Below are 57,671 nucleotides of genomic sequence, written 5' to 3' on the forward strand. Positions count from 1 at the left end.
TCGTGCTCGTGGAGCAGTCGGAGCGGATGTACGGCGGCACCTGCCCGAACGTGGGCTGCGTACCGACGAAGGGCCTCGTGCACCGGTCCCAGCGACGCCGACCCGAGGACCCGGCGCAGGACTGGTACGCACGCTCCGTCCGGGAGGTCCAGGAGACCCGGGAGATGATGCGCCGGGGCAACCTCGACACCCTGAGCAGCATCGACACGGTAACCGTGATCACCGGCCGCGCCGCCTTCGCGGACCCGCACACGGTCACCGTCGTCACCGCCGACGAGCACCTCACCGTCACCGCCGACACCATTCTGATCAACACCGGCTCCGAACCGGTCGTCCCCGACATCCCCGGCCTCGCCACCAGCAGGTACGCGAGGTCGAGCACCGACCTGATCGAGACGGCCACCCTGCCGCAACGGCTTGCCATCGTCGGCGGCGGATACCTCGGCATCGAGTTCGCCGCCATCTACCGCCGGTTCGGCTCCCAGGTCACCCTCTTCGAACGCACCGCCCGGATCCTCGGACGCGAGGACGACGACATCGCCGCCGTGGCCACACACATCCTGGTCGACGAGGGCATCCACCTTGTCACGGCGGCACGGGTGACGGAGGTACGCGACGGCGACAGCGGCGCCACGGTCGTGTACGACAGGGACGGCGAGCAGCACACCCTCGAGGTCGACGCCCTCCTCGCCGCCGCCGGCCGGGCGCCGGCGACGCGCGATCTCCACCTCGAAGCCGCCGGTGTCCGCACCACCGCACTGGGGGCGGTCGAGGTCGACGACCACCTACGGACGAGCCAGCCCCACATCTTCGCCCTCGGCGACGTACGCGGCGGGCCGCAGTTCACCTACCTCTCGCTCGACGACAGCCGGATCGTTCTCGACCAGCTCACCGGCGTGGGCCTCCGGTCGACGACCGACCGGATCGTCCCCCGCACGCTGTTCATGACTCCGCCCCTGGCGACCGTGGGCATGACCGAGCGAGAGGCCCGGGAGGCGGGACACCGGGTGAAGATCGCGCGGGCGGATGTCGCGAAGATCGTGGCCATGCCCCGCGCCTACGCCGTGGAGGAGACCCGCGGCGTCATGAAGTTCGTGATCGACGCCGGTACGGACCGGATCCTCGGCGCCGCGCTGCTGAGCATCGACGCACAGGAGATCATCAACACCGTCGCGCTCGCCATGCGGCACGGAGTCACCGCGGCCGAACTCCGCGACGCCGTCTACACCCACCCGAGCTCGACAGAGGCGTTCAACGAGGTACTCGCCACCGTCGTGCGAGCCGACGAGCCGTAACGGCCCGAACCCGCCCGGCCGGGCAACCACCACCAAGCCGGCAGTGAGCCACGTCACGCCAGTTCACGATCGAGCCGTGCCGCTCCGTCTCGTGGTCGTCACCGACACGAAAGAGGGCGGACACATGAACAGGATCGTGATCCTCGGCGCCGGGTACGCGGGCCTCATCACGGCGGTCAGCCTCGCCGGGCGCACCCGGCGCCGCGAGGACGTCCAGATCACCATCGTCAACGCCGAGGAGCGGTTCACCGAACGGTTGCGGCTGCACCAGACCGCATCCGGACAACGCCTGGCCGATCTGCGCATCCCGGAACTGCTGGCCGGAACCCGGGTGGAGTTCGTCCGTGGCTGGGTCACCGGCATCAACATCGCCGCCCGCCGCGTCCGGATCGACGACGGACGGGAGATCGAGTACGACCGGCTCGTCTACGCGCTCGGCGCCGCCACCGACACCGACACCGTTCCCGGAGCCGGCGAACACGCCTACACCCTCGACAGCGCGCACGACGCCGAACTACTGGCGAACAAACTCGCGAGCCTCGGCAGTGGCACGGTGGTGGTCTGCGGCAGCGGGCTGACCGGCGTCGAGGCGGCGGCCGAGATCGCCGAACAGCACCCCGGCCTGGACGTGGTGCTACTCGGCCGGCAGGAACCGGGATCGACGATGAAGCCGAAGGCGAAGGCTCACCTGCACGCCGCTCTCGCCCGGCTCGGCGTCCGCGTCGTGAACGGCGCGGAGATCGTCAAGGTACGCCCCGGATCCGTCGACCTCGCCGACGGCACCAGCGTCACGGCGGACGCCGTGCTCTGGACCAGCGGCCTACGGGTACCGGTGCTCGCCGCCGCAGCGGGTCTGCGGGTCGACGACAACGGCCGTATCGTCACCGACCCGGCACTACGGTCGGTGTCCCACCCACAGGTCTACGCCATCGGCGACGCCGCCGCGATCCGGCAGGGCTACGGCTTCCTGCACGGCACCTGCGGAAGCGGCCTGGCGAACGGCGTGCACACGGCGTCGTCGATCGTGCGGGAACGCGACGGCCGGCAGCCCCGGCCCTTCCGGTTCGGTTACATCCACGCCGCCGTCAGCGTCGGCCGCCGCGACGCGGTCGTCCAGTTCACCCACCCCGACGACAGCCCCAAGCGGCTTCTCCTCACCGGCCGCCCGGCCGTCTGGTACAAGGAGACGGTGAGTTCGATCGCGTGGCCGTCGTTCGGGCAACTGAAGACGCACCCGGCCCTGGGCGCGTTCGTCTGGCGCCGCGGCGGCCGGTTCACCCGATGACCGACAAGCCGGGCGGGGCCTTCGACGACCACCGCAACCTGCTCTTCTCCGTCGCGTACCGCATCCTCGGCGTCGCCGCCGACGCCGAGGACGTGGTGCAGGACTCCTGGCTGAAATGGTCGGCGGCCGACCGCTCCCAGGTCGCCGACCCGAAGTCCTACCTGGTGCGGATCGTCACCAACCTGGCGATGGACCGGCTGCGCTCGGCACAGGTCCGCCGCGAGACCTACGTCGGCCCGTGGCTGCCCGAGCCGATCCTCACCAGCACCGACACGGCCGAGGACGTGGCCACCGCCGAAGCGGTGTCGATGGGGCTGCTGGTCGTGCTGGAGACGCTGACCCCACTCGAACGCGCCGTCTTCGTGCTCAAGGAGGCCTTCGGCTTCAGCCACGCCGAGATCGCCCAGGCCGTGGACCGCTCCGAGGAGTCCGTACGCCAGGCCGCACACCGCGCACGTGAGCACGTGCGCGCCCGTCGCCCGCGATTCAAAACCGACCGAACCCGGCAGCGCGCGGTCACCGAGCGCTTCCTCGCAGCCGCCACCGGCGGTGACATCAACACGCTGATGCAGCTGCTCGCCCCCGATGTGACGCTCTGGACCGACGGTGGCGGGAAGGTCCGTCAGGCGATCCGCCCGATCATCGGCGCGCAGCGGGTGGCCGCCTGGTTCGCGGGCGTCGCCGTCCGGCCCTACGAGGGCATCGCCCCCGTCGACATGGCCGTCGAGATGGTCGAGCTCAACGGGCAGGTGGGTCTGGTCTTCAGCGACGGCGGGCGGATCGTCGCCACCGTCACCTTCGACCTGAACGACGACGGCGTGATCACCGGCATCCACGACGTCGCCAATCCCGACAAGCTCCGCGCCGTCGCGGCCCGGACGATCCACCACCTCTAGCGTCTGCGCGACGCCCGCGGTAAATGCGTTGCCGGCGCTCGCCACCACGCCTAACCTCGTCGTCAACCGATCAGGAAGGAGCAGCCGGTCATGACGCGCCACCCGAGCCCCGCACCGCGGCAGCGGATGTCGCCGCGCGGGCGAAGCCGCCGAGCCATCGCCGCCTCCTCCGTTCCCAGCCGCCCGAGCCGGTGGCGCGACTGACCGCGACCGAACACGCGGAAGCCGCCCACCCAGCGAAGGGATCGGGCGGCTTTTCCGTTCGGTCATTGCACGAAGGGTTGGCCGAGTGGCCTATGGCGCCGCGGTGCTAACGCGGAGCGGGTTGACCCCCGCCGGGAGTTCGAATCTCCCACCCTTCGCCACGCCCCCGTAGCTCAGCGGAGAGAGCGCTTGACTACGAATCAAGAGGCCGGACGTTCGAATCGTTCCGGGGGCACGAACGCCGCACTCGGGCGTCCGATGAACGGCCGAGCCGGGGCCGGTCCGACCGGCTGCGGCGGGTAGTGGCAGCAGCGCCTCACCCCGAGCGGTCGCCAGATCGACGATTGCCTTGAGGGGGCATCCAGGTCGGCGGATGCCCCCTCAAGGAAGTCGAGTTGATCTAGCGCTTCAGCCGGCGATGTGCAGGATCGCGTCGGCTGCGTCGACGGTCGCCTGGTCGAGCGGGAAGTAGCCCTGCTGTGGGGTGGTGTCCGTACGCGGGCGGGCCGGGGTCACCTCGGCCGCCGGGAGGAGACCCCAGCCGGTGACACGCTGTCGCAGGTGCCCCTCGAAGGTGTCCGGCGCGGGCTCGCCCAGTTCGAGGGCCGTACTGCGCCCGAGACTGCCGGCGATGAAGGTGTAGTCGCCGATCCCCAGGGAGTCGACGATGGCCCCGGCGCCGTACCAGTCGGCGTTCAGGTCGCCCAGGCTCCAGGAGCTCGCGTTCCGTTGCAGGTGGGAGTTGTGCGCGGAGAGCATCGTCGGGCCGCGCCTCGCCTCCACGGCGCGGATGTCGAGCAGGTTGCGCGCCATCCACGTGTCCCGGGTGGTGAGCAGGAGGCAGATCCGTTCGCTCTGCGGGAGCGGCTGCGCCGCTTGCCAGTGGTAGTGGAGCAGCCCGAGGCCGGCGTCGAGGTGCGTCCTGGCCCGGAGCCACTCGTCCCGTGAGCTTCCCGCGATCAGCTCCGGCGCGCGGGCGTGGAGCCGGGTGAGCAGGTCCTCGCCGACGCGCCGCAGCCGCTCGGCTTCGGGCGTGGCGCCCATGGACTCGGCGTGGTCGAGGATCGCCTCGGTGCGGCTCCACCGGTGGTCGTCCCCGGCGATGCCTGCGATGTCGAGGTTCTCGAGGTGGAGATAGTCGCGCGCGTACTCGAGGTAGCTCCTCGGGCTGGGCGCGCTGGTGTTCTCGGTCGGGGCGTCGAAGCCGTGGAAGGTCAGTCGCTCCGGTGCCGGCCGGTTCCGGTTGTACTCCCGCATCCAGGCGACCAGCCGCCGGTTGGCGTCCAGTGCGCCGAAGTCGTGGGAGAAGCCTTCGGTCATCACCGCGGCGAGGCTTCCGGTGCCGTGCAGGACGTAGTCGTTGACGGCGAACGCGGCCACCCGGTCGGTCTCGAGGGCGATCGAGCGGAAGCCGAGCTCGACCAGTTGGGTGAAGAGTTCGTTGCGGATCGCGCCGAAGGCGGGCTCCCGGTGGGTCGGCTCGCCCAGGGCGAGAAGGTCACCTGGCTGGGGTACCAGCTGTCGTATGTCCTGGCTCATGTGTCTCAACCGTAGCGTTGAAACCTCGGTTGAGGCTTTTCAGCGACGACGCGCGTGGGCCAGTAACGAAGCCTCAACCAGGTTTCACCCGGCTCGCCCGTGATCGGAGCAGGCACTCGGTGCTGGTGGTGGGGGCACCCGCTGGTCGGCGGCGGCAGGTGCCCCCCATGGCTACCGCTCGGCGGAGTGGACCGCCGCGCCGCGCCGCGTCTCCAGCGCGTCCAAGAGCATCGGCAGCGCCCGGTGCAGTTCCCGCTGCCAGTACGGCCAGCTGTGCGTGCCGGGACCGTAGAAGTCGGTCTCGACGGAGACACCCACCTCGCGCAGCCGCTCGACGACGTCGACGTTCTCCTGGTGGATGAGCGCTTCCAGGCTGTCCGTCGCGCCGGGCTGGTCGAACGGCCCGCCCGCGGTGCCGTCACCGCTGGCCACGAAGAGCGCCGCGTGGCGCAGCCGCTTCGCGAGGTGGTACGGGTCGTGTGCCGCCCAGAGCCGCCGCTGCGCCACCGGGTCACCCCAGAGGTCGTACGGGTCGAGCCCGGTGCGCCCGAAGAAGGGCAACCAGAACGAGGCGTCCCGCAACGGGTGCAGGACGCCGCTGAAGGACGCCGCCGCGCGGAACATCCCAGGGTGCCGGGCCGCGTACGAGAGGGCGCCGAAACCGCCCATCGACAGCCCGGCCACCGCGCGCTCCGGGCCGGCGCCGTACCCCCGCTCGATGATCTGGCGTACCTCGCGGAGATGGAAGGTCTCCCATGCCGGGGTGCCGCCCTCGCCTCCGTTCCACCAATCGCTGTACCAGCCGGCCGCGCCGGCCTCGGGCATGACGACGAGGACGTCCCGCAGCTCGGGAATGCTGGCGACGTCGGTCGAGCGGGTCCAGCTCAGGTAGGAGTCGCAGCAGCCGTGCAGCAGGTAGAGCACCGGCCACCTGTCGCCACGCCGGCGCTGCTCCCACCCGTCGGGGGTGAGCAGCCGGACGTTCGCCGTCGCGCCGAGGGCCGGCGACTGGATCGTGAGGTCGACCAGGCGCGGCCCGACGGTCGTCTCCCGCGCCACGTACGCCCCGTCGGAGGCCCGGACGGGCGCGGCGGCGAGGGCCGGCGCCGGCACGGCGAGCCCGGCCAGCACGAGCCCGACCGCCAGCGCGGCGCGGAGCATCGAGGTTCTTCTCATGTCGCCTCCCCGCTACCGGCAGACGGCGCCGAGGTCCACGGCCCGCGCCATGGCGGTGAAACCGACGTCGCCGGGGTGCAGGTGGTCCCCCGAGTCGTACGCGGGGTTGATCCGGCCGGGGTTCGCCGGGTCGCGGGTGGCGGCGTCGAGGTCGACCACCGCGTCGAACTCGGCGGAGGTGCGGATCCACTGGTTGACCGCCTGCCGGTCGGCCTCACCGGCCGCGCTGTAGTAGCCGGCGCCCTCGTACGGCAGGATCGTCGCGCCCACGACGCGGATGCCCGCCTGGTGCGCCCGCGCGATGAACTGCCGGTACACCGCGATGAGCTGCTCCGGTTCGAGGGCGCCGCGACTGTTGCCGATGTCGTTGATGCCCTCCAGCAGCACGACCGAGCGGACGCCGGCCTGCCCGAGCACGTCCCGGTCGAACCTCGCGAGGGCGGAGTCGCCCGCCGAGCCGGCGTTGGCGAGCAGCCGGTTACCGCTGATTCCGGCGTTGAGGACGCCGCAGCGTCGGGCCTCGGGCCGCTGCGCCAGCCGGTCGGCCACCTGATCCGGGTAGCGCAGGTTCGCGTCGACGGTCGAGACGACCCCGTCGGTGATCGAGTCGCCGAAGAACACCACCGATCCGGCCGCCCGGGAGAGGACGTCGACGCCGGAGAGAAAGTATCGCGCGGTGTCCAGCGGGGTGAAGGCGCCGCCGGTGTCCGTGGTGGCGTCGCCCGTGGCGCGGAAGGAGGTGGCGAAGCCGGCCGGGTGCCAGGTGGTCGGGCCGGTGGGACCGGGCAGGTACGTGCTGACGACCAGGTCCGAGTTCGCGGCGACCCGGATGCGCAGCGGGTCGGACCACCACTCGGCTCCGGCGGGGATCGTCACGGACCGAACGCCCGCGAACGTCACCGGGCGCAGGGCCGGCTCGGTCACCTGCGGCGTTCCCGACCCGCCGGAGCGCGGTGCCACCGTGACGGCGGCGATGGCCAGGGGGGTGGTTCCGTAGACGTTGCTGAGGCGGACGCGGATGCTGTCGCCGCCGATCGACAGGTGCGCGACCTGCCGCAGCGTGGTGTCCGTGAACCCGGTGGCCGACGTGCCGGTGGTCCTCGGTTCGGCCACCGCCACCGTCCAGCTGCCGATCCAGTCGGCGCGGGCGTGGGACTGCGCGGTGGCGCTCGCGGGCAGGAGGCTGATCACGGCGGTGAGCGCCGCGGCGGTGCAGAGGCGTACTCGTAGACGTCTCGATGTCACGTCCAGCTCCTCGTCTCGAGTTCTCGGTGGGGTCGCCGGCCGGCGGGGGTGATGAAATCACGTACCGTGATCATCCGACAGCGCATCGACGGCGGTCGGTGCGGTCGGCGCGACGAGCGGGCGGCTGGCTGAGCCGAGCGGCGGCAGCGGCTGCGATCAGCGGCTATTGACACATGACGATGCTCTGGCCCGCGGCGCACACCGGCGACGGCGCGCCGCGGGCCCCGGTCCGGGGGTGCGGGGACGCCCTTGGCTCGCCCCCGGCGGCGATCGAGGCGAGCGCGGTCAGTAGCTGCCGCCCCGGCCCGCCTCGGCCGCCACCCGGTCGTGCAGCGACGCCAGCGCCGGGCTGACCGTGACGGTCAGTGGCTGCGGTTGTGTCAGCCGCCGCGCCGACACGGGCAGCCAGGTGAGCTCCGCCTCGAATCGGCGCCGCGCGGCCCGCACCTGGTCGGCGGGGGCACAGGCGTCGAGGCGGCGGCCGTCGCGCATCACCGGCACCAGCAGCGGCTCCCGGTCGGCCGGTACCGGCTCGTCGCGGAGCCCGACCACGTCACACGCGACGCCGGACGTGTCCCGGAACACCTGCTTCGGGCCGGGCAGGGTGACCTTGCCGGGCGAGAGCTTCAGCACCGGCCGGTCCCCGATGGACACCAGCTTGTACGCGCTGTCCAGCGACGGCGCGTCGTAGGAGACGCCCATCTTCGTCCCCACGCCGTACCCGTCGATGGGCGCGCCCGCCGCCACGAGGCCGGCGATGACGTCCTCGTCGAGGCTGCCACTCGCCACGATCCGGCCCCGGGCCAGCCCCGCCTCGTCGAGGATCGCCCGGGTCTGCCGGGCCAGCGCCGCGAGGTCCCCGGAGTCGAGCCGTACACCGAACGGGCCGGCAAGCCCCAGCTCCTCGACCACGTCGACGGCGGCCCGCACCCCGGCCGGCGTGTCGTACGTGTCCACCAGGAAGATCGGGTCGGCCGGGAAGTCGGTGGCGAACGCCCGGAACGCCGAGCGCTCGTCGGGGAACGCCTCCACGTAGGAGTGCGCCATGGTGCCGGACGGGGTGAGCCCGTAGCGGGCGGCCGCCTCCACGTCGCTGGTCGCCGCGAAGCCGGCGATGGCCGACGCCCGGGCGACACCCGCCCCGGCCTCGATCCCGTGCGTACGCCGGAACGCGAAGTCGATCAGTTGGGCGTCGCCGGCGGCGATGCGGCAGCGGGCGGCCTTGCTGGCGATCGTGGTGTGGAAGGTGATCAGGTTGAGGACGCCGGTCTCCACCAGCTGCGCCTCGGCGATCGGCGCGGTGACCTCCAGCAGCGGCTCGTCGGCGAAGACCACCCGGCCCTCCGGCACGGCCCAGACGTCGCCGGTGAACCGTAGCGCCGACAGCGCGGTCAGCATCGACCGGTCGAAGCCGCCGACCCGACGCAGGTAGTCGAGGTCGTCCGCGTCGAGCGCGAACTCCTCCAGGAAGGTCAGCGCCTCGGCCAGCCCGGCGGCGACGAGGAAGCCCCGCCGGGGCGGCAACCGCCGGGAGAAGAGGCTGAATGTGGCCCGCTCGGTCATTCCCTGCCGCAGGTAGCTGGCGGCCATCCGCAGCTCGTACAGGTCGGTCCGCAGCCCGCTCATCTCGCCTCCTCCGCCACGGCACCACTGTGGTGGATGCGGAGTCGGGATGTGTGGGAAACGGGAGATCCCGGACGGCGCATCCCGACCAGCGGGCGCCAGCGCCGGCTACGTGCCGGTAGGCGGTTGTCCCCGTCGATGCCGACAAGCATGATCGTTCTGTGCGGCCTTGGCGCGGCCGGGCCTTCAGGCTCGGTAGGCCGCACCGGTGGGTACCAGTCCACCGTGTGAGGTCCAGCGAGGAGGTGACCGGAGGAATGCCATGCAGGATGAGTTGCAACGCCTCGTCGACGCGCTCGCCGCGTACGCAGGACGACCCGCGCTGATCGAGGACCGGCGCCAACGGGTGGTGGTCTACAGCGAGCACAACGGACCGATGGACGACGTACGGCGCGCCTCGATCCTGCGCCGGCAGACCACCCCGGAGGTGATGGCCTGGTTCCGCAACGTCGGCATCATGGACGCCCGCGAGCCGGTACGCACACCGGCCTCCGGGGAGCTGGACCTGCTGCCACGGGTCTGCGTACCGATCCGCCACCAGGACCTGCTGCTCGGGTTCGTCTGGTTCATCGACCCGGACGCCACCATGGCCGACACGGACATCGCCGCCACCGGCCTGATGAGCGAGCTGTCGCTGGCGCTCTACCGGGAGAACCTGCTCGGCGAGTTGGCCTCGCAGCGGGAGACCGAGGCCGCGCGTACGCTGCTCTCCGACAACGAGGCGACCCGCGTCCGGTCGGTGCGCGCCCTCCGGGAGGCCGGCATGATCGCCGACGGCTCGGCCACCGCCCTCGTGGCGCAGCTCGTCGCCGCCGACGGGGATCCGCTCGACGAGCTCGCCCGGCTCGCCCTGGAGCAGGCGCTGGTCACCACCCGGCGGTGGGTCGGCACCCGGGACGCGCTGCACCTGGTCCGCGACGACCACGGGGTGCTGCTGATCGCCTGCGGTCGCGGCGCGGGACGCCCCTCCCCCGAGGTCGCCGCGAAGCTGCTCGACGACAACCTGCGGCACACGACCCGCGGCCTCGGCTCGATCGAGCGCGCCGTCGTCGGGATCGGGCAGACGCGGCCCGGCCTGGCCGAGGCCTTCGGGTCGTACGGGGAGGCGTTGCAGGCCGCAAGGGTCGGCGTGCGGCTACCGGCTCTCGGCGGGGTGGTCTCCTGGTCGGGTCTGGGCATCTACCGGGTGCTGTCCCGGCTGGAGGGGCGGCACCTCGACATGGCCGACGTGCATCCGGGCCTGGAACGGTTGCTGCGCGAGCAGCCGAACCCGGTGCTGTTGCGGACCCTGGAGCGTTACCTCGACCTGGCCGGCAACGCGCACGCCACCGCCGAACAGCTGCGGCTGCACCGCACCACGCTCTACTACCGGCTGCAACGGATCGAGGAGCTGGCCGAGACCGACCTGAAGGACGGCAACGAGCGGCTGTGCCTGCACCTGGCGCTCAAGCTGGGCCGGCTGACCGGCGCGTACCACCCGGAGGAGTGACGGAGCACGCCGTGCCGGGGCGCCGGCGCGGCGTCACTGCCGCCCGTCGCGGCGGATCATCCGCACTCCGAACCCGATCGTGGCGATCACGAGCAGGGCGCCCAGGAGCTGGAGGCCCGGGGAGTCGTCGGCCTCGCCGTACACGACGGCGGCGACGCCGATCGCGATGGCGAGGAGGGCGACGGGGGCGAGGATGACGTACCTCATCGGGGCTCCTTCCGGCGGCCGGTCCCGGCGCCGATCTCGTGGGCGGGCGCGCCGGCGGTCGAGTTCTCCGGCCGGTGGGGCGAGGTGCTCACTCCTCGACCCATTCGAGGAGGTCACCGGGCTGGCAGTCGAGCACCCGGCACATGGCTTCGAGGGTGCTGAACCGGACGGCCTTGGCGCGGCCGTTCTTCAGCACCGCGACGTTCGCGGGGGTGAGCCCGACACGTTCGGCGAACTCACCGACGCTCATCTTGCGTTTGGCCAGCTGGACGTCGATGCGTACGACGATCGGCATCAGATCACCGCTTCCATGTCGGTACGCAGGGTGGTGGCCTGGCGCAGCAGGGCACGCATGACCACCATCAGCAGCCCGATGACCGCGACCCCGATGAGCAGCAGGAAGAGCACGAGTGGAGCCCCGGGATCGTCCGCCCGGAACCCGACGTAGAGGAAGACACCCAGGAGCACCACCCAGGCGGCGGCGATGGCCCACACGATGGCGTCGACCCACGCCAGGGCGGGCTGGCTGAAGATCCGGTCTTTCTTGACCATGCTGAGCAGCTTCCAGGTCGCCACGATGACCACCTGGACGCAGAGCACCCAGAACACCGTGATGGCGGTCAACGGCCACCTGAGGTAGGCGTCCTCCGGCGATTCCTTGGCCATGTGGGCGAACTGTCCGGGTAGCGACATGGTCTGGAACAGGACCAGGATCCCGAACAGCAACACGAGGAAGACTCTGAGAGCGGCAACCGCCCGACGTTCCGTCACCATGCATCGACTATCACTCGTTACCTATCGAAAGTCAATAGGTCCGAGGATTATGTGCGGCCCGCCGAGGGCACCCTGACCGGTCGCGACCATCGGGTGGCGGCCGGACGTCCGGCCGCCACCCGATCCGGCGGAGGGGAACCCCTCAGCCCTCGATGTCGCGTGGATCGCGGCTGCGCGGGTACGTGTTCCGCTCCCCGATCGTGCCGTCCTGCTTCTTGATCACGTGCTCGGTGCCGCGCTGGACGGCCGTCTCCCGGCCGGCGGCCGCCGCCTCCGCCTTGGTGTCGTGCGTGCTGCTGGCGCGCTCGTTGCCCTCAGGACGGTTCTTCCACTGACCGTCCTCCTGGTACGTCTCGACGTCGCCCTTCGACATGACCGTGACCTCCCTCGATCGCATGGTCGGTCACGAATACCTGCCCCGGGCCGACTTCCTCAAACGTCTGCCCACCTCCGCACGAGGCCCCGCAGGGTGCGCGGCCGGGCGCGGGCAGGGCCACCCGGTCTGCTGCCGGTGACCAGGCGGTAGCCGCCGGCGGCCGGTCAGGCGCGTGCGGACCGAAGGACGTCCGCGACCGGGCGTCGGGTCGCGGCCAGGGCGGGGAGGGCGGTGAGTACGGCGACGGCGAGCAGGACCGCGAGCGCTACGGCGAGCATCCACGAAGCGGGTGGATACCGGATCTCACCCATGGAGACCGTCAGGTACAGCCCGATGCCGAGCGGAACCCCGAGCGCGACGCCGAGCGTCGCGGGAAGGAGCTGCGCCACCGCCATGCCCGCGCTGGCCTGGACGGGTGTGGCGCCGAGCGTGCGGGCGACTGCCAGGGGGTGACGGGCGTCGAGGACCGCGGTCCAGGTGCTCACGATGGCGTTGACGAGCGCGAGGACGCAGAGCACGACGACGACGAGGAGCATGGCCTGGAGAGTTCGCGTCTCCTTGGGGTTGGCCAGCTCCGTTTCCCCGAGGTCGACCTGCCGATCCTGCGCCAGGCCCATGAGCAGAGCGGCGAGCGCGGTCATGGTGACCAGGGTGTTCACCATGACGAGTCGGGCGCGGCGGGGGCGGCGGGCGTTGATGCGTACCCCGATCAGCAGGGCGGCGGGCATCCGGCGGGACAGCCAGACGCGCCAGCGGCGGCGGCGCGGTGAGGTGGCGGCGTCGACCAGCGCGTGGACTGTGTCGGTGGCGGCGGCGCGTAGCACAGGTGCCAGGGTCGCCGCGGCGGCGATGGCGAGGGCGAGAGCGGTGACGGTGATCACCGTACGCAGTGCGGGCGGATGGACGCCGGTGGCGCCGAGGAGTCCGGCGCCGGGGTTGGTCAACGCGGGCGCGGTGAGCCAGCCGGCGGTCAGGCCGATGACGGCGGCGACGAGCCCGAGGACGAGGTATTCGGCGAGGTGGACGCCGGCGATCATGGCTGGTCCGGCACCGACGGCCTTGAGCAGCCCCACCCGGCGGCGCTGGTCGACGACGCGGCCGGCGACGATGTTGGCGACACTCGCCACCGCGAGGGCGGTGAGCAGCCAGCTGCCGATCAGCAGGGCCCTGTGCGCCTGTCTGACGAGCCTGCCGTTCGAGTCGGCGATCGCCGTCCAGCTGTGGTACTCGATCCCGTCTCTGAGCATGTTGTGGAAGGAGGTGCTGGCGTGCGGGTCGACGAATCTCAGGTTCAGGGTGTAGGAGAGCCGCTGGCCGTCGGCCAACGTGCCGATCTGGCTACTGTCGACCCAGACGAGACCGGAGGACTGGACGAGAATGCTGCCCGGGAAGCGCCAGTCCGCGCGCGGGTAGACGGCTCGGGCGGCGGTGACCGCGGTGCCCACCACCCGCAGCGGGTGGCCGTTGACCTCGACGGTGTCGCCGGTATGGACGCCGAGCGCGTTGGCGAAGGTGGGTTCGATGACCACGCCACCCGGGCGTACCCAGGTCCCGTCGGTCACCACCGGCCGGTCGAGCGCCGCCGGGGAGGCGTCGCGGCCCTGGACGACCGTCTGCACGGTCCTACCGTGGGCGGTCATCATCAGATAGGCCATCGGGTACGGGCCGCTGTGTGCGGTGACCCCGGGCGCGGTGGGGAGCGGCGCGAGAGCGGCCAGAGCATCCGGGCCCGTCGTCACCGGCGTCGCCACCACGTCCGGACCCGCGGTGGCCGCCCTGGTCCGCTCGTACGGACGGGCGAGAGCATTGTCCAGGGCGAGGCCGAGGGTCAGCGTCCCGGCTGCGGCGCTGATCGCGAGCAGCAGCAGTACGGTCTCGGTGCGCCGCCGGCGCAGGTCCCGCACCATCAGCCGGCACACGAGCAGCAGGCGTCCGGTCATCTCAGCGCCACCCGCCGTAGACCGTGCCCGTGCCGACGGTGGTGCCGGCGAGCCGGCTGTCGTCGACGAAGGCCCCGTCCCGCATGGAGATGATCCGGTCCGCGACCGCGGCGATCCGCGCGTCATGGGTGACCACCACCAGCGTCTGCCCTCCGGTACGCAGCTCCTCGAACAGCCGCAACACCTCCAGGGTGGCCGCGCTGTCCAGGTTCCCGGTGGGCTCGTCGGCCAGCACGACCAACGGCTCGTTGCTCAACGCGCGGGCGATCGCGACCCGCTGGCGCTGGCCGCCGGACAGTGCCGACGGCAGGTGCTTGGCGCGGTCGGCGAGCCCCACCCGGTCCAGCAGGGTCATGGCGCGCTGCCGAGCCCGGCGCGGCGACTGCCCGGCCAGCAACGCCGCCAGCTCGACGTTCTCCACCGCGGTGAGTTCGTCCATGAGGTGGAACGACTGGAAGACGAAGCCGACATGGTGGCGCCGCAACCGGGCCAGGGCTCGCTCACTCATCGTGTCGATCCGGTGTTCGGCCAGCCACACCTCGCCGTGGGTGGGGCGTTGCAGCCCGCCGAGCAGGTGCAACAGGGTGGACTTCCCGCAGCCACTGGGCCCCATGATCGCGAGCGTCTACCCGGCGGGTACCCCCAGATCGACCTCGTCGACCGCCCGGACCAGCGCGCTCCCCTGGCCGTACCACCTGCTCACCCCGTGGGTCCGCAGCAGCGCCGACTCGGTCACGCGGCGCCACCGGGCACACCAGCGCGGTCCCCGTCTCGCTCGGTGCGCGCGCTCATGGAGTCGCCTTCCGTCGGGTCCGGTCGCGTTCGGTCCACATGCGTTCGCACGCCTCCAGCCACTCCAGGTCGGCCCTCAGCCGCAGCACGACCCCCTCCAGCAACAATCCGGCAACCGGATCCACCGACCGCTCCAACGCGGCCCGCTGGGCATCCCGCAACCGGCGCAGCAGCTCGCGCCGCTGCGCGTCGACCAACGCCACCGGATCGGCCAGCCGGCCGGCAGCGGCGGCCACCAGCTTGAGATGGAACTCGGCAAGGTCCGGCTTCGGCCAGCTCACCTCGGTCAGCCACGCGGCGACCCGCTGCTGTCCGGCCGGAGTCAACGCGTAGACGCGCCGGTCGGGGCGGTCCGGGAGGCCCTCGGCGTGCTGCGAGGTCACCAGACCCGCCTTGGCCAGCCGGGCCAGCGTCACGTAGATCTGCCCGGCGTTCATCGCCTCGCCGAGCGGGCCGAGCGCGCCCCGGATACGGGCGCGCAGCTCGTAGCCGTACGCCGGCTCCTTCGCCAGCATGGCCAGCACCACATCCTGCACCCGAGCGCACCTCCGTCGACCGATATTAGATAACCGCTAGCTATAGCGCTGTCAAATCGCTCGCCCGCCGGCGAGGGCGCGGTAGGTTGCACAGTCATGGCCACCGCCACCGCCGCCGACGTCCGTCGCGAACTCGCCGCACTCGCCGACCCGCTGCGGGCGGCGAACGTCAGCCGGTTCCTGCAGATGGTTCCCGGTGGGTACGGCGAGGGCGACCGGGCGATCGGCGTCACCGTGCCGGACCAGCGCCGGGTGGCCGCCCGGCACTGGCGCGACCTTCCGCTGACGGAGACGGTGACGCTGCTGACCAGCGGCGTGCACGAGGAGCGGCTGACGTCGCTCCTCGTGCTGGTGCGGAAGTTCGGCGGAGGAGACGAGGAGGAACGGGCCCGGATCTTCGACATCGTGCTGGCCAACACCGGCCACATCGACAACTGGGACCTGGTGGACTCGTCCGCCCCGTACATCGTCGGCCCCTGGCTGATCGACAAGGACCGCGACGTCCTCGACCGGCTGGCCGGGTCGCACCTCGTCTGGGACCGGCGCATCGCCGTCATGGCGACGTTCGCCTTCATCAAGGCCGGCGACTTCCGGTGGACCTTCCGGCTCGGCGACCGGCTCCTGCACGACCCGCACGACCTCGTACGCAAGGCGGTCGGCTGGATGCTGCGGGAGGTCGGCAACCGGGACAGAGCCGCGGAGGAGGAGTTCCTGGCCCACCGCTACCGGGTCATGCCACGAGTCATGCTGCGCTACGCGATCGAGAAGTTCGAACCGCAGCGGCGGCGGGAGTACCTGACCGGCGTGGCCTAGCGGGCGGCTGTCCGCGGGCGCCGAACGGGCGGGGGGCGGGGCGACGATGGCCGCCCCGCCCCGGTCAGGCGCGGATCAGAGACCGGCCTTCTCGGCCGCCCGCCGGCCACCGACGACCGGCAGCTCGATCCGGCTGCTGTCGAAGTGGACGGTGATCTCGGCCTGGTTCTGCTTCGCCCGGCTGCTGTAACCGGAGTACGAGCCGAGCAGCACCACACCGATCTGGTTGCCGGCGTCGAAGACGTAGTCCTCGGGCAGCAGCGGCACGTCGACGCTGTTCTTCTTCCCCGGCCGCAGCGGGGTCGACGTGGACAGCGAGTCGAGGTTCAACCCGTCCAGGATGCCCTTGGTCACCAGCGCCTGCGGATCGGTGGCCACGTTCTTGGCGGTCTCCCGGTAGCAGGCTTCCTCGGCGTACCCGCCCCAGGTCGCCGTCTCGCCCCAGCAGTCCTCCTCGGTCAGCGTCCGGATGCCGTCGCCGGCGGTGCTGAACCGGGGCCGGGTGCCGTAGTCGACGAGCAGACCGGCGAAGCTGGTGTCCTCACCGTTCACCGACGCCTTGATCCGTACGACCGGGGTGCCGGAGATGTGCAGCGGCGCCCGCAGCGGCTCGGAGAGGAAGACCAGCCGGTTCGCCGTGTTCGCCGCCGGATCCGACGGGTGCCGGATGGCGTTGGTCTGGCTCATCGACGGCGTGTCCTGGAAGGTGCGGGACTCCCTGCCGTGCTGGGGGCGGACCGAGAGGGCACCGGCGGCACCCTCGGCGCCCGGTCGCAGGAACACCTGGGTCTTCTGGGCCGCGGGGATCGGCCAGTCGCGGTGGGTCTCCCAGACGTCCGGGGCCCGCTCGATGTCGGCCCGGGGCTCCTTCATGATGTCGTTCTTGACCCCGTGCAGCCAGTAGTCGAACCAGCGGTGCAGGGTGTCGACCCACTCGCCCCGGCGGAAGTCGAACGGGTCGACGTGTCCGGTGCCCGTCATCCAGAGCTTGCGGGGCACGTTGTGCTCGGCGAGCGCGTCCCACCACTTGCTGAAGTGGTCCGCCCGGACGTTGTCGTCGTTGATGCCGTGCACCACGAAGACGCTGGCGCGCACCCGGTCGGCGTGCGGAACGTAGTCACGCTCGGCCCAGAAGTCGTTGTAGTCGCCGGTGGTGTCGTCGCTGTCCACACCGAGCTGCTCACGGACCGGTGCGCAGTACGCCCGCCGCTCCGGGTTCGTGACCGTGTTGGAGAGACTGCCCGAGTAGTTGTTGCCCCGGGTGACGAGCCCGTTGCTGCGCGAGTAGTCGTACCAGCTGGAGATCGCGGAGATCGGCACGATCGTGGAGAGCCCCTTGACGCCGGTGGCGGCGGCCGCGTTGGCCAGGGTGCCGTCGTACGACTTGCCGATCATGCCGGTGCGGCCGTTGTGCCAGTCGGCCACGACCCGCTCGCCGGCGGCGTTCGTGCCCTTCCGGCGCCCGTTCAGCCAGTCGATCGCCGTCGGCGCGCTGATGTTGTCGGCGCGGCCGCCGGTGACCGGGCAACCCGTCGAGTGGTTGGTCCCGATCATGTCGAGCAGGATCACCGCGTAACCGCGCGGAACGAAGTAGTTGTCGTAGAAGAGCGGCCACTTGTCGTTGAGGCCGTCGCCGTCGACGTCCTCCTTGCACTCGCTCTCGTTGCCTCGGCACACCGTCGAGTAGTACGGGCTCGCGTCCATGATGACCGGAACGTCCAGCCCGCGCTCGCTGGCCTTGGGCCGGATGATGTCCATGGCCACGACATCGCGGGCGCCGTCGCCGTCGGTGTCGACGTCGGAGGTGACGAATACCCGCTCGCGGATCGCGTCGGCGTACCCGAACACCGGTTGGGTGACTCCGTCCCGGACGACCGGCCGGAGACGTTCCGCGGACGGACTCGCCGTCGCGGCGGCCGCCGGCAGGCCCACGGCGACGGTCAACGCGACCACCACCGACGACCGCCACCAGCTCCTCGTGGTTCGCATGGTGCTCCTCCCTGATCCGGCACCGGCGCCGTCGCCGGCCGCCCAGGGCAGGGACGGCCGGCCGCGGGTGCGGCTGCATCGAACCCTAGGAATCGAGCCGGGACCGGTCATCGGACAGGTGCGGGAGTTGATCGTCTTCGGCTCCTACGTCTGTCGCATACCTTCGCTACCGCGCGTGACCGGCCGCCGCGCACGTCAGTGGCGGGTTGCCGGACCTGCCGGAGTGCGACAGGCGTAGGACCGCCCGGGCGGTGATTCCAACAGGTGCCCGATGACGCACACCTCCGGCGGTCATAGGTTCGGCCGCACCAGCACGCCGAACGGTCAACCCGGCGGGCCCCGGCGCCGGTGTCGACCCGGACGAGGCCCCGCCGACCCGTGAGAAGGGCAGGATGTGCGGTCGGAAGGCAGCGTGGCACTGCGGTTCGTCGGGCGGTTCGTGGTGCCGGCGCTGGTCGCGGCGCTCTTCGCCGCCCCGCTGTGGTTCATGGTGGTCGGCTCGCTCCGACCCGCCGGAGAGCCACCGCCGCGCACCGTGGAGCTTCTGCCGGCGGAGCCGAGCGTGGCGGCGTACGCCCGGCTGCCGGAGCTCATCCCCCTCTTCCGGTACCTGGCGAACTCGGCGCTGGTCGTCGCGATCGCCGTGCCGGTGACCGTGCTCGTCGCGTCGCTGACCGGCTTCGGCTTACGCCTGCTCAGCCCGTCGGCCCGTCGCCGCGCCGTCCTCGGCCTGCTGGCGGTGCTGCTCGTACCGGTCACCGCCGTCTGGGCCACCCGCTTCGAGCTGTTCCGGCTCGCCGGCGTCGTCGACACGTACGTGCCGCTGCTCGCCCCGGCGCTGCTCGCCGGTAGCCCGCTCCTCGTGCTGCTCTACGGGTGGGCGTTCGGCGGCGTACCGGAGAGCCAGCTCGGGGCGGCCCGACTCGAAGGCGCCGGCTGGTTGACGATCTGGCGGCGGGTGGCACTGCCCCAGGTGCGCCCGGCGACCCTCGCGGTGGCCGTGCTCGCCTTCACCCTCCACTGGTCGAACCTGATCGACCCGCTGCTGTACCTGCACAGCGGCGACCGCTACACGTACCCGCTGGGCCTGCAGTTCCTGCGGCTGCTGAACCCGACCGACTGGCCGCTGCTGATGGCGGGCTGCGTCGTGGCGACCGCGCCGTGCGTGCTGGTGTTCCTGCTGGCCCAGCGGATCCTGCTGAACGACGACCCGCTGGCCGCACTCAGATCTGGAGGTCGTAGGTGAGCCGATTCCGCCGGTACGCCGCCCTGGTCACCGCCGCGCTGCTGCTCGGCGTCACCGCCTGTGACAGCGGCGGCGACGCGACGGACGACGCGGGCATCACCGTCGTGCTCTTCGGCGACGCCGAGGAGATCGCCGGGTACCGCACCATGATCGACGAGTTCGGCGACGCGCACCCCGACGTCCCCGTGACGCTCTCCCCGGTCGCCACCCAGGACGAACTCATGGCCCGGCTGACCACCTCGTTCGCCGGCGGCCAGCCACCCGACGTGTTCCTGCTCAACTACCGCCGGTACGGCCAGTTCGCCGCCCAGCAGGCGATCGAGCCGGTGCAGTCGTACCTCGACCGCAGCACCGTCCTGAAGGAGAGCGACTTCAGCCCGCGGGCGCTGGACGCCTTCCGGTTCGACGGGAAGGCCCTGACCTGCCTGCCGCAGAACATGTCCTCCCTCGTCGTCTACTACAACGCCGACCTCTTCGCCAAGGCCGGTGTGCCGCTGCCGAAGGCGGGCTGGACCTGGGACGACTTCCTCACCGCGGCCCGCGCCCTGACCGGCGACGGGAGGTACGGCGTCGGCGTCGAGCCCTCGCTTCCCCGGCTCGCGCCGTTCGTCTGGTCCAACCGCGGCGAACTGGTCGACGACCCGAACCGGCCGACAGCGCTGACCCTCACCGGGAACCCGGCCACCCGGCGGGCCGTCGACTGGTTCCTCGACCTGCAGCTGAAGCACCACGTCGTGCCGCCCGACGCCGAGGAGCAGAGCGAGTCGAGCGAGGACAGGTTCCTGCGCGGCACGCTCGGCATGTACCTCAACAGCCGCGTCGCCGTCCCCACGCTGCGCACCATCGAGGGCTTCACGTGGGACGCGGCGTCACTGCCGGTCGCGCCCGGCGGGGTGCCCGCCTCGATCCTGCACAGCGACGCCTACTGCATGAGCGCCGGCCGGGCCGACCACGAGCGGGCGTGGCGGTTCATCGAGTTCGCGATGGGTGAGCAGGGCCAGCGCATCCTCGCCGGGTCCGGCCGCACCGTACCGTCCCGCCTCGACGTGGCCAACTCCCCCACCTTCCTCGACCCGCAGGAGCCACCGAAGTCGTCGCAGGTCTACCTCGACGCCGAGCCGCACCTGCGCGCCACCCCCCGCACCGGCACCTGGTCCCGGGTGGAACGGGAGGCGGACGCCCTGCTCGAGGAGGTCTTCTACGGCCGGGTCGGCCGCGAGGAGGGGCTGCGGAACCTGGAGGAGAAGATCCGCCCGCTCTTCACCCTGCCGGCGGGCGCGGGTGGCTGACCGCGGCACCATCCGGCTCGAATCGCTGACCAGGTCGTACGGGCGGGTGGTCGCCCTCGACGGCGTCGACCTGGAGGTGCGGGCCGGGGAGCTGATGACGCTCGTCGGCCCGTCGGGCTCGGGCAAGTCGACAATCCTGCGGCTGATCGCCGGGCTCGACCGTCCGGAGCGCGGACGGATCCTCGTCGACGGGCAGGACGTGTCCCGGGTCCCCCCGCACCGGCGGTCCGTCGCGATGGTCTTCCAGGACTACGCGCTCTACCCGCACCTCACCGTCCTCGGCAACCTGCTGTTCGGCCTGCGGGTACGCCGGGTCCGCCGGGACGAGGCCGAACGGCGGGCCCGTGCCGCGGCCGAGCGGCTGGGCATCGCCGACCTGCTCGGCCGCTACCCCGACCAGGTCTCCGGCGGGCAACGCCAGCGGGTCGCCCTCGCCCGCGCGCTGCTGCGCGAACCCACCGTCTACCTGCTCGACGAGCCCATGGCCAGCCTCGACGCGCCGCTACGGTTCGCCACCCGCGCCGAACTGCTCGCCCTGCACCGGGACCTCGGCACCACCACCGTCCATGTCACGCACGACCAGGCGGAGGCGATGACCCTCGGCGACCGGGTCGCCGTCCTCGACCGCGGCCGGATCCGCCAGCTCGGACCACCCCAGCAGGTATACGACGAGCCCGCCGACACCTTCGTCGCCGGTTTCCTGGGCGGCCCGCCGATGAACCTGGTGCCCGGCGGCGGCGTGCTCGGCGGCTCCCCCGGCCTGATCCTCGGCGTACGCCCGGAGGACCTGATCCTCGACGTCGACGGGCCGGTCGAGGTCACCGTCGACGCGGTGGAGGCGCTCGGCAGCGAGAGCATCCTGCTGACCCGCACCGCCGACGGCACCCGGCTCACCGTACGTGCGGCCGCACGCTGCGGCCTACGACCCGGGGCGGCGGCACGGCTGCGGCCGGACCCGGCTCGCCTGCACCACTTCGACGCCGAGACGGGACGGCGGCGGTGACCTCGGGTCGCGACCGGAGGCCACTGACCGCGTGGGCGTTCCTCGCCCCGTACGGGATCGCCGTCGGGCTCCTGATCGCGCTGCCGGCGCTGCTCAACGTCGGCTACGCCTTCACCGACCACACCGGACTCACCCGTGACCCGCAGTTCGTCGGTCTGTCCCACGTCCGCCGGATGCTCGACGACGGGTTCCTGCTCGACAGCGTGCGGGCCTCGGCGATCCACCTGGCGCTGGCCGTACCGCTGCGGCTGCTCGCCGCCGTCGGTCTGGGCCTGCTGCTCGCCGCGCCACGACCGGGTGGACGCTGGTTCCGGGTCGCCGTGTACCTGCCGACGGTCGTACCGGACGTGGCCCTCGCGGTGCTCTTCCTCTGGGTGCTCAACCCGCTCTACGGTCCGCTCAACCAGTTGCTCGGTCTCTTCGGCCATGCCGGCTTCAATTGGCTCTCCGAGCCCGGCACCGCCCGGGTCGGCGTGGCGCTGATGCTGATGTTCCCCATCGGTGAGGGCTTCCTCGTCGTCCTCGCCGCCCGGCGGATGCTCGACGGCCGGCTCTACGAGGCGGCGGCGCTGGAGGGCTGCGGCCCGTTCGGCCAGCTGCGCCGGATCACCCTGCCGCTGCTCGCCCCCGTCCTGCTGCTGCTCGCCGTGCGCGACACGATCCTGACCCTGCAGGTCAACTTCGTGCCCGCCTACATCCTCACCGACGGCCGGCCCGCGAACGCCACCCTCTACCTGCCGGTCTACATCTTCGACCAGGCCTTCGAGTTCTCCGGCTTCGCGTACGGCGCGCTGATCACGACAGTCCTCATGGTGGTCACCGCGTCCGTCATCACCGCGCTGCTGCTCGTCGTACGGCGGTGGCGGGTGCTGCGCTGAGCGTGCCATGCTGCCACGGTGAGACTCCGGACACTCGCCGTCGTCGTCACCATCCCGTTGCTGCTCGCCTCCTGCGGCACGGACTCCGGTCCGGGGCAGCGGCCCGCCGGACGGGGGCCGGAGATGCTGGCGAACCTGCCCAGCTGTGACCGGGTGCCGCTGGACACCGACGCCGAGGTGGAGGCGAGGGTCTCCGGCCTGCTCCTGCCCGAGGACACGCGGGTGACGTCGGTCGTCGAGCAGGGCGCGCTCACGACCGTCGAGGCGACCGTACGGATGACTCCGCTGGATGTACGCGCCCATTACGAGAAGCGCGGCGACATCGACCTGCTCCGCATCGAGGACGAGATCTTCGAGACCGAGGTGCTGATGCGGGCGCAGCAGCGACGGACCTACCTCCGGGCCACCGCCCTCTGCGCCGACGGCACGACCCTGACCGCGGTGGTGGGGCCGGACTCGGAGGGCGCGGGTCTGCCCGAGTTCCAGAGCCGATGAGCGTCGCCGCCCGCGGCCTCGCGGTCGGCCGCCGTCGGGCGACCGACGCCTGCGGTGGGAGAGCCGCGTCCGGTTCGACCCGGGAGGACCGTCCGGCACTGATCACGTACGCGAGCGCGTACGGGCTGATCGCCAGGTAGAGGACGGCCTCGGTCACCACCACGTTCATCGCGATCGCGCTGATCACCACGACGCCCACACCGCCGAGGGGGGCGAGCAGCAACGCGGCGGCGGTCCGGCCGACCGGCCCGCGTACCGCCCGCCGGCCCGCGAGCGGGCTGTCGGTCCTGCGCGGCGCGAGGCTCGCCGCGAAGCGCGGCATCCGCAGCCGCCGCCGGTCCGTGGCGAGGACGTGCAGCTCGGCGCTCCACTCCCGGCGCAGATCGTCGCGCAGCTCGACCGGCCAGCGCCGGGCAGCCGCGCCCAGCAGGAGCTCGGCGAGCCGCCGGGTCACCACGCCGGCGCGCCCGTCGGCTCGGCGCCACCCCGGACCGGGCGCGAGTTCAGGGCGCGCAGCTCGGCGAGCGCAATGGCAAGGCCGGAGATCAGCCTCGACAGCTGTCCTAAGCGGAGAGCGCCATTCGGCGACAGATGCTTGGTGACGTGGGTCACTTCGGCTGTCTAGCGTGGATTGCTGGAGACCGCTTTCCCGGTCGTCACGGCGCGTGGACAGGGAGACAACGCATGCAGCTCACGCTCGTCCGAAGATACCGCGGCCTCACGCTGACAGCAGCCGTCGCGCTGCTGGCCACGGTCGCGCTGACCGCGTCCTCAGCACCCCGGCCCGTCGAGGAGGTCTCGCTGGCCACCAGCACCCCCACCGGACCCATGGAACTTCCCGACGAGTGGATGACCGCTCAGCGCATGAGCGACGGCAGCACCGACCTCTCCACCGCCAAGTACGCCCGGGCCCGCGGCGAGGCCGTCCAGGTCGCCGGCCACACCCGCAAGGCGTACCGCCACCTGGCCGAGCGGAAGTGGGACTTCTTCGGTCCGAGCAACATCGGCGGCCGGGTGGTCGACATCGCCCTCGATCCGCACGTGCCCGACCAGGTCTTCATCGCCGCCGCGTCGGGCGGCATCTGGCGCTCCGGCGACGCCGGCGCCACCTTCGAGACGGCGTGGCCGGACGGCTGGACGCAGAGCATGGGCGCGGTCGCGATGACCAGCAAGGGCGTCCTGCTCGCCGGCACCGGCGAGGCCCAACCCGGCGGTGGTTCGATCACCTTCGGCGGCGACGGCATCTACCGCTCCACCGACCGCGGCAAGACCTGGAAGTACGTCGGGCTGCGGGGCAGCCACGCCATCGCCCGCTTCGCGATCGACCCCCGCAACGAGAACCGGATCTTCGCGGCCGCCGCGGGCAACCTCTTCGTACCCGGCGGCGAGCGGGGCGTCTACCTCTCCGAGAACGGCGGGAAGAGCTGGCGGCGGGTGCTCGCGCCGCCGAACCCCACCACCGGCGCCACCGAGGTCCTCATCGACCCGAGCAACCCCCGCCGGGTGTACGCGGCGATGTGGGACCACCTGCGCGAGCCGCACCAGCGCACGTACGGCGGCCCCGGCTCCAGCCTGTGGCGCTCCGACGACGGCGGCCGGAACTGGCTGCGGATGACGAACGGCCTGCCCACCGACGCCGACCAGGGCCGGTGGGGCCTCGCCCTCGCGCCGAACGACCCGCAGCGGCTCTACGCCTACGTCGGCACCGCGCTCGGCCCGTTCCGTGCGTTCTTCCGCTCCGACGACGGCGGCGACAGCTGGACCCAGACGCCGGTGACCGCCGGCCAGGCGTCCCAGTCCACCTTCAGCTGGTGGTTCGGCAAGCTCTTCGTCGACCCCACCGACGCCGACCACGTCTTCCTGACCGGCGTGAACCTGATGCGCTCCACCGACGGCGCGCAGAGCTTCGCCTCGGTGGGCGGGGTGCACGCCGACCAGCACGCGATGCGCTGGGACCCGAAGGTGCCCGGGCGCGTCTACCTCGGCAACGACGGCGGCTTCTACCGGTCCCAGGCCAACGGCGCGAGCGGCTGGGTGAAGTCCACGTACGAGCCGTACACGCAGTTCTACACCGTCGACGTCGCCGAGACCGATCCGGTGCTGAAGGTGGGTGGGGCGCAGGACAACGGCTGCAACCGCGGTTACACCGGTGTCGGCGGGCCGTGGACCGCCATCGGCTGCGGCGACGGCCTCCAGGTGATCATTCACCCGGAGCAGTCGAACATCGTCTTCGGGTGCAGCCAGTACGGCTCCTGCTACCGCTCGGAGAACTCCGGCGCCGCACCGCGCCAGACCATCGGCGCGGGCCAGACCACCTCCGACCGGCGCAACTGGCTCACCCCGTTGCAGTTCGACCCGACCGACCCGAACGTCATGTACTACGCCGGGAACATCGTCAACCGCTCCACCGACAACGGCCGTACCTGGACGCCGATCAGCCCCGACCTCACCGGTGGCGGACCCAACGACCCGTCCGGCTACCCGTGGGGCACCATCACCACGATCGCCGCGGCGCCCACCGACGGCAACAAGCTCTACGTCGGCACCGACGACGGCCGGCTCTGGTGGACCGACGACCTCGGCGGCGCCTGGCACCAGGTGGACCCGGGACAGCTGCCGGGCACCTGGGTGACCCGGGTGGCGGTGCACCCGACCGACGAGGACATCGCCTACGCCACGTTCTCCGGCTTCCGTTCCGGCAGCGACCGCGCCCACGTGATGATCACCCGCGACGGCGGGCACACCTGGCGCGACATCGGCCGGGGGCTGCCGGACGCCCCGGTGAACTTCGTCGTCCCGACCAGTGACGGGCTCCTGCTGGTCGGCACCGACGTCGGGGTCTTCATGTCGGCGTGGAACGGCGGCGAGTGGGCGGCGCTGGGCACGAACCTGCCACAGGCCGCCGTGATGTACCTGCGCTACCACGAGACCAGCCGGCAGCTGACCGCAGCGACGTTCGGCCGGGGTGTCCACGACCTCACCGTGCCGAAGTGCCCCGCGGCGTCGACGCGGCTGCCGCTGAAGCCCACCGGGGTCGGCGTGGTCGGCGCGCTCGCCTCCTGCCGCAAGGGCTGACCGAACCGGAACGCCGGACGGCTCGAACGTCCCGGAACGACACAGCGCGGCCCCGGCACCTCGTGCCGGGGCCGCGCCGTGTGCGCGATACGGTCAGCCGGCTCGGTAGGCCCGGATGATCGTCTGGTCGATGCCGCTACCGCCACTGGCACCGGCCTTCACCCGCAGGGAGACGGCCTGACCCGCCTTCGGCGACGGCAGCTCGACGCGGTAGGCGCCGCCGTCCCGAGTCGCCCGGGCACCCTTCCACGTCTTGCCGTCGTCGGTCGACGTCCACACCTGGAACGAGGTCACCTTCTGCGCCGGCACGCCCTGGGCCTGCCGGACCGTGAACTCACCGGTGCCGCCGACGATGTGGTTCCCGGCGTCCATCGGCAGCGCGTAGTCGACCGCGAGCAGCGGCAACGGCACGCTTCCCGTGCCGGTCGGGCCGGCTGAGCGGAACGTCCAGGACGTGTTGACCTTCGTCGAGACGGGCAGGATCAGGCTCGTGTCGAGGTCGAAGGTCACCCGGTAGTCCGCCGCCTGCTGGGGCACCGTGAAGTCGGCCCGCGAGGCGTTGCGCTCGTCGACCAGCTTGCCGTCCCGGTAGAGCGACAACGTGCGGTTCAGGCCGATGCCCCCGCCCTGGAGGCAGTCCGCCCGGCCGTGCTGATCGGTGAGCATGACCAGATCGAGGTGCAGGTTGCCCCGCGTCCGCGCCGGCGCGGTCGCGCACGGGAGCACGTCGCCCTTGGTCACGATCCCGTCGGCCCAGTCGGAGTGCAGCGGCTGCCGCGCCCAGATCTTGGACTGCCGGCTACCGGGCTGGTAGCTGCGCACCTGCTCCTGGGCGGGCAGGCCGCCGTAGACGGCCTCGTCCACGTAGAGGTAGCCCGGCGAGAGGTAGGCGGTGCGGTTCGTCGGCAGGTCGAAGTTGCGGAGCTGGGTCAGGTACAACCCGTCGGGCGCGAAGATGGCGCGCCGCAGCGAGGTGAACATCTCCGGCGAGTCCACCTGGTTGAACCGCTCGTCGATTCGCGCCAGCCGGGCCTGCTCGGCCTTGCTCACCCGGTACGCCGGGTCGGCCGGAACACCGCCGGTGTACTCGTGGACCAGGTCGTAGGCGTACGGGTTCGCCGTGCCCTGGGGCGACTGGAGGTAGAAGGTGGAGTACGCCCGCAGCGACCCGATGCTCGGTTTGCGCAGCGGCGACACGGAGACCTTCGCCCCGCCACCGAGGCCGGTGACGCTGTTCCACCAGGAGAGGCCGTTCTTGGTGGTCTGCTGGTAGACGAACGAGGTGAGGATCGGTGCGGTGGGTGCCCCGTCGACGGTCGCCGTCACCGGCCGCGCCGCCGCCGGGTCGAGGGTGATGCTCCGGTCACCGTTGATCGCCACGTCGGTGTCGCCGACGTACGCGCCCTGCTGTGCGTCGGTCGTCGGGTCGTACGAGCTGTATCCGGCGGTGACCGCGTACCGGCCCGCCGCGACACGCACCGTCACTGACTTGCCTTGCTCGAAGAACGCGCCCCCGGCCGAGATGAGCGGGTCGTCGAGGTTGGTCACCAGGACACCGACGAAGTTGTCCGCACCCTCCGCGGTGTCGGCCATCGGCTTGGTGTTCACCGTCAGGTCGAAGCTGCGCGGCTCGACGTAGAAGCTGACCGGCGTGGTTGCCACCAGCTTGTGCCCGGAGGACCGGGCCGTGACGGTGGCGAGGTGGTAGCCCGGGCTCGCGGCCAGCGCGGCACGGTTGATCCGCAGCGTGGTGCTGGCGGTGGAGCCGCGCTTGACCTTCACCTTGCTCGTGGTCAGGGTGACCGCACCCCGCGGCGCAGCGGTTCCGTCGTGGTTCACGGCGGTCACGTCGAGGTCGAGGTTGACCGTGGCCGGCCCGGTGTCACCGGTCCACGTGAGCGTCGTCGCGGCGGTGCCGGACTGCGGGTAGGTGAAGGTGCCCAGGTCGGGCGCCGACTGGTTGCTGGTCGGGCCGGAGAGCGCCCGGACCGCGTCGAGCCGGCCGGCGCCGACGGCGTACGGGTCGACACCGGTCATCGGGTCGGCGGCGCCGACGAGCGCGGCCTTGAGCCGGTCGGCCTTCCAGTCCGGGTGCCGCTGGGCCAACAGCGCCGCGGCGCCGGCCACGTGCGGGGCGGCCATCGACGTGCCCGTGAGACCCTCGTAGTACTGGTCGATCGGGTCCTGCAGGTTCGTGCCCGCGGCCCGGGCCGCCACGATGTCGACACCCGGCGCCACGAGCTCCGGCTTCGCCACCGACGTGTCGACGAGCGGACCGCGGCTGGAGAAGCCGGCCAGCTTGCCGTCGCGGTCGACCGCACCGACCGTCAGCGCCGTCGCGGCCGAACCCGGTGCGGAGATCGCGCCACCGTTGTTCCCGGAGGAGATCACGAAGAGGGCGCCGGACTTGCGGCTGGCGGCGTCCACGGCCAGCGCGAGCGGGTCGTTGCCGTCGTCCGGGGCCTCGCCGCCGAGGCTCATGTTGACCACGTCCGCGCGCTCCGCCGCCCACTCGACCGCCTTGATGATCTGCGAGTCGTCGCCGAATCCGTTGTCGTCGAGAACCTTCCCGATCACCAGCTGCGCGTCCGGCGCGACACCACGCCGCTGCCCGTGGGCGGCGGCGCCGGTGCCGGCGATGGTGGAGGCGGTGTGCGTTCCGTGGCCGTTGTGGTCCACGGCGTCGCCGCCCTCGACGGTGAAGTCGGCCTTCTCCACCACGCGACCGGCCAGGTCCGGGTGGGTGAAGTCCGCGCCCGTGTCGAGCACCGCGACGCGCACGCCCTTGCCCGTGTACCCCGCCTTCCACGCGTCGGGCGCGGAGATCTGGTCCAGGTTCCAGTCGAGGCCGCTGCCGTGTTGCTTCCCGGCGATCGGCGCGGCGTTGCCGGGCCGGGTGGTGGTCAGGCCGGTGGCCCGGACCTTGCGGTCCAGCCACACCTTCTTCGCCCCCGCCAGCAACGAGTCCGTCGCCAGCTTCGCCGTCGCCTCGCTCTTCTTGGGCACGTGGCCGGCGACCGCCTCGATGAGCGGTAGTTGCCGCACGTCGGCCAGCGCGGCCACCCGCGCGGCCTGCACGGCCGGCTGCACGATCACCGGCAGCGTCGGCGTGCTCTCGTCGTCGTAACCCTCGGCGATCAGCGTGGTCACGTCGAAGAGGTCGGGATCCAGAATCGGGCCGATCTTGGACGCGACGCTCACCGGAACGACGTGCAGGTGGCCGTCGGGGCCGCACGACTGGTGGAACACCGCATTCGGCCTCGCCGGTTCCACCGACGCCTGCGGGCACCGGGAACCGCTGCTGTGTACGGTCACCACGTCGCCGGTCAGCAGCGTGATCGTGTGCGTCGTACCGCCGGCGCCGGCCTTCACCGAGCTCACCGGGGCGGTGTGGCCGGGTTCGGCCGACGCTGGCCCGCCCGGCACCGCGCCGAGTGCCGTCGCCGTCACCGCGACGGCCACCAGCCACCGTGTTCTTCTGAGCATGTCGCTCCTCAATGGATTGGATGCCACTTCCCGCCGTAGGGGGTTCGAGAAGTTGATCACACGCTAATCCGGGGGGAATTCGGCGGGAAGACAGGGCGCGCAACACGGTGGTGTGAGGTGAACGATGCTGGCGGCGGTGGCCTCGGACGTGATACGGCCAGAAGAAGTCAGGTCAGATCCCGCCAGCAGGCACGATGCGGACAGGCGACGGCCGCGGCGCCCGAGGGCACCGCGGCCGTCGTGGTACGGCTGTCGTCAGCTGCGCGGCAGGACCGCCTTACCCTTGCGGTAGTTCTTGCCCTTGCCGTCCGGACGGTAGTTGTTCTCGACGTTCCCGGCGGCGTCGACGGAGAACCAGTGCACCTGGGTGCCGGCCGGAACGGTAAGCGTCTCGCCGCCCTCCCGGATGCCCGCCGAACCGTAGAGCGTGGACTCGTACGTCGGCTTGGCGCCGTCGAGGGTGTAGAAGACCGCCGCCGGCTCGGAGACGTCGAACGTCACGTCGACCATGCCCGGGCTCGCACTCGGGGCGACGGTCAACGTGCTCGTGGGCCGCTTCTTGTCCGACTCGAAGTCCCGGGCCACCCGCATGAGCTCGACCAGACCGTTGGCGAACTCCATCGTCTCCGCGTGCGCCTCCTCCCACTCCGGCTGGAATGACGTGCCGACCTCGAAGTTCCAGGCGTAGATGCCGTACTTGTACCAGAGCATGTCGCCCGAGTTGCCCGCCGCCGAGTAGAGCACGTCGGAGATCGGGCCGGTACGGGCCGGGGTGACCGCCATGTTCCGGTGCTGCTTGATCGCGGTGAGGATCCGCGTGGAGGCGCCCCAGAAAAACGACTCGTCGGCGAGCGACGGCCGCGGCGCCGAGGTGCGGTCCGGCAGCGCGTACGCGCCCGGGGACCACATGAAGTAGTTGCCGGACGAGTGCAGGTTCATCGAGAACTTGATGTTCGGCCGGGAGGCCAGCCAGTCGAGGTTCCTGTTCTCCGGCTCCGACAGCTCGCTCGGGCCGGCGTAGGTGCCGCTGGTGCAGCTCGACGAGGCGCCCGAGTAGCCGTCGAAGAGGCTGTACTCGGTGTAGTTGCGGTTGTTGTCCACGCCCCAGGAGTCACGGCCGAGGAAGTCGGCCGCCCCGGTCGTCGGGCAGTGGTTGGTCATGTTCTTGCGCTGCGAGTTGAAGTCGTAGAACGAGTAGTGGCCGCCGTCCGGGTTGATCGACGGGGCGATCCAGATGTCCAGCTCGTTCAGGAGCTGCCTGGTCCGGCCGTCGTGGGCGTAGTTGCGCAGCAGCCGCTCGGCGGTCTCGATGGTGACCAGCGGCGGCACCCACTCGCGGGCGTGCTCCTGGGCGTACGCGAGCACGCCCAGCTTCGAGCCGTCGCGGTGCTTGCCGATCCGGATCGCGTACACCGGGTGCGGGTCGCGGGAGACCGAGGCGGGGGCGCTCAGGTCGTCGGTGAGCTGGGTGCGCGGCGCGGGCGCGGCCACGCCGTCGCCCGGGTTGCCGCGATAGGTGTACGCCCGCACCAGCGTCCCGGCGTTCGCGTTCAGCGCCGCCACCACCTGCGCCGCGGTGCTGGTCACCGCGCCCGTACCGTCCGTGGCGAGGCTCACCCGGATGGCGTTGCCCGTGACCGTCACGCCGAGCGGGGCGTTACCGGCGCCCGGGTCGGCCAGCTCGACGGAGACGTCGTTGCCGCCCTGGTGACCCCAGGCGAGCGAGTCCACCGCGACCCGGCTGGCGTTGGCGGTGCCGAGCACGGCCTGGGCGTGCCGGCGGTAGCCGTTGGTCTTGTACGGCAGCTCGACGACCTCGGCCAGCTTCGGGAACTCGGCGGCGAGCTGCTGGATGCGCCCGTACAGCTCGGTCGGCGTCAGGTAGCTCGTGACGAAGTCCTTCTCGTACCCCGGCCCCTCCGGGTCGGTGCCCGGCGTGGGCAGCCACTCCCGCACCTTCGCCACTGCCACGTCACCGGTGGGGCTCGTGATCCGGACGTACTGCGGCCGGCTGGTCACCGTCGCGGCGCCCCGGTGGTAGAGGTAGACGCCCGCGTCGACGAAGCGGGAGATGGTCTGGGTGCCGCCCGAGCCGATGGCGGTGCCCGGCCCGCTGTCCCGTTCGACGGTGAGCGTGTTCGTGGCGGTCTGGCCCTGCGCCCACTTCGCCTCGACGGAGAGGACCTGGCTGGTGCCGGAGGTGTAGTAGTCCGCACGGATGATCTTGACGTCCGCGGCGGAGGCGGGCGCGGAGGAGCCGGCGGCGGCGGCGAACTCACGGTTCTCCGACCGGTGCTCGGCGATGGTGGCCTCGCGCTCGGCCACGCGCTCGCGCGCGTCCGCCGGACGGTGCAGCACCTCGCCGAGGGTGAAGCCCGCCGCGGTCAACCGGTCGGCCTCACTCGGGGTGATCACCGCGTGCGCGACGACGCCGGTCTCCGTACGTTCGACGTGATGGTCCAGGTCGACACCGGTCGCGACGAGCGCGTCCAGCTCCGCGGTGCCGTCGAGCAGCACCTCGACGACGCTCGCCTGCTGGCCGGCGATCGGGTCGGCCTCGGTGGGCGCGACGGGCGCGGCGGCCTGTGGCGTGACCGCCGAGGCCGGGCTGACCAGCAGCACGGCAGCCGTGGCCGCGGCCAGGACCGCCGGTACGGGAAGACGGCGTCGCCACCGCGGGGACAGGGGATACGACAATGTTCTCTGCCCTTCTGGCTGTTCGGCCGGGAGGCCGACGGTGATGGCCGAGGGGCACGCCCGGGGTGCGCGGCTCCATCCGGCGAGTCGCGCGCGGCCGTTGCGGTGACCGGGCGCACGACAGTGAACGGGAAAGGTGGTGGAAAACCCGACCGCCGGGTGGACGCCGCGCCTCGCCGAATGTGCGACAGCGTCACGGGTTGGTGATGATGCGGTGGCGGTCGGTGAACTGGGATCATCCTCAGCGTCCCGACAAGTTCTGTCAATCCCTCGGCGGGACCGTCCACATCGGCCGTCGGGCAGCGCGTCTCAGCGATGCGCGGTGCCGTCCTCCTCGAGGGTCCGCGCCATCCACGCCTCGTTGGAGAGGGAGATGATCCGCTCCGCCTCGGCCACGAACCCGTCGTCGTCGGTCCAGCCGACACCGTCGCGCCGCAGCCGTCCGAGCCGGGTCAACTGGTCGGCCGTGCGGGCGTACTCGAGCTGGTGGGCCTCGAACTGCTGGGCCGCGCCGTAGCCGACCAGCGCCGTGGTCACGGTGGCGACCACCCCCACCCAGGCGGCCAGCCCGAGACCGTCACCGAGCACCCCGACCACACCGGAGAGCACGGCCCCCACGATGGTCAGCACGTTGGTCGCGGTCCGGATCCGGGCCGCCCGACGGGCCATCCGCCGCGCGCCCGGGAGGTAGTACCCCTCCACCTGCTGTGCCAGGCGGTGCGTGAGGTACGAATCCACATCCGTCACCGCCGGCAACTGTCGACGGGCGAGCGGCAGGTCCACCGTCAACCCGACCAGGTCACCGGCGTCGTCGAGCAGGGCGTCGAGCCGGCGCAGCAGCACGGCGTCGCGCTCCTCCCCGGAGAAGGGCGCCACACGGGCCAGGTAACGGTGGACGTCGGCCTTGAGCGCCTCGGAGACCGACCGCAGCCGAGTCCACGTCTGCACGGCCTCCCGACCGGTCGACCGCGCCGCCACCGGCACCAGCGCCAGCGCCACGCCGGCGAGCACCGCGAGGGCACGGCCCACGCCGGCCTGAACCCCGCCCAGCTGGGCCGCGGCCGTGCCGGCGACGGCCGCCACGATGGTCAACCCGGCGACTGCCCGCCGGCCCTGGACGATCCGGCGTTGCGCGTGCCCGGCCGCCCGCGACCAGACCCCCTGCTGCTGCCAGACCGCGTCGACGGCGATCGGCGCATCGACATCCGCCACGCCCGCATCGTAGGGCAACGATGCCGGCGTACGGGGCCCCGGCGCGACCGACCGGAAGACCTCACCGCTCGCCGCGCCGGTTCACCCGACGGTTGACCGCGAGCAGGTACTCCTTCCGGTCGGTCGGGTTCGGGTCGCCGTGCGGCCGCCGGGGCGGCTCGCCCCGGACCGGCCGGTGGTGGTCGAAGGTGGACTCGAAGATCCCCTCGCCCCGGGTCAGCGCGGGCAGCCGGCGCTCCACGGCGTGCACCTGCCGCGCCGGCACCATGCCCACCACGACGACCGGGCCGCCCTGCGCCACCGTACGGTGCGGCACCGCGTCCAGCCGGGCGAGCACCGGCAGGACGGCGGCGAGGACGTCGCCCGGGATCTCCAGCCGGAACCGGTGCACCGGTTCCTCGACCCGGGTGCCGGCCGCCCGCAACGCCGCCATCAGCACGAGCGGGGTCAGGTTGCGGAAGTCGCCGGCCGTGCTGGACATGCTCTTGTCGAACGTGCCGTGCGAGTGGCTCTGCCGCGCCCAGTAACCGGCGTGCGTCATGGTTACGACACAGTCGAGGACCTGCCAGCCGTACGGTCCCTGGCGCAGCGTCTCCCGCACGGTCTCCTCGACCGCGGTGAAGAAGGCCGGTGGCATCGACCCGGGTTCGACGCCGAGCCGGAACACGATCCCGCCGCCGGGGTCACCCGGCGCCACCCGCAGCCCCACCGTGGCCAGGAACGGGTTCGGATCCACGCCGATCAGCTCGACAGCCGCACCCGTGCCGAGCAGCCGTTCGACGTGCACCGTCGTCGTCTCCCGGAACGTGACCGCCAGCCCGTACTCCTCGGCGAGCGTCGCCTCGATGACCTCCTTCTGCACCTCGCCGTAGAGCGACACGGTGATCTCCCGCCGGGCCGCGTCCCGCCGGACGTCGATCAGCGGGTCCTGCTCGGCGAGGTCGCTGAGCGCGGCGTACAGGGCGGCCTGGTCCGGACGGTGCTCGGGCACCACGATCGTCTCCAGGCTGGGCGGGGCGAAGTGCCGGGCCGGTCGACCGGCGCGGGCGACGCCGACCGGATCGCCGATCCGGACGTCGCCGACGCCGTGCAGCAGCGCGATTCGTCCGCCGCCGACGGCGTCGACACGTACCGCCGAACCGTTGGCGAAGACCTGGATGCCGGTCACCGTGGCGACCCGCTCACCCACGGGCAGCCGGTCGCGGAGCCGCACGGTGCCGCCGAACATCCGCACGTAGGCGACCTTCTCCCCGGTCGGGGTCCGCTCGACCTTGAACACGGTGCCCGACGCCGGGGCGTCCGCGTCGGGCTCGGCCACCGGCAGCAGCTCGGTGAGGCCGCCGATCAGGGCCGCCACCCCCGCCCCGGTGATCGCGGAGCCGGCGAGGACCGGGTACACGAGCGCTCGCCGGCTCTGCTCCACGAGCGCGGCCCGCAGCCGTGGACCGGTGACGCGGTGCTCGTCCTGGACGTACTCGGCCAGCAGCCGGTCGTCGCGCGCGCTCAGCAGGTCGAGCAGCTGCCGGACGAACCGGGGATCCCGGTCGAGGTGAGGGACGAAGTCAGCCCGGCGGCTGCCCGCCGCCCGCACGTGGCCCGTCGCCACCACCGACGGTGTCAGCCGGTCCGCGATGTCCCGCAACACCCGGTCGGGGTCGGCGCCGGACCGGTCGATCTTGTTGATGAAGAGCAGGGTCGGCAGGCGCAGGCGCTGGAGCGTACGCATCAGCACCCGGGTCTGCGCCTGGACTCCCTCGACGGCGGAGACCACGAGCACCACACCGTCGAGCAGGTCGACGACCCGCTCCACCTCGGCGATGAAGTCCGGGTGGCCAGGCGTGTCGATGAGGTTGACCGTCACGCCGTCGACGACGAACGAGACGACCGCGGAACGGATGGTGATCCCCCGCCGCCGCTCCAGCGCCAGGCTGTCGGTACGGGTCGTGCCGTCGTCCACGCTGCCGGGCTCGTCGATGACGCCGACGGCGTGCAGCAGACGTTCGGTCAGGCTGGTCTTGCCGGCGTCAACATGCGCCAGGATCCCGACGTTGAGAGTTGTCACGAAGCGCCATGTCCTTCGGGTCGTTGAGCGTTCCCAGGTGGTTGGACATGAACGCAGCGCGCATCTCGGTTTCCTCTCGATCGGTTGCCCCTTGCCTGCCCAGTCGACCAGCAGCCGCCGGGGCGGGCAACCGAAATAGCCACAGCTGAGACCCCGACCGGCGACCGGTCGGGGTCTCAGTGCTCTGCTGGTGGATCAGCCCAGAACGGTCGTCAGGCCCCCTGGTCGTGCGGCACCGTGACGGTCACCGTGCAGCCGACCGGCCGGCCGATCTCGTCGTGCCCGGCGTACGTCAGGATGTAGACCCGGTCCCCGCCGTTGCCCGCCCGCTCCGCCCGGAGCCGGCCGGTGGTGTCGGGGGCTCCGGTGGTGAAGCCGTCGACGTCCGCGGGATCGCCGCCGGTCACGCCGGTGAGCGTGAACGCGTTCGGGCCGAGGACCCCGTCGGGCAGGTCCACGCGCACGGCGACGTCGACCAGCTCGTGGTTCGGCGGCCACAGCACCGGCCGGTCCACCGCGCAGTCCAGCTGCCGGGTGGGCAGCGGCTCCGGCAGGGTCGCGACGGCGTGCCCGATGGTCGCGGTGAGCCGGCCGCCCGCCTCGTAGTACATGTGCGCGGTGCGGCCGTCGAAGTAGAAGGTCGGGGCGGCCGAGCGGCCCAGGTCCGGGGCGGCGGCCATCGAGTCGTGCACGACGCCGAGGTGAATCTCCTGGTCGAAGTCCTCGCCGACGTCGACCGCGTGCATGTTGCCGTCGGCGGCGTGGTAGATCACCAGGTTGCGGTCCTGCCAGCGCAGGAAGAAGGGGCCGGAGGCGTTCGCGCCCTCGTCGCCCTGCGGGGTGACCAGCGGCTCGGGTTGGATGGTCCAGGTGCGGGCGTCCGGCGAGACCGCCCAGCGGATCCGCCGGGCCACCGGGCCGGTCGGCCCGGGCGGCGCGGCGGTCGGGTTGTCCATGAAGACCATCAGGTAGCGGCTGCCCAGCCGGGGCACCGCCTGCTCGAACACCCGGGCGTACGAGGTCTCGCCGCCGGTGGTGGCGTCCCGGCTCACCGCCGTGCCGCCGTAGTCGAAGTGGATGCCGTCCGCGGAGGTGGCGTACCGGGTGATCGAGTTCTCGCCGTGGAAGTAGAGGAAGAGCTTGCCCTCGCCCTCGACCCAGACGGTGTGCGGTGAGGAGACGTGGCTGACCGTCGGGTAGTGCGGCAGCCAGGTGTTGCTGACCAGCGGGTTGGCCGCGTACTCGGTCCACGGGCCGTCGATCGAGTCGGCGTACGCCAGGGCGATCCCACCGGGACGCTCGTGCGGGGCGTAGTACAGGTAGTAGGTGCCGAGCGGGTTCGGGAAGTAGTCGGCGGCACGGATGACGCTCGGGAAGATGAACTCGTCGGTCGGGTTGTACGTCAGATCCGCCTTGTCGAAGGCGGTACCCACGTAGCTGAACCGCGGGAAGTCGATCCCGGAGTCGTCCGCGACCGCGGGCGTGCCGGCGACGGCGGCGACCAGCAGACCGGCGCCGACCGCGGCGGCCGTACGGCGTGTTCTCGTCATGCGTCTTCCTCTTCTCGGGACGGGTCGGACACCGGCCGGTGCGGGCGGCCGGACGGGCGTGCCTGCCGGCGGCTTCCGGAGTGCGGAGCGGCCGGACGGGCACAGTGGACGGTCCGGGGTCGGCCCGGTCGTGAGGACCGGGACGTACAGTGACGCTCGGTGAGATCGGTGCAGCGAGGTTCGCCGGGTGACGGGGGCCATCCCGGCGCGCTAATACGTATTAGCAATCACGTTTCTCGAATGTTGACCGCCAGCGGGCGCGACTGTCAAGAGGTCCCGGCGAATCCGCCGGCACCGCGTCGCTGATCGGTCGCTCAATCGGTCACGATTCGGCTAATACGCATTACTCCTGCGGGTTCATCTCCGGGAAATCTGCGGTCAGCCCCTTGACACCCGACGGGTCGGGCCGCCAGAGTCCTCCCTACACCGAGCGCTAATGCGTATTAGCGCCGCTGGAAGGACTCCCGTGACCGCAACCCCGCGCCGCGTCACTCAACGTGACATCGCCCGACTGGCCGGCGTCAGCCAGGCGACGGTCTCCCTGGTGCTGAACAACCGCGCCGACGCCGACGTGCGGATCGCCCCGGAGACCCGGGACCGGGTGCTGCGCGCGATCGCCGAGACCGGCTACGCCGCCGACCCGGTCGCCCGCCGGCTCGCCTCCCGCTTCAACCGGATCATCGGCGTCTTCACCTACGAGCCCGCGTTCCCCAGCGGCAGCCGGGACTTCTTCCACCCATTCCTGCTCGGCATCGAGGAGTACGCCGAGCGGGTCGGCTGCGACCTGCTGCTGTTCACCAGCGCGCCCGTGGTCGACGGCCGACGACGCATCTTCCACCAGGACAACCGGCTGCGGCTGGCCGACGGCTGCCTCCTGCTCGGCCGCGAGATCGACGCCGACGAGCTGCACCGGCTCAACCGCGACGGCTACCCGTACGTGGCGGTCGGCCGGCGCGACGACGCCGCTGGGCCGGTGCCGTACGTCGGCGCCGACTACGCCAGCGCCGTCGGCCGGCTCGTCGAGCTGGCCCTCGCCCGTGGTCACCGGCGGCTGACCTACCTCAGCATGGGCATCGCCGCCGAGTCGTCCGAGGACCGCCGGCGCGGATACCTGGCGACCGCGTCGGCCGCGGAGAGTGCCCGGCACCGCCCGGCGACCGCCGCGGATGCCGAAGCCGTCCTCGACGACCTGCTCGCCGACCGCAGCACCGTCGCCTTCGTCGAGGACTTCGCCACCGCCGTGGCGCTCGAACAGGCCGCCCGGCGGCGTGGGCTCTCGGTGCCCGGCGACCTGTCGCTGCTGACCCTGGGCGACCCGACCGTCCCCGTCCCGACCGACCTCGCCTTCACCGGGTTCCGCATCCCCCGCGAGGAGATGGGCCGGCAGGCGGTCGAGGTGCTCACCCGGGTCATCGACGGCAGCGCCAGCGGCGTCCAGCAGCGGCTGCTCCCCTGCGAGCTCGTCGAGGGGGCCACCCTCGGCGCCCCTGAACCGGCGGTCGGCCGCTCCTGAGCGGCGACCGCGCAACCGGAAGGAAGCAAGTGGTACAGATGCGTGCGGACGTCCTCGTCGTGGGTGGCGGGCTGGGCGGCGTCGCGGCGGCCCTCGCGGCGGCCCGCGCCGGGCGGTCGGTCATCCTGACCGAGGAGTTCGACTGGCTCGGCGGGCAGCTCACCAGCCAGGCCGTCCCCCCGGACGAACACTCCTGGATCGAGCAGTTCGGCGCCACCGCGAGCTACCGGGCGCTGCGCAACGGCATCCGGGACTACTACCGCCGGCACTACCCGCTGACCGAGCGCTCCCGCGCCTGGACCGACCTCAACCCGGGCGCCGGCTGGGTCAGCCGACTCTGCCACGAGCCCCGGGTCGCCGTCGCCGTCCTGGAGGGCATGCTCGCCCCCTACCGGGGCGCGGGCCGGCTCACCGTGCTCCAGCCGTACCGGCCGGTCGCGGTGGCGACCGACGGGGACCGGGTGGTCGGGGTCACGGTGGCGCACCGCGACCGGGACGAGCACATCGACCTCACCGCGCCGTACGTGCTGGACGCCACCGAAGCCGGTGACCTGCTGCCGCTCTCCGGCACCGAGTACGTGACCGGCTTCGAGTCGCAGACACAGACCGGCGAGCCCAGCGCCCCCGCCGAGGCGCAGCCGATGAACATGCAGGCCGTCTCGGTCTGCTTCGCCATCGACCACGTCGACGGCGACCACACCATCGACCGCCCGGCCGGCTACGACTTCTGGCGCGACTACAAGCCCGACTTCTGGGGCGACCGGCTGCTCTCCTGGCGCTCCCCCCACCCGCGCACCCTGGAGATCGTCGAGCGCAGCTTCACCCCCAACCCGGACGACGACCCGCTCGCCGTCAACGCCGACCAGCGACTCAACCCCGGCGACGGCAACCTGTGGACGTTCCGGCGCATCGCCGCCCGGCGCAACTTCACCACCGGGGCGTACGGCAGCGACATCACCCTGGTGAACTGGCCCATGATCGACTACTTCGAGGGGCCGGTCATCGACGTGCCGAACGCGTCCTGGCACCTGGCCAAGGCGCGGGAGCTCTCCCTCTCGGTCCTGTACTGGCTGCAGACCGAGGCGCCTCGACCGGACGGCGGCACGGGCTTCCCGGGGCTGCGCCTGCGTGGCGACGTGACCGGCAGCCGGGACGGGCTGGCGCAGGCCCCGTACATCCGCGAGTCGCGCCGCATCCGCGCCGAGTACACGGTGGCCGAGCAGGACCTGTCCCTCGCGGTACGCGGCGAGCGCGGCGCCGTGCACTACCCGGACTCGGTCGGCGTCGGCATGTACCGCATCGACCTGCACCCGTCCACCGGCGGCGACAACTACATCGACGTGGGCTCCTGCCCATTCGAGATCCCGCTCGGCGCGCTGATTCCGCAACGGGTGGAGAACCTGCTGCCCGCCGGCAAGAACATCGGCACCACGCACATCACCAACGGCAGCTACCGGCTGCACCCGGTCGAGTGGAACGTCGGCGAGGTCGCCGGGCTGCTCGCCGACTTCTGTCTGGCACGGGGCGAGTCCCCGCGCGCGGTCCGCAGCACCCCCCGCCTGCTGGCCGACTTCCAGGACCGCATCTCGGCGGCCGGCGTGGAGCTGCGCTGGCCGACGATCGCGGGCTACTGACAACCCCCGGTGAGGAGATGATCGTGAAAACAGGAAAGGGACTGCGGTTCACCGCGGCGGGCCTGGCCGGCGTGCTGGCGCTCTCCGCCTGCGGCGGTGGCGACGAGGGCTCCGACGGCCCGGCCAACCTCCGGATGACGGTCTGGTCGGCCAATGAGGCGCACCTGAAGCTGCTCAACGAGATCGCCGACGAGTACCGCAAGAACCACCCCGACGTCAGCGCCATCACCTTCGACCCGCTGCCGTTCGAGAACTACACCACCACGCTGACCACCCAGATCGCCGGCGGCAACGCCCCCGACCTGGCCTGGATCTTCGAGAACTCCGCCCCCGACTTCGTCTCCTCCGGGGCCCTGCTGCCGCTGGACGACACCCTCAAGAAGGCCGAGGGCTACCAGTACGACGACATCTCCCCCGCCACCCTCAAGCTCTGGCAGGACGGCGGGAAGCTCTACGCCTACCCCTTCTCCACCTCGCCGTTCGGCGTCTTCGTCAACACCGACCTGCTGAAGCAGGCCGGGCAGAAGACCCCGGCCGAGCTGATCGCCGCCGGCCAGTGGACGTGGGACGCGGCGCTCGCCGCCGCCGGCGCCACCCAGCGGACGACCGGCAAGGCCGGCCTGGTCATCCGCGACTTCGACTACAAGGGCTGGGACAACCTCTCCACCTTCTGGACCGGTTGGGGCGCCCAGGCGTGGAGCGCGGACGGCAAGTCCTGCGGCTTCGCCGCCCCCGAGATGGTCGACGCGATGACCGCCCTGCACAAGGCGATCTTCACCGACAAGGCGCTGCCCGGCCCGGGCACCACTGCCGACTTCTTCGCCGGGGACGCGGCGATGACGGTCACCCAGATCTCCCGCGCCTCCTTGCTCAAGGAGGACGGCTTCGGCTGGGACCTGGCTCCGTTGCCCGCCGGCCCGAAGGGCGACTACGCGGTGGTCGGCCAGGCCGGCATCGGCGTGCTGAAGAGGAGCAAGCACGCGGACGCGGCGGCGGACTTCCTCGCCTTCCTCACCAACCCCGGCAACTCGGAGAAGCTCGCCCAGTTCTTCCCGCCGCCGCGGCAGTCGCAGCTCACCGCGGAGACGCTCGCGAAGACGAATCCGAAGCTCAAGCCGGAGCAGTTGCAGAAGGTGGTCATCGACGGCATCACCACCGGCGTGGTGAAGCCCAACCACGCGGGGCAGGCCGAGCTGAGCCAGCAGGTGCGCGCCGGCCTCGACCCGCTGTGGAAGCCGGACGCGGACGTGAAGGCCGTCCTGGACGGCGTCTGCGCCAAGATCCAGCCGCTGCTGGCGAAGTAAGGGCAGCCGGACCATGTCCCAGACGGACATCCGGGTGGGCGGGGCGCAGGCCCCGCCCACCCCGGGCCACACGTCGCGCCCGTGGTGGACCAGCCGCCGCCGCGACCAGCTCGCCGGTTACCTGTTCATCGCCCCGCAGCTGCTGGGCAGCCTGCTCTTCGTCCTCCTGCCGCTGGTGCTGGTCGTCTGGTACAGCCTGCACGAGTGGAACGTCCTCGCCGGCACCTTCGACTTCGTGGGCGCCGACAACTACACGGCGCTGGCCGACGACCCCAACCTCGGCCCGGTGCTGCGCGCCACCGGCCTCTTCTCCGTCGGCCTCGTGGTGTTCAACCTCGCCCTGGCGCTGCTGCTCGCCGTCCTGCTCAACCAGAAGCTGCGCGGCACCACCGTCTTCCGCACCATCTTCTTCTCCCCGGTGGTCGTCTCGCTGGTCGCCTGGACCATCGTCTGGGGCTTCCTGTTGCAGGACAACGGCGGCGTCAACGGCCTGCTCGACACCATCGGCGTGGACGGACCGAACTGGTTGCGCGGCGAGGGCAGCGCCATGCTCTCCGTGATCGTCGTGCAGGTGTTCAAGAACGTCGGCCTGAACATGGTGCTCTTCCTGGCCGCCATGCAGGGCGTACCCGCCGAGCTGTACGAGGCCGCCGAGGTCGACGGCGCCAGCCGGATGCGGCAGTTCTGGCGGATCACCGTGCCGCTGATCAGCCCGACGATCCTGCTCACCTCGATCATCACCGTGGTCGGCTCGTTGCAGGTCTTCGCCCAGATCGCGGTACTCACCCAGGGCGGGCCGGGCACCTCCACCACCGTGCTCGTCTACTACCTGTACCAGCAGGCGTTCCAGTTCCATCACTTCGGCTACGGCGCGACCCTGTCGATCCTGCTCTTCGGCATCGTCCTCGCGCTCACCGTGCTGCAGTGGCAGATGCGCAAGAGGTGGGTCTTCCATGAGTCGTGACCTGTCACCCCGGACCAAGCTGGTGCTCTACGGAGTGCTGCTGGTGCTGGCGATCCCGTTCGTCTTCCCCACCTGGTGGATGGTCACCTCGTCGCTGAAGCCGGTGGCGGACATCTTCGCCTTTCCGCCGCAGCTGCTGCCGGTGCACCCGCAGCTCGACGCGTACCAGCGGGTCTTCGAGCTCCAACCGTTCGGCCGACAGTACCTGAACAGCCTCTACATCGCCCTGGTGGTCACCGTGGGCACGCTCGCCGTGTCCGCGCTCTCCGGGTACGCCTTCGCCCGGATCCGGTTCCGCGGTCAGAACGTCCTCTTCCTGGTCGTCCTCGCCGGCCTGCTCATCCCGAGCGAGGTCACGATCGTGCCGCTGTTCCAGATGTTCTTCAAGCTCGGTCTGATCGACACCCACTGGCCGCTCATCCTGGTGCCGATCCTCGGTGCCCCGAGCGTGCTGGCGACGTTCATCATGCGGCAGTTCTTCATCAGCCTCCCCGGTGAGCTGGAGGAGGCGGCCCGGGTCGACGGGCTCGGCCGCTTCGCCACCTTCTGGAAGGTCGCCCTGCCGCTGTCCCGGCCCGCCCTGGGCGCGGTGGGGATCTTCACCTTCCTGCACAGCTGGAACCTCTACCTGGAGCCGATCGTCTTCCTCTCCACACCGGAGAAGTTCACCCTGCCCCAGGCGCTCACCCAGTTCGTCGACGCGTACGGCGGCCCGATGTGGAACGTGCAGCTGGCCGCGGCGTCACTGACCGCGTTGCCGGTCCTCGTGGTCTTCGTCATCGCGCAGAAGCAGTTCGTCGAGGGTCTCGCGCACACCGGTCTCAAGGGATGACCGGCCCGGCCGTGGTGGGCGTCGACATCGGCGGCACCAAGACCGTCGCCGCCCTCGTCGGCTCGGACGGCACGGTGTACGACCGGCGGCGGGCGTCCACCCCCGCCCATTCCGGGGCGCAGGCGGTGCTGGACACGGCCGCGCGGCTCGCCGCCGAACTGCTGCCCGCGTCCGGCGGCGGATCGGTGGGTGTGGGCACCGCGGGCACCGTCGACCCGGCGACCGGCGTCATCCGGTACGCCACCGACAGCCTGCCGGGCTGGACCGGCACCCCGGTCGCCGACGCCCTGGCCGAACGGCTCGGCCGCCGGGTGCGCGTCGGCAACGACGTGCACGCCGCCGCGCTCGGCGAGAGCTGGGCCGGCGCCGGCCGGGGTAGCGGTCAGCTGCTGCTCGTCGCGGTCGGCACCGGACTGGGCGGAGCAGTGCTCCGCGACGGCCGGATCGACCCCGGCGCCCGTGGCGCGGCCGGCGCGGTGGGCCACCTCCCCGCGCCGGGCGCCGAGCGGCTGCGCTGCGGCTGCGGCCGGTACGGGCACCTGGAGGCGATCGCCTCCGGCACCGGGCTGGCCGCCGCCTACACCGCCGAGACCGGGACACCGCTCACCGGACGGGAGGTGGCCGAGCGGGCCACGGCCGGTGACCCGGCGGCCCGGGCGGTGCTCGGGCGGGCCGGCGTGGCGCTCGGCGCGGCCCTCGCCGGGCTGGTGGCATTGCTCGACCCGGCGGTGGTGCTGCTGGCCGGTGGCGCGGCCGCGGCCCTGCTGCCCGCGGCGGCCGCCGCCTACGCCGCCGAGCTGCCGCCGGCCTGGGCCGACGTGCCGCTGCGCCTCGCCGCTCTCGGCGAGGACGCGGTCGCCGTCGGGGCGGCCCGGCTGGCCATGGCGAGGGAAACGTGACGGCTGCGGCCCTCGAATCCACCATCCGCCCGGCGACCCACCCGTCCGGGACGAGGCGAGAAGGAGACACAGACAGGTGACCGTGCTCGACGACCTGGCCGGCGGGCTCGTGGTGTCCTGCCAGCCGCTGCCGGACGATCCCGACGACCCCATGCGGGACCCGTACGTGCAGGCCCGGGTGGCCGCCGCCGTGGTCCGCGGCGGCGCGGTGGCGGTCCGCGCCAACGGACCCGCCCACGTCCGAGCGATCCTCGCCGCCGTGGACGTGCCCGTGATCGGCCTCTACAAGCACGGCACCGCCGACGTCTTCATCACCCCGACGGCCGCCCACGCCGTCGAGGTGGCGCTGGCCGGCGCGCAGATCGTCGCGGTGGACGCCACGGACCGCCCCCGCCCGGACGGGCGTGGCTTCGCCGACACCGTCCGCGCGCTGCGGGACCGGACCGACGCGCTGGTCCTCGCCGACGTGTCGACCCTGGCGGAGGGGGTGGCCGCGGTCGAGGCCGGCGCCGACGCGATCGCCACCACCCTGTCCGGCTACACGGCGGCGAGCGCGCACGCCGAGCGGCCGGATCTGGCGCTGGTCGCCGAACTCACCGCCGGCGTGCCGGTGCCGGTGTTCGCGGAGGGGCGGTACCGGGACGCCGAGCAGGTCGGGCGGGCCTTCGCGGCCGGCGCCCACGCCGTGGTGGTCGGCAACGCGCTCACCTCGCCGCTGTGGCTCACCCGACACCTGGTGTCGGCCCTCGGGCAGGAGACCGGCGCTAGCCTCGGCGATCGGTGAGATCGCCCGATCGCTGGAGGTGCCCGTGGGCCGGCATGTGCTGACGCTCGACGAGGTGGCGGCCTGGTCCGGACCACCGCTGATCCTCTTCGTCGGGATCGACACCGGCGGGTCCGGGGTCCACGCGGTCTTCGACCGCTGGGCCGCGGTGCTGGGGCAGCCGTGGACCCTGCGCGGCGTCGACCTGCCACCGGACACCCCGGAGGCGACGTACCGGCGGCTGGTCCAGGTCATGCGGGACAACCCGGCGGTGCGCGGCGCGGTCGTGACCGCGCACAAGCTGCGCCTGTACCGCGCCTGCGCCGCCGACGTCGGCGGCGCGGATCCGCTGGTCGACCTCACCCACGAGGTCAACGCCCTCGCGACCGCGGACGGCGGCGTCACCGGCTACGCCCGGGACCCGGTGGCCCTGGGCCACGTCCTGCCCGCTCTGCTCCCGCCGGCCCGCGCCGGTGGCCACGCCGGCCTGAACGTCCTCTGCCTCGGCGCCGGCGGGGCCGCCACCGCCCTGCTGCTCACCCTGCACCTGGGCGCGACGGACCGCGACGGCGCTCGCCTCGACGCGCCCGCCCACGTGACGTTCACCGACACCCGCCCGGAGGCGCTGACCGAGCTGCGTCGGGTGGCCGACCGGGCGCGGATCGATGCGTCGCGGGTGTCGTACGTGACCGTCGGGAGCGCGTGGGAGAGCGACGCCCTGCTCGCGGGCCTGCCCACCCCGGCGCTGGTGGTCAACGCCACCGGCCTCGGCAAGGACTCCCCCGGCAGCCCGCTCACCGAGAAGGCGCCGCTCGGCCCGGCCCAGGTCGCCTGGGACCTCAACTACCGGGGCGACCTCACCTTCCTGCGCCAGGCCGCGGAGGCGGGCGCCCACGCCGTCGACGGCTGGGACTACTTCGTCGCCGGCTGGGCGGCCGCGCTGACGGCCATCGCGGGCATCCCGCTCACCGGCGACCTGCTCACCCGGCTCGCCGACGCGGCCGCCCGGGACCGACCGGCCCGGTGATTCGGGCATCCCCGGCGCCGCCGGTCCGTGCCGCGCGGCACCGCGACGTCAGCCGGCCGTGCGGGTCGCGTCCAGCTCGGCGGTGAGGGCGTCGACCCGGAAGTCGAGTGAGTGCTCGGCCCCTGCCCGGCGAACTTTCCAGGTCACGCGCCAATAGTCAGGAACTTGGTTAACCATTTCGGCGGCGCAGCGCACCCGGCGTTTGCCCGCCCGGGTCGCGGGAAGACGCGGCCGACCCGGCCGACCACGCCGATGGGACCTGTCGTGGCCGGTCTCCGGCATCGGGGGATTCGGGGCAGACCTGAGGAGGAGCGAGGATGACCGCAGGCAGGAGTTCCGTCCCGGCGGGAAGCCGCCCGACCGGGGCTCGCAAGGCCACCGGGGCGAAGAAGGCACCGATGAACCGGAAGGCGGCGGCGAAGAAGGTCACCGCCGCCACGAAACGGGCGACCGGCGCGAGCGCGGCCAAGTCGCCCGGCGAGAAACCCACGACCACCACGGCCCGCGTCGCGCGGAAGAAGGACACCTCCGCCACCACGGCGACGCCCACCCGCAGGCCGACCGCGAAGGCGGCCGCCGCGAAGAACGCGCCACCGAAGAAGGCGCCGGCCACCCGGGCGGCCGCGAAGAAGGCGGCGAAGAAGGCGCCGGCCCGCACCCGGACCACCTCCGCGACCCGAGCGCCGGCGAAGAAGGCCACCACGATGGAGTCGTTCGGCAACCGGCGTACGGCCCGCAAGGCCTGACGGCCGTGGCCGGCCGCCACCGGGTGCGGCCGTGGACACAGCAGTGCCGGGTACGGAGGGTGGGTCCTCCGTACCCGGCACGCTCTGGAGTTACAGCTCGCGGACCCTCACGTCACGGAACTCGATCAGGTCGTTGGTGCCGTGGTTCTGCAATCCGATGAATCCACTCAGGAACTGCCGCAGGTCCGTGGGCGGGTCGCCCGCGCGCGACGAGTTCTTGCCCGGGGTGTTGTCGAACTCGTTGATCACCACGCCGTTGCGGATGATCGTGTAGTGCTGCCCGACGACCCGGACCTCGTAGTCGTTCCACTGGCCCTTCGGGGTCACCCGCGCCTGGTCCAGCGTGTTCGGGTCGAAGTTGTAGATCGAACCCGTCTTCTGCGGCTCACCCGTCGGTCCGTCGTAGATCTGGATCTCGTGGCCGCAGTAGATCGCCACCCACGCCGGTGAACCCGCCGCCGAACCGGTCCGGCCGCACTCCGGCCGCTCCTCGACCGGTTGCCGCGGGTCCGGGAACCGGGCGAAGACGCCGGTGTTGGCGTACGTGCCGGCCGGGGAGACGTCCCGGAACTTCATCCGGACGGAGAAGTCACCGTACTCCTTGCCCGCGTACCAGAGCATGCCCAGACCACCCGAGCTGCGGATCGAGCCGTCGCTGCGCAGCGAGAACGACCCGCTGGGTGCCTGCCGCCAGTCGACGAGGGACTGCGCGGAGCCGTCGAAGATGGCCTGGTAGCCGGCGGTGGTGCCGACCTCCGACCGCTGGGCGGCCCGGTTCAACCGGTTCGCGTCCTGCTTGTCGAGCTCACCCTCGGCCCGCAGCTGCGCGACCACCTCCTCGACGTGACCGACGAACTGGGCGTGGTTGGCCCAGTTGCGCTCGTCGTCGATGAGGTCGTTGACGGTGCAGCCGCCACCGACCGCGTAGTTGGGGACACCGGTGTCGGTGTCGAGCATCCGTACGGTCGACCGGGCGTCAGGTGCGGCGCAGCCGACGTTGACCGGCAGGACCGAGACCGCCACCTCCCCGTTGGCGTAGGTCACCTTGAGGGTGACGTTGTAGGTGCCGTAGCCGGCGTACCGGTGGGTGGGGTTCGCCTCCCGCGACGCCGGACTGCCGTCGCCGAAGTTCCACTCCCAGGCCACACCGCCGACCTTGGCGCTGGAGAACTGGACGTTCTTCGGGTCGCTCTGGGCGACGGCCCGCGCGCCGGCGTCACTCGGGTTCGGCGTGGCCGGACCACCGGTGTAGGCGATCCGGATCAGCTTCTGGTTCGAGTGCAGGCTGAAGAAGCCACCCGCGTAGTCGAGCATGTAGAGGGCGCCATCCGGCCCGAACTTCGCGTCCATCCAGGACTGGAGCTGCGTACCACCGCTGCCGGAGCGGATGATGGCGCGCAGGTCCTCGGCGAACGCCGGCGGGCCGTGGCTGTCGACCTTGCTCTTGTCGACGGTCACCGCGATGCGGTTGCTGGCGTTCGACTGGTCACCGATGAACCACTTGTCGTCCCAGTACTCCGGCCACGCCACACCGCTGGTGGTGTCGACGTTCTCCCGCTGGTAGGTCGGCCCGTCCATGATGGCCTGGCCGCCGCCCTTGAGGTACGGCTCGGTGAAGGTCTCGTCACCCGGCTCGTACGTCGGCAGGCCGCTGCCGTCGGTGCGCTTCGGGAAGACCGGACCGCCACCCTGCGGCGAGTACCAGATCATGTTGTCCCGCACCGGCGGCAGGTTGACCAGACCGGTGTTGCGCGGCGACTCGTTCTTCGGGTGGTCGCAGTCGTACCAGCCGGTGAGCACGTTCGCGTCGGTGTTGCTGCGGTCCCGGTACGGCTGCCGGTTACCCATGCAGTACGGCCAGCCCTGGTTGCCCGCGGACTTGATGATCGTGGCCGTCTCGTACTTGGCCGGGCCGAGCTCCGGGTTCGGGCCGCCCGCGTCCGGGCCGACCCACGCGGCCGTCAGCCAGTCGTTGACCGGGTCCCAGGCGATCCGGGCGATGTTGCGCACGCCCATCACGTAGATCTCCGGGCGGGTCTTGCCGCCCCCCTCCTCCTGGCCGGTGAAGAGGTTGCCCTCGGGGATGGTGTAGGTGCCGTCCGCCTCGGGGTGGATACGGATGATCTTGCCGTTGAGGTCGTTGGTGTTGCCGGCCGTACGGCGGGCGTCCTGGAACGAGACACCCTTGTAGTCCTGGGTCCAGTTGTTGCCGGAGTAGCCGTCCGAGCCACCGGAGGAGTTGCTGTCACCGGACCCGATGTAGAGGTTGCCGGACTCGTCGAAGGTCATGCCGCCACCGGCGTGGCAGCAGCTGTGGATCTGGGTGTCCCAGCTCAGCAGGTCCTTGCGGGTCGCCTGGTCGATCGTCTGGTTCGCGGCGTCGTAGGTGAACCGCGAGACGGTCCGCTTGCCGATGCGCCGGTCCCGGTCGATCGACTCGTGCGGCATCCAGTAGACGTAGAACCAGCCGTTCTGCGCGAACTTCGGGTCCAGCGTGATGCCGACCAGACCCTCCTCGTTCTTGACCAGCTCGCTGCCGCTGCCCCGGTTACCCATCACCCGGAGGGTGGTGAGCAGCTTGACCTGCTTCGTCTTCGGGTCCCACTGGTGGATCGTGCCGCAGCCGAGACCCACGTTGGGGTCGTCCCAGCTGGCCACCGGCCCGGTGGCGCAGGCCGCCTTGCCGATGTAGAAGACCGTGCCGTCCGGCGCGATCGTCAGCCCGTGCGGCTCACCGATCTGGTCGAGCTGCCCGGGCTGGTTCGTGGCGGTGAGCCGCTCGATGCGGTAGTTCGAGGCGATGGTCGCCTGGCAGTCGCCGCGCACCATGCCGGTGGTCCACTTGATGGCCCCGGCGAGGTGGTTCTGGAACTGCGTGTCGGTGGTCCAGCTGGCCTCGGTGCGGCCCATGCCGGTGTAGAACGACCGCCCGCCGTCGTAGTCCTGGCACCACGAGATCGGGTGGAACGCGCCGTTGCCACTGAGGCCGGCGTTGTAGGTGCCCTCCTCGACCTGGGCGACGGTGTGCACCCGACCGACCGGGCTCGGATCCCAGTTGATCCACTGGTCGGACCGCTTCGCGGTCAGCGGCGCACCCTTGTTCGCCGGGTGCTGACGGTCGGTGAAGTCGACCACCGCCTCCTGCACCTGGGTGTCCGGGGTCGGCCCGGCGTCCGGGCCGATGAGCCACAGCTCGGCGAGCTGGATCAGCGGCTCCCCGCTGTTCGCGGTGATGTTGAGCCGGTAGTGCTGGTAGGCGGTGGTGTTGGTGAAGCTGTACTGCTTGGTCTGGAACCGCTGCGGGAAGGTCTCGTCGCTGCGGGTGTCCAGGTCGGTCCAGCTGGTGCCGTCCTGGGAACCCTGCAGGGTCCAGTTCTTCGGGTCCCGGCCCGGGAAGTCGTTCGCCGAGGTCAGCGCGTACCGGCTGACCACCACCGGCGCGGCGAGCTTCGCCGAGAGCCACCCCGTCGTCGTGCGGGCGAGCCACTTGGTGCTGGTCGACCCGTCGATGGCCATCGCCGCGGTCTCGTTCGGCGGGTTCTCCCCGCTGGCGGCGGCCGAGACGGGCTTCTCGGCGTTGGGCAGGCCGGCCGCCGGGCGGGTGCCGAGCAGTCCGGTGAACCAGGAGGAGTCCGGCTGGGCGCGCACCGCGTCGTGCACGCCGACGAAACCGCCGCCGCCCTTCACGTACGCCTGGAAGGCCGCCTCCTGGGCGTCGCTGAGCGTCACGCCGTTCGCGGAGAGGAAGACCACGCCCCGGTAGCGGGCCAGGTTGTCGACGTTGAACACGTTGGGGTCGTTGGACACGTCGACGGCGAAGTCGTTCTGCCGACCCAGCTTCTTGATCGCGGTGGCGGCCCGGCCGACCGGGTCGTCCTGCTCGGCGGCACGGCCGTGGAAGACCAGCACCCGCACCGAGGCGGCGGCTGCGGCGTCGACGGCGGGAGCGCGGGTGGGCGCCGCGCTGGCGGGCACGCTCAGCATGCCGAGCGCGAGCACGGCACCGCTGGCCAGGGCACCGAGCCGGCGGGGTACGCCGGTACGGCGCCAGAGGCGTCTGTGAGCCATCTCGACTCCTTCTCAGGTTGAGGCGGACCTGCGTTGACGGGGTTCGGGGCGTGGGGTGGCCACCGGAGTGGATCGGGGGTCACCCCACGCCGTCGGCGATCACTTGTGCTGGTGCACTCCGGCGCCGCTGCCCGCCGGGGCCGCGCCGCTGCTGGTCGCGCTGTGTTCGTGGCCGCCGCCGGGCGGCATGTTGCCGTTCTCGTCCAGGACGTGCATGGTCGTGTACATCCCGGCGTCCGAGTGGAACTGCATGTGGCAGTGGATCATCCAGTGACCCGGACCGACCGAGTCGCCGGCGATGATCTGGACCCCGAACGAGTCACCCGGTCCAACCGTCTTGTTGTCGACGGTCGGCACCTGGTCGGCCTCGGCGTTGGTGCCGGTCACCACCCCGGTCCGGGTGTCCGCCCACGAGTGCCCGTGGATGTGGAAGGTGTGCATGTCGTTGCCGATGCCCACCACGATGAACTCGACCCGCTCCCCCTTCTTCGCGACGATGCAGGTCGGGCCGGGCTGCGGGTTCACCGGGTCGCAGGTGTCGGCGGCCGCCCCGCGGCGCAGGTTGATGCTCTGCTGATCCCCGAAGACCGACATGTAGGTGCGGTCCGGCTTCGGATCCCCGACGCGCCGCACGACCAGGCCGCCGAAGAGCCCGGAGCTGATGCCCTTGGTCCCGTGTGGGCCACCCACCACGTGGTCGTGGTACCACCAGTAGCCGGCCGTGCCGGGGGTGCCGGCGGTGCGGTCGCGCTTCTTGGCGTACCAGGTGTAGGTGCGCGACTGGCCGGGCGGGACGTACGAGAAACTCTGCGCCGTGCCGTCGGAGAGCTGCGTGTACTTCACGCCGTGCACGTGCAGCGAGACTCCGAGCGGATGGGTCGGGTCGGTGCGCAGCTGCTCCAGGGTCGCGGCGGGCACCTGGTTGTGCAGGGTGACGGCGAGGCACTCCCCCTCGATCATCTCCATCGTGGGGCCCGGATAGGACGCCGTCTCCGGGGTGAGGCCGTAGCCGAGGCGGATCTGGTTGCCGTCGCGGGGCAACTCGACCGCGTAGAGCTGGACGCTGCGGTCCGGCTGGTTGCAGCCCTCGGGCCGTTCGGGGAGGAGGGCGGCGGCCCCACCGGCGACGGCGAACCCGCCGGCGCCGACGAGGCTCAGCACCACGATCGCGGCCACCACCAGCATCCGGCGGGTGGTGGAGCCGGAGCGGGCCGGCTGCGCCGCAGCGGGCTCCGGCGCCGGTCCGTCGTCGGTGAGCCGCCACGCGGAGGCGGTCACTTGGTCCCCCGCAGGTTGCGCATCCGCCGGTAGCTGCGGGCGGCGGCGCCGAGCGAGCCGGGCGGGTTCGGCTGGGCGCTCGGCGCGCTGTCCTGCTCCCACAGGTACTCGAACCGGCCCCGGTTCTTCAGCTCGCCGAAGAACTCGGTGAACGGGATGACGCCGGCGCCGAACTCGACGTCGAGGTAGGAGTTGCCCTGCTGCGGGTCGGGCAGCGGGACGCCGTCCTTGACGTGGAACATCGGGAACCGCTCCGGGTGGGCGTTGACGTAGTCGACGGGCCGGAAGCCGGGGTACTTGCGGGCCCCGCCGTACGCCCAGAGGATGTCCATCTCCAGGTACACGAACCGCGGGTCGGTGAGCTCCAGGAAGAGATCGTAGAGCCGGACGTCCGGGCGGTCGGTGGCGAAGCTGAACTCGATGGTGTGGTTGTGCTGGTAGAGCTTGAGGCCGCGGGCGGTCGCGGCGGCGCCCCAGGTGTTGAACTCCTCCGCCGCCCTCTGGTAGCCCGCGATGGTGCGGTCGCCGGTGGGCGCCTCGGCCGTGCCGATGTTGGGCATGCCGAGGGTCTCGGCGATGTCGAGTTCCTGTTCGAGGTTGGTCCGGAAGTCGCGCAGGCCACGGTGGCTGCCGACCGCCTTGAGCCCGTTGACGTCGAGCAGCCGGCGGATCTGCTGCGGGGTGATGGTGCCGACGTCACCCTGGGTGTAGCCGGCGAACTCGACCTCCCGGTAGCCGATCCGGGACAGCTCGTCGAAGACGTACGCGAACCCGAACTCGTTGATCTTGTCCCGGACGCTGTAGAGCTGGATGCCCATGTGCCCCTGCGGGATCAGCCGGGGCCGGCCGCCCGCCGCGTCGGCGGGGAGGGCGCCGGTGAGGCTCGCCGCGCCGACGGCCATGGTGGTGCCGGCGAGACCACGGAGCAGGGCTCGACGATCGATCTTCTGCTTTGCCATTGGTGGTTCCCTTCGCTCAGTTACCGGGGGCAGCGGCCGGGGTCAACGGGGCGATCCGGACGTTGCGGAAGCTGACCACGTCACCCTCGCCGTGGTTCTGCAGGCCGATGTAGCCGCTGGCGCTCTGCCGTCCGGCCCCGCCCGGGTCGTCCGATCGGGGCGGGCTGAAGACGGCGTCCGGAGTGTTGACGTACTCGTTGATCAGCTCGCCGTTGCGGAAGATCGACCAGTGCTGGCCGACCACCCGGATCTCGTAGTCGTTCCAGGTGCCCTTGGGCGTGACCCGGGCGCCGGAGAGGTCGACCTGGTCGAAGCCGTACACCGAGCCGGACTTGTACTGGTCGCCGTCGGGCCGGTCGTAGATCTGCAGCTCGTGGCCGTACTTGATGGCCACCCACTCCGGCCGGGACTCGTCGGGGTGGTCGTGCACCTGCGGGAAGCGGGCGAAGACGCCGCTGTTGGCGCGACCGTCGCCCGGCGCGTCGTCACGCCACTGGAGCTTCAGTGAGAAGTCCCCGTACGTCTGCTCCGGGAACCAGAGCATGCCCATGCCCGGCACGGCCTTGCTGGTGATCGATCCGTCGGCGTTACGGAGGAAACCGCCTCCACCGACGTGCTCCCACCGGTTGAACGACGCCTTGCTGGAGTCGAGCAGCGGCTGGTACCCGCTCCTGGCCTCCGGCTTGCCGACACCCGAGCTGCGGGCCGCGTCGACGAGCTGGGTGCGCTGCTTCTTGGTGAGCACCTCGAGGTGGACCAGGTGCTCGGCGACCACCTTGACGTGCGCGACGAACTCGGCGTGGTCGATCCAGGTCCGCTGCCCCTCGAAGAGGTTGTTGATCGTGCACTCGCCGTAGACCGGCCGGTTGGGTACGCCGCTGTCGAGCGTGCCGAACCAGACCGTCGCCCGGGTGTCGGGCACCAGGCAGTTCGCACCGGACCCGTTCCCGATCACGGTGAAGGTGAGCGAACCGGTGCCGGAGGTGTTGCCGACCTTGTCGGTGGCCCGGAAGCTGAGCGTGTACTCGCCCGGCTCGTCGATGGTGATCGGGCGGGTGTAGCGGAGGTACTCGTCGCCGTCGAGGGCGTACTCGATCCGGTCGACGCCGGTGCCGCTGTCGAAGGCGAAGAGCGTCACGCTGGCGCTGCCGAGGTAGGCGCCCTCGTCGTCGACCTGGCCGGTCACCGACGCGGTCACGATCGGCGCGGTGGTGTCGTCCGACGGGGGCGCGACCACCGTGAAGGAGACCGTCTTCACCGCCGAGGTGTTGCCCGCCTTGTCGGTGGCCCGGTAGTTGACCGCGTGCGCGCCCGGCTGGTTCACGGTCACCGGCGCCGTGTAGGCGGCGTACGGCTGCCCGTCGAGCGAGTACTCGATCCGGTCGACACCCGATCCGGTGTCGGTCGCCGTCACCACCACCGTGGCGCTGCTGACGAACGCTCCCTCGGCGTTCTTCTGACCGTGCAGGACGGCGGAGGTGGTGGGTGCGGTGGTGTCCTGCGGCGGGGCCGCCGCCACGGTGAACGACACCGACCGCACGGCCGAGGTGTTGCCGGCCTTGTCGGTGGCGCGGTAGTTGACCGTGTGCTGACCCACCGTGTTCACGCTCACCGGCGCGGAGTAGACGGCGTACGCGCCGCCGTCGAGCGAGTACTCGATCGTGTCGACACCCGACTCGCTGTCGGTCGCCGACACGGTCACCGTCGCGCTGCCCACGTACGCGCCCTCGGTGTTCTGCTGACCGGTCACCGAGGCGGTCGCGGTGGGGGCGGTGGTGTCGTCCGGCTCGGCCTCGGCCACGGTGAACGACTCCGTCTTCACGTCGGAGGTGTTGCCCGCCTTGTCGGTCGCGCGGTAGCTGACCGCGTGCGCGCCCGGCTGGTCCACCGTCACCGGCGCCGAGTAGACGGCGTACGGCTGCCCGTCGAGCGAGTACTCGATGGTGTCGACACCCGATTCGGCGTCGGTCGCCGACAGCATCACCATGACGCTGCCCACGTACGCGCCGTCGCCGTTCTGCTCGCCGTGCAGCATCGCGGCCGTGGTCGGCGCGGTGGTGTCCTCGACCTGCGGCGCGACAACGGTGAACGACACCGACTGCGGCGCCGAGGTGTTGCCGGCCTTGTCGGTGGCGCGGTAGTTGACCGTGTGCTGACCCACCGTGTTCACGCTCACCGGCGCGGAGTAGACGGCGTACGCGCCGCCGTCGAGCGAGTACTCGATCGTGTCGACACCCGACTCGCTGTCGGTCGCCGACACGGTCACCGTCGCGCTGCCCACGTACGCGCCCTCGGCGTTCTGCTGACCGGCCACGGAGGCGGTCGCGGTGGGGGCGGTGGTGTCGTCCGACTGGGGCTCGGCCACGGTGAACGACGCGGTCTTCACCTCCGAGGTGTTGCCCGCGTTGTCGGTGGCCCGGTAGCTGACCGTGTGCGCGCCCGGCTGGCTCACCGTCACCGGCGCCGAGTAGACGCCGTACGGACCGCCGTCCAGCGAGTACTCGACCTTGTCGACGCCCGAGCCGCTGTCCGTCGCCGAGAGGTTCACGGTGGCGCTGCCCACGTACGCGCCGTTGTCGTCCTGCTCGCCGGTGACCTCAGCGGTCACGGTCGGCGCCGTGGTGTCCGAGCCCCCGTCGCTGACGACCAGGAGACCGGTCATGCTGCCGTGGCCGGGGATCGCGCAGAAATACCGGTAGGTGCCCGGAGAGAGCACCACGTCCACGCTCCACCGACCGCCGTTGGCGTCGTTCGGATCGGCCAGGATGTTCACGTCGACGTCGTCGTTGTACGCCGGGTTGCCGGTGTCGAAGGTCAGGGTGTGCTGCATGCCGGTGGTGTTGCCGGTCGCGGCGCTGTTCTCGAAGACGAGCGTCGCCGGGCCGGCCACCGCCGTGGTGGGCGCGGAGCGGTAGGCCAGGAAGTCGTCGCCGGCGGTCCAGGTCAGCACCTGGGCCTGCATCTGGCGGGGCTGGGCCGCCGCCGGGGCGGTCGGCGGTTCCGTGTCGACCGGCTTCGCGCTCGCCGGCACCGCCACGACTCCTGCGGTCAACCAGACGAGTGCGGCCGTCGCCACGGCCGCGATCGATCTCCGGAGCCGGCCCGCCCGGAGCCGGCCAGGGGGTGAGTAGCCTTTCATCGATGCCTCTCTCCCAGGTCCGAGGCGCGCATCGGCGGGGCCAGGCATCCCCCGCCGATGTCAGGTCACCTCTTGTCCAGATATGTCGCCGTTCGGCGGTACCGTGGGCCCCCTCCTTGGCCGCACGGAATCCCCGGCCGTGGCGGCGCCACGGTCGTCCTGTGTGAGGTTGGAGCCCGCCCGATCGAGGCGGGCGAGCCGGATCACCCGAGTCACCGGGCAGGGTTCAGCACGGAGCTGAACGGGTGGTCGGGCCGCCTCGGAGCTCGCGAGGCGGGCATCGGGAGCGAATCGGTTACGCCCTCGGCACTTCGCAGCGCCGGGTCGCAGGGCGCACGCCGACCCGGGGTGTCGTCCCTGGCCGGGCCGGTGACCACCGGACGTGCTGCGCCACCCGGGGTCACCGTACGAGATTCACCGCGCGGCCGGTTCATCTCGCTGAAACATATCGATGGCTCCCGACACTACTAACTTGGCCCGAACGTGTCCAGAGCTTTCGTTGCCCCCGGCTGGACTTTCCTACAAACAAACGAAAGTCACCGTCGCGCGGCCCGCCACGAACAGCACAGGTGTCGCGTCAGTCCTCAGAGGACATCCCAGAGTGCCCGCACCGAACCCGGTTGACCAGGGAAGACGGGCAGCGACGGAGGGCAGGCGACGCGGGGTCGCGGCCACCGCGGCGAGCCCGCCCGAGGCCCACCGGCCGGGCACGGCGACGCTCCACGCGGGAGAGGTATTGACATGCCTCGACGGTCGGGACTTGACTTCGGGGGTACGTCGCACCGGCCGGGCAACGACCGTCACCGTCGCCCGACCGGCGGAACCAGGGAGGGCAGGCATGGCGCTGAATCGTCGGTCCTTCCTCATCCGGACGGGAACCGTCGGCGCGGCCGCCGCCGTCGCCCCGACGCTCGCCCTCACCGGCGAGGCCCGGGCGGCCACCTGGAAGAAGCGCCTCACCGGCGCCGACCTCGACACCAACAGCCGGTGGCAGGTCGCCGGCACCGACCTCGGCATCCCCTACGTGCTGGAGAACGGCTCCATCGGCTACCTCTTCGGCGACACCTTCAACACCCCGTGGCCGGAGGGCCCGCCGCTGCCCAACGACTGGCGGTCACCGGTGATGCTGCGCTCCAACGTCCACCCGGGAGCGGCCGGCGGAGTGGTCTTCGACAGCGCGGCCCGGGTCGCCGGCAACGGCCGCGCACCGGAGCTGATGCACAACGGCCACAACGGCATCGGGATCGACGGCCTCTGGGAGGTGACGGTCATCCCCAACGACGGCATCAGCTTCCCGGAGACCGGGCGGCAGCTCATCTCGTACATGAGCATCGAGAACTGGAACTCCGCCGGCCCCGCCGGCCCGCACTGGC

43 protein-coding genes and 2 tRNA genes (2 of these 45 cut by a window edge) are annotated in these 57,671 nt (G+C 71.7%); 23 read left to right on the forward strand and 22 right to left on the reverse strand.

Translation table 11 applies throughout. The features are described from left to right. The 5 genes from E1211_RS02225 to E1211_RS02245 all read left to right on the forward strand — a co-directional run. A protein-coding gene (locus tag E1211_RS02225; protein ID WP_132344829.1) for an FAD-dependent oxidoreductase crosses the window boundary here: on the forward strand, positions 1-1,295 show its 3' portion. 103 nt of this gene lie to the left of the window's left edge; the window shows 1,295 of its 1,398 coding nt (coding positions 104-1,398); its start codon lies beyond the left edge, outside the window; it ends in the stop codon at positions 1,293-1,295. A 124-nt stretch (positions 1,296-1,419) separates the two neighbouring features. Beyond that, positions 1,420-2,580: an NAD(P)/FAD-dependent oxidoreductase gene (locus tag E1211_RS02230; RefSeq protein ID WP_132344831.1), complete on the forward strand. Its 1,161-nt coding sequence runs from the start codon at positions 1,420-1,422 to the stop codon at positions 2,578-2,580. After that, on the forward strand, positions 2,577-3,476 hold the full coding sequence (locus E1211_RS02235) for an RNA polymerase sigma-70 factor (protein ID WP_132344833.1): 900 nt from the start codon (positions 2,577-2,579) through the stop codon (positions 3,474-3,476). Before E1211_RS02230 ends, E1211_RS02235 begins: the two co-directional genes overlap by 4 nt. A gap of 275 nt (positions 3,477-3,751) precedes the next feature. Continuing rightward, positions 3,752-3,841 (forward strand) — tRNA-Ser (locus E1211_RS02240). Between the two features lies 1 nt (position 3,842). Continuing rightward, a tRNA-Arg gene (locus E1211_RS02245) sits at positions 3,843-3,915 on the forward strand. Positions 3,916-4,088: 173 nt separating this feature from the next. Here the strand turns inward: E1211_RS02245 and E1211_RS02250 are convergent. The 4 genes from E1211_RS02250 to E1211_RS02265 form a co-directional block, all read right to left on the reverse strand. Then, a complete protein-coding gene (locus tag E1211_RS02250) occupies positions 4,089-5,219 on the reverse strand; it encodes an erythromycin esterase family protein (RefSeq protein ID WP_132344835.1) in 1,131 nt (376 codons plus the stop codon). Between the two features lie 171 nt (positions 5,220-5,390). Continuing rightward, complete coding sequence (locus tag E1211_RS02255; protein WP_132344837.1) at positions 5,391-6,395, reverse strand: alpha/beta hydrolase family protein; 1,005 nt, start codon at positions 6,393-6,395, stop codon at positions 5,391-5,393. A 12-nt stretch (positions 6,396-6,407) separates the two neighbouring features. Then, on the reverse strand, positions 6,408-7,640 hold the full coding sequence (locus E1211_RS02260; RefSeq protein WP_132344839.1) for an SGNH/GDSL hydrolase family protein: 1,233 nt from the start codon (positions 7,638-7,640) through the stop codon (positions 6,408-6,410). Between the two features lie 285 nt (positions 7,641-7,925). Next, positions 7,926-9,266, reverse strand: a complete 1,341-nt coding sequence (locus E1211_RS02265; protein WP_132344841.1) for a nicotinate phosphoribosyltransferase — start codon at positions 9,264-9,266, stop codon at positions 7,926-7,928. A gap of 259 nt (positions 9,267-9,525) precedes the next feature. On the opposite strand from E1211_RS02265, the gene E1211_RS02270 reads away from it, so the two are divergent. Then, a complete protein-coding gene (locus E1211_RS02270) occupies positions 9,526-10,752 on the forward strand; it encodes a CdaR family transcriptional regulator (protein WP_132344843.1) in 1,227 nt (408 codons plus the stop codon). A 33-nt stretch (positions 10,753-10,785) separates the two neighbouring features. Here E1211_RS02270 and E1211_RS32290 read toward each other — a convergent pair whose 3' ends face one another. The 7 genes from E1211_RS32290 to E1211_RS02300 all read right to left on the reverse strand — a co-directional run bounded on the left by E1211_RS32290 (position 10,786) and on the right by E1211_RS02300 (position 15,377). Further along, positions 10,786-10,959 (reverse strand): hypothetical protein, encoded by a 174-nt coding sequence (locus tag E1211_RS32290; RefSeq protein ID WP_165947142.1) that lies wholly within the window; start codon positions 10,957-10,959, stop codon positions 10,786-10,788. An 88-nt stretch (positions 10,960-11,047) separates the two neighbouring features. Continuing rightward, a complete protein-coding gene (locus E1211_RS02275) occupies positions 11,048-11,254 on the reverse strand; it encodes a helix-turn-helix transcriptional regulator (protein WP_076472788.1) in 207 nt (68 codons plus the stop codon). Beyond that, positions 11,254-11,733 carry a DUF2975 domain-containing protein gene (locus tag E1211_RS02280; RefSeq protein WP_132344845.1) on the reverse strand — a complete coding sequence of 160 codons (480 nt, stop codon included), beginning with the start codon at positions 11,731-11,733 and terminating at the stop codon, positions 11,254-11,256. The genes E1211_RS02275 and E1211_RS02280 overlap by 1 nt, the downstream gene beginning before the upstream one ends. A gap of 142 nt (positions 11,734-11,875) precedes the next feature. Further along, complete coding sequence (locus E1211_RS02285) at positions 11,876-12,106, reverse strand: DUF2188 domain-containing protein (protein WP_132344847.1); 231 nt, start codon at positions 12,104-12,106, stop codon at positions 11,876-11,878. Positions 12,107-12,273: 167 nt separating this feature from the next. Then, positions 12,274-14,049: an ABC transporter permease gene (locus E1211_RS02290; protein ID WP_165947143.1), complete on the reverse strand. Its 1,776-nt coding sequence runs from the start codon at positions 14,047-14,049 to the stop codon at positions 12,274-12,276. A gap of 1 nt (position 14,050) precedes the next feature. Then, on the reverse strand, positions 14,051-14,662 hold the full coding sequence (locus E1211_RS02295) for an ABC transporter ATP-binding protein (protein ID WP_243709298.1): 612 nt from the start codon (positions 14,660-14,662) through the stop codon (positions 14,051-14,053). Positions 14,663-14,837: 175 nt separating this feature from the next. Then, the gene (locus tag E1211_RS02300) at positions 14,838-15,377 is read right to left on the reverse strand and encodes a PadR family transcriptional regulator (protein ID WP_132344851.1); all 540 of its coding nucleotides are present in this window, start codon (positions 15,375-15,377) and stop codon (positions 14,838-14,840) included. Positions 15,378-15,473: 96 nt separating this feature from the next. On the opposite strand from E1211_RS02300, the gene E1211_RS02305 reads away from it, so the two are divergent. After that, complete coding sequence (locus E1211_RS02305; protein ID WP_132344853.1) at positions 15,474-16,190, forward strand: DNA alkylation repair protein; 717 nt, start codon at positions 15,474-15,476, stop codon at positions 16,188-16,190. Positions 16,191-16,265: 75 nt separating this feature from the next. Here the strand turns inward: E1211_RS02305 and E1211_RS02310 are convergent, their stop codons facing one another. After that, a complete protein-coding gene (locus tag E1211_RS02310) occupies positions 16,266-18,179 on the reverse strand; it encodes a Xaa-Pro dipeptidyl-peptidase (RefSeq protein WP_132344855.1) in 1,914 nt (637 codons plus the stop codon). A gap of 412 nt (positions 18,180-18,591) precedes the next feature. Here E1211_RS02310 and E1211_RS02315 point away from each other — a divergent pair, with 412 nt between their 5' ends. The 5 genes from E1211_RS02315 to E1211_RS02335 are packed head-to-tail and all read left to right on the forward strand — an operon-like array spanning position 18,592 to position 23,090. After that, positions 18,592-19,425 carry a carbohydrate ABC transporter permease gene (locus E1211_RS02315; protein ID WP_132344857.1) on the forward strand — a complete coding sequence of 278 codons (834 nt, stop codon included), beginning with the start codon at positions 18,592-18,594 and terminating at the stop codon, positions 19,423-19,425. Further along, positions 19,422-20,714 carry a sugar ABC transporter substrate-binding protein gene (locus E1211_RS02320; RefSeq protein ID WP_207915171.1) on the forward strand — a complete coding sequence of 431 codons (1,293 nt, stop codon included), beginning with the start codon at positions 19,422-19,424 and terminating at the stop codon, positions 20,712-20,714. Before E1211_RS02315 ends, E1211_RS02320 begins: the two co-directional genes overlap by 4 nt. Then, complete coding sequence (locus tag E1211_RS02325; RefSeq protein ID WP_132344860.1) at positions 20,707-21,717, forward strand: ABC transporter ATP-binding protein; 1,011 nt, start codon at positions 20,707-20,709, stop codon at positions 21,715-21,717. The genes E1211_RS02320 and E1211_RS02325 overlap by 8 nt, the downstream gene beginning before the upstream one ends. Next, on the forward strand, positions 21,714-22,595 hold the full coding sequence (locus E1211_RS02330; RefSeq protein WP_132344862.1) for a carbohydrate ABC transporter permease: 882 nt from the start codon (positions 21,714-21,716) through the stop codon (positions 22,593-22,595). Before E1211_RS02325 ends, E1211_RS02330 begins: the two co-directional genes overlap by 4 nt. Before the next feature lie 18 nt (positions 22,596-22,613). After that, a complete protein-coding gene (locus E1211_RS02335) occupies positions 22,614-23,090 on the forward strand; it encodes a hypothetical protein (RefSeq protein WP_132344864.1) in 477 nt (158 codons plus the stop codon). Between the two features lie 450 nt (positions 23,091-23,540). On the opposite strand, the gene E1211_RS32295 is transcribed toward E1211_RS02335, so the two are convergent. After that, a complete protein-coding gene (locus tag E1211_RS32295; protein WP_165947144.1) occupies positions 23,541-23,702 on the reverse strand; it encodes a hypothetical protein in 162 nt (53 codons plus the stop codon). Positions 23,703-23,774: 72 nt separating this feature from the next. Here E1211_RS32295 and E1211_RS02340 point away from each other — a divergent pair, with 72 nt between their 5' ends. Next, on the forward strand, positions 23,775-26,165 hold the full coding sequence (locus E1211_RS02340) for a glycosyl hydrolase (RefSeq protein ID WP_132344866.1): 2,391 nt from the start codon (positions 23,775-23,777) through the stop codon (positions 26,163-26,165). 93 nt (positions 26,166-26,258) lie between these two features. Here E1211_RS02340 and E1211_RS02345 read toward each other — a convergent pair whose 3' ends face one another. The 5 genes from E1211_RS02345 to E1211_RS02365 all read right to left on the reverse strand — a co-directional run bounded on the left by E1211_RS02345 (position 26,259) and on the right by E1211_RS02365 (position 37,172). Continuing rightward, positions 26,259-29,651 carry a S8 family serine peptidase gene (locus E1211_RS02345; protein ID WP_132344868.1) on the reverse strand — a complete coding sequence of 1,131 codons (3,393 nt, stop codon included), beginning with the start codon at positions 29,649-29,651 and terminating at the stop codon, positions 26,259-26,261. Positions 29,652-29,906: 255 nt separating this feature from the next. After that, positions 29,907-32,348 (reverse strand): M14 family metallopeptidase, encoded by a 2,442-nt coding sequence (locus E1211_RS02350; RefSeq protein WP_132344870.1) that lies wholly within the window; start codon positions 32,346-32,348, stop codon positions 29,907-29,909. Positions 32,349-32,657: 309 nt separating this feature from the next. Next, a complete protein-coding gene (locus tag E1211_RS02355; RefSeq protein WP_132344872.1) occupies positions 32,658-33,560 on the reverse strand; it encodes a DUF4231 domain-containing protein in 903 nt (300 codons plus the stop codon). A 61-nt stretch (positions 33,561-33,621) separates the two neighbouring features. Then, a complete protein-coding gene (locus tag E1211_RS02360; protein ID WP_132344874.1) occupies positions 33,622-35,622 on the reverse strand; it encodes a translation factor GTPase family protein in 2,001 nt (666 codons plus the stop codon). A gap of 212 nt (positions 35,623-35,834) precedes the next feature. Beyond that, a complete protein-coding gene (locus E1211_RS02365) occupies positions 35,835-37,172 on the reverse strand; it encodes a hypothetical protein (RefSeq protein ID WP_132344876.1) in 1,338 nt (445 codons plus the stop codon). Between the two features lie 466 nt (positions 37,173-37,638). On the opposite strand from E1211_RS02365, the gene E1211_RS02370 reads away from it, so the two are divergent. From E1211_RS02370 to E1211_RS02410, 9 genes are all read left to right on the forward strand, one after another. Beyond that, on the forward strand, positions 37,639-38,685 hold the full coding sequence (locus tag E1211_RS02370; protein WP_132344878.1) for a LacI family DNA-binding transcriptional regulator: 1,047 nt from the start codon (positions 37,639-37,641) through the stop codon (positions 38,683-38,685). Positions 38,686-38,723: 38 nt separating this feature from the next. Next, the gene (locus E1211_RS02375; RefSeq protein WP_132344880.1) at positions 38,724-40,319 is read left to right on the forward strand and encodes an FAD-dependent oxidoreductase; all 1,596 of its coding nucleotides are present in this window, start codon (positions 38,724-38,726) and stop codon (positions 40,317-40,319) included. A 23-nt stretch (positions 40,320-40,342) separates the two neighbouring features. Beyond that, the gene (locus E1211_RS02380; protein WP_243709299.1) at positions 40,343-41,623 is read left to right on the forward strand and encodes an ABC transporter substrate-binding protein; all 1,281 of its coding nucleotides are present in this window, start codon (positions 40,343-40,345) and stop codon (positions 41,621-41,623) included. Positions 41,624-41,636: 13 nt separating this feature from the next. Further along, positions 41,637-42,587, forward strand: coding sequence for a carbohydrate ABC transporter permease (locus E1211_RS02385; protein WP_132344884.1), 951 nt, complete (start codon positions 41,637-41,639; stop codon positions 42,585-42,587). After that, complete coding sequence (locus E1211_RS02390; RefSeq protein WP_132344886.1) at positions 42,577-43,419, forward strand: carbohydrate ABC transporter permease; 843 nt, start codon at positions 42,577-42,579, stop codon at positions 43,417-43,419. The genes E1211_RS02385 and E1211_RS02390 overlap by 11 nt, the downstream gene beginning before the upstream one ends. Further along, positions 43,416-44,318, forward strand: a complete 903-nt coding sequence (locus tag E1211_RS02395) for an ROK family protein (protein ID WP_132344888.1) — start codon at positions 43,416-43,418, stop codon at positions 44,316-44,318. The genes E1211_RS02390 and E1211_RS02395 overlap by 4 nt, the downstream gene beginning before the upstream one ends. Before the next feature lie 76 nt (positions 44,319-44,394). Further along, on the forward strand, positions 44,395-45,102 hold the full coding sequence (locus E1211_RS02400; RefSeq protein WP_132344890.1) for an N-acetylmannosamine-6-phosphate 2-epimerase: 708 nt from the start codon (positions 44,395-44,397) through the stop codon (positions 45,100-45,102). 25 nt (positions 45,103-45,127) lie between these two features. Then, positions 45,128-46,108 carry a shikimate dehydrogenase gene (locus E1211_RS02405; protein WP_132344892.1) on the forward strand — a complete coding sequence of 327 codons (981 nt, stop codon included), beginning with the start codon at positions 45,128-45,130 and terminating at the stop codon, positions 46,106-46,108. 398 nt (positions 46,109-46,506) lie between these two features. After that, a complete protein-coding gene (locus E1211_RS02410) occupies positions 46,507-46,854 on the forward strand; it encodes a hypothetical protein (RefSeq protein ID WP_132344894.1) in 348 nt (115 codons plus the stop codon). Between the two features lie 90 nt (positions 46,855-46,944). Here the strand turns inward: E1211_RS02410 and E1211_RS02415 are convergent, their stop codons facing one another. The 4 genes from E1211_RS02415 to E1211_RS02430 form a co-directional block, all read right to left on the reverse strand. Then, positions 46,945-50,922, reverse strand: a complete 3,978-nt coding sequence (locus E1211_RS02415) for a ThuA domain-containing protein (protein ID WP_207915173.1) — start codon at positions 50,920-50,922, stop codon at positions 46,945-46,947. Positions 50,923-51,021: 99 nt separating this feature from the next. Beyond that, positions 51,022-52,200, reverse strand: a complete 1,179-nt coding sequence (locus E1211_RS02420; protein ID WP_132344896.1) for a multicopper oxidase domain-containing protein — start codon at positions 52,198-52,200, stop codon at positions 51,022-51,024. Next, the gene (locus E1211_RS02425; protein ID WP_132344898.1) at positions 52,197-53,159 is read right to left on the reverse strand and encodes a sugar phosphate isomerase/epimerase; all 963 of its coding nucleotides are present in this window, start codon (positions 53,157-53,159) and stop codon (positions 52,197-52,199) included. The genes E1211_RS02420 and E1211_RS02425 overlap by 4 nt, the downstream gene beginning before the upstream one ends. Before the next feature lie 16 nt (positions 53,160-53,175). Then, positions 53,176-56,235 (reverse strand): OmpL47-type beta-barrel domain-containing protein, encoded by a 3,060-nt coding sequence (locus E1211_RS02430; RefSeq protein WP_132344900.1) that lies wholly within the window; start codon positions 56,233-56,235, stop codon positions 53,176-53,178. 901 nt (positions 56,236-57,136) lie between these two features. Between E1211_RS02430 and E1211_RS02435 the strand changes: the two genes are divergently transcribed. After that, positions 57,137-57,671, forward strand: partial view of a DUF4185 domain-containing protein gene (locus E1211_RS02435; RefSeq protein ID WP_132344902.1) — the 5' end (the start) only. 584 nt of this gene lie beyond the right edge of the window; 535 of the gene's 1,119 nt are visible here — the first part of the coding sequence; it begins with the start codon at positions 57,137-57,139; its stop codon lies off the right edge, out of view.

The sequence above is a fragment of the Micromonospora sp. 15K316 genome, from assembly GCF_004348525.1.
Lineage (GTDB): Bacteria > Actinomycetota > Actinomycetes > Mycobacteriales > Micromonosporaceae > Micromonospora.

Coding starts and splice junctions, on each gene's coding strand:
- E1211_RS02230 (WP_132344831.1), top strand. CDS start 1,420: ATGAACAGGATCGTGATCCTCGGCGCCGGGTACGCGGGCCTCATCACG.
- E1211_RS02235 (WP_132344833.1), top strand. CDS start 2,577: ATGACCGACAAGCCGGGCGGGGCCTTCGACGACCACCGCAACCTGCTC.
- E1211_RS02250 (WP_132344835.1), bottom strand. CDS start 5,219: ATGAGCCAGGACATACGACAGCTGGTACCCCAGCCAGGTGACCTTCTC.
- E1211_RS02255 (WP_132344837.1), bottom strand. CDS start 6,395: ATGAGAAGAACCTCGATGCTCCGCGCCGCGCTGGCGGTCGGGCTCGTG.
- E1211_RS02265 (WP_132344841.1), bottom strand. CDS start 9,266: ATGAGCGGGCTGCGGACCGACCTGTACGAGCTGCGGATGGCCGCCAGC.
- E1211_RS02270 (WP_132344843.1), top strand. CDS start 9,526: ATGCAGGATGAGTTGCAACGCCTCGTCGACGCGCTCGCCGCGTACGCA.
- E1211_RS32290 (WP_165947142.1), bottom strand. CDS start 10,959: ATGAGGTACGTCATCCTCGCCCCCGTCGCCCTCCTCGCCATCGCGATC.
- E1211_RS02275 (WP_076472788.1), bottom strand. CDS start 11,254: ATGCCGATCGTCGTACGCATCGACGTCCAGCTGGCCAAACGCAAGATG.
- E1211_RS02280 (WP_132344845.1), bottom strand. CDS start 11,733: ATGGTGACGGAACGTCGGGCGGTTGCCGCTCTCAGAGTCTTCCTCGTG.
- E1211_RS02285 (WP_132344847.1), bottom strand. CDS start 12,106: ATGTCGAAGGGCGACGTCGAGACGTACCAGGAGGACGGTCAGTGGAAG.
- E1211_RS02290 (WP_165947143.1), bottom strand. CDS start 14,049: ATGACCGGACGCCTGCTGCTCGTGTGCCGGCTGATGGTGCGGGACCTG.
- E1211_RS02295 (WP_243709298.1), bottom strand. CDS start 14,662: ATGGGGCCCAGTGGCTGCGGGAAGTCCACCCTGTTGCACCTGCTCGGC.
- E1211_RS02305 (WP_132344853.1), top strand. CDS start 15,474: ATGGCCACCGCCACCGCCGCCGACGTCCGTCGCGAACTCGCCGCACTC.
- E1211_RS02310 (WP_132344855.1), bottom strand. CDS start 18,179: ATGCGAACCACGAGGAGCTGGTGGCGGTCGTCGGTGGTGGTCGCGTTG.
- E1211_RS02340 (WP_132344866.1), top strand. CDS start 23,775: ATGCAGCTCACGCTCGTCCGAAGATACCGCGGCCTCACGCTGACAGCA.
- E1211_RS02345 (WP_132344868.1), bottom strand. CDS start 29,651: ATGCTCAGAAGAACACGGTGGCTGGTGGCCGTCGCGGTGACGGCGACG.
- E1211_RS02365 (WP_132344876.1), bottom strand. CDS start 37,172: ATGACGAGAACACGCCGTACGGCCGCCGCGGTCGGCGCCGGTCTGCTG.
- E1211_RS02375 (WP_132344880.1), top strand. CDS start 38,724: ATGCGTGCGGACGTCCTCGTCGTGGGTGGCGGGCTGGGCGGCGTCGCG.
- E1211_RS02385 (WP_132344884.1), top strand. CDS start 41,637: ATGTCCCAGACGGACATCCGGGTGGGCGGGGCGCAGGCCCCGCCCACC.
- E1211_RS02390 (WP_132344886.1), top strand. CDS start 42,577: ATGAGTCGTGACCTGTCACCCCGGACCAAGCTGGTGCTCTACGGAGTG.
- E1211_RS02395 (WP_132344888.1), top strand. CDS start 43,416: ATGACCGGCCCGGCCGTGGTGGGCGTCGACATCGGCGGCACCAAGACC.
- E1211_RS02410 (WP_132344894.1), top strand. CDS start 46,507: ATGAACCGGAAGGCGGCGGCGAAGAAGGTCACCGCCGCCACGAAACGG.
- E1211_RS02415 (WP_207915173.1), bottom strand. CDS start 50,922: ATGGCTCACAGACGCCTCTGGCGCCGTACCGGCGTACCCCGCCGGCTC.
- E1211_RS02425 (WP_132344898.1), bottom strand. CDS start 53,159: ATGGCAAAGCAGAAGATCGATCGTCGAGCCCTGCTCCGTGGTCTCGCC.